The sequence below is a fragment of the Kribbella sancticallisti genome (assembly GCF_039530625.1).
Taxonomy (GTDB): Bacteria; Actinomycetota; Actinomycetes; order Propionibacteriales; family Kribbellaceae; genus Kribbella; species Kribbella sancticallisti.
Genome location: NZ_BAAAOS010000063.1, coordinates 1 through 57,545, shown reverse-complemented (window position 1 = coordinate 57,545; position 57,545 = coordinate 1). Strand labels below are relative to the sequence as shown.

The 57,545-nt window shown below is 69.5% G+C and carries 53 protein-coding genes and 1 riboswitch (1 of these 54 running past the window's edge); of the genes, 44 read left to right on the top strand and 9 right to left on the bottom strand.

Annotation, left to right across the window (positions count from 1 at the left end; all coding sequences use genetic code 11):
- Together ABD255_RS38890 and ABD255_RS38885 are read left to right on the top strand one after the other, a co-directional pair.
- On the top strand, positions 1-645 hold the 3' portion of the coding sequence (locus ABD255_RS38890) for an ABC transporter permease (RefSeq protein WP_486336055.1). Its footprint begins 102 nt before the window's first position; the window shows 645 of its 747 coding nt (coding positions 103-747); its start codon lies off the left edge, out of view; it ends in the stop codon at positions 643-645.
- A 9-nt stretch (positions 646-654) separates the two neighbouring features.
- Positions 655-1,482: a putative RNA methyltransferase gene (locus tag ABD255_RS38885; RefSeq protein WP_344221822.1), complete on the top strand. Its 828-nt coding sequence runs from the start codon at positions 655-657 to the stop codon at positions 1,480-1,482.
- 91 nt (positions 1,483-1,573) lie between these two features.
- On the opposite strand, the gene ABD255_RS38880 is transcribed toward ABD255_RS38885, so the two are convergent.
- Positions 1,574-2,239 (bottom strand): FMN-dependent NADH-azoreductase, encoded by a 666-nt coding sequence (locus ABD255_RS38880; protein ID WP_344221821.1) that lies wholly within the window; start codon positions 2,237-2,239, stop codon positions 1,574-1,576.
- 127 nt (positions 2,240-2,366) lie between these two features.
- On the opposite strand from ABD255_RS38880, the gene ABD255_RS38875 reads away from it, so the two are divergent.
- The gene (locus tag ABD255_RS38875; RefSeq protein WP_344221820.1) at positions 2,367-2,894 is read left to right on the top strand and encodes a MarR family winged helix-turn-helix transcriptional regulator; all 528 of its coding nucleotides are present in this window, start codon (positions 2,367-2,369) and stop codon (positions 2,892-2,894) included.
- A gap of 94 nt (positions 2,895-2,988) precedes the next feature.
- Here ABD255_RS38875 and ABD255_RS38870 read toward each other — a convergent pair whose 3' ends face one another.
- Both ABD255_RS38870 and ABD255_RS38865 read right to left on the bottom strand, forming a co-directional pair.
- Positions 2,989-3,675, bottom strand: coding sequence for a response regulator (locus ABD255_RS38870; RefSeq protein ID WP_344221819.1), 687 nt, complete (start codon positions 3,673-3,675; stop codon positions 2,989-2,991).
- The gene (locus tag ABD255_RS38865) at positions 3,672-4,922 is read right to left on the bottom strand and encodes a sensor histidine kinase (RefSeq protein ID WP_344221818.1); all 1,251 of its coding nucleotides are present in this window, start codon (positions 4,920-4,922) and stop codon (positions 3,672-3,674) included. Before ABD255_RS38865 ends, ABD255_RS38870 begins: the two co-directional genes overlap by 4 nt.
- A 413-nt stretch (positions 4,923-5,335) precedes the next feature.
- On the opposite strand from ABD255_RS38865, the gene ABD255_RS38860 reads away from it, so the two are divergent.
- From ABD255_RS38860 to ABD255_RS38800, 13 genes are all read left to right on the top strand, one after another.
- On the top strand, positions 5,336-6,358 hold the full coding sequence (locus ABD255_RS38860) for an ABC transporter substrate-binding protein (protein ID WP_344221817.1): 1,023 nt from the start codon (positions 5,336-5,338) through the stop codon (positions 6,356-6,358).
- 1 nt (position 6,359) lies between these two features.
- A complete protein-coding gene (locus tag ABD255_RS38855; RefSeq protein WP_344221815.1) occupies positions 6,360-7,157 on the top strand; it encodes an ABC transporter ATP-binding protein in 798 nt (265 codons plus the stop codon).
- Positions 7,154-7,933, top strand: coding sequence for an ABC transporter permease (locus tag ABD255_RS38850; RefSeq protein ID WP_344221814.1), 780 nt, complete (start codon positions 7,154-7,156; stop codon positions 7,931-7,933). Before ABD255_RS38855 ends, ABD255_RS38850 begins: the two co-directional genes overlap by 4 nt.
- The gene (locus ABD255_RS38845) at positions 7,930-9,018 is read left to right on the top strand and encodes an Ldh family oxidoreductase (protein WP_344221813.1); all 1,089 of its coding nucleotides are present in this window, start codon (positions 7,930-7,932) and stop codon (positions 9,016-9,018) included. Before ABD255_RS38850 ends, ABD255_RS38845 begins: the two co-directional genes overlap by 4 nt.
- Positions 9,018-9,413 carry a RidA family protein gene (locus tag ABD255_RS38840; RefSeq protein ID WP_344221812.1) on the top strand — a complete coding sequence of 132 codons (396 nt, stop codon included), beginning with the start codon at positions 9,018-9,020 and terminating at the stop codon, positions 9,411-9,413. Before ABD255_RS38845 ends, ABD255_RS38840 begins: the two co-directional genes overlap by 1 nt.
- A 57-nt stretch (positions 9,414-9,470) precedes the next feature.
- A complete protein-coding gene (locus tag ABD255_RS38835; RefSeq protein WP_344221811.1) occupies positions 9,471-10,343 on the top strand; it encodes a fumarylacetoacetate hydrolase family protein in 873 nt (290 codons plus the stop codon).
- Positions 10,340-11,050: a GntR family transcriptional regulator gene (locus ABD255_RS38830; RefSeq protein WP_344221810.1), complete on the top strand. Its 711-nt coding sequence runs from the start codon at positions 10,340-10,342 to the stop codon at positions 11,048-11,050. The genes ABD255_RS38835 and ABD255_RS38830 overlap by 4 nt, the downstream gene beginning before the upstream one ends.
- On the top strand, positions 11,047-11,781 hold the full coding sequence (locus ABD255_RS38825) for an SDR family NAD(P)-dependent oxidoreductase (protein ID WP_344221809.1): 735 nt from the start codon (positions 11,047-11,049) through the stop codon (positions 11,779-11,781). Before ABD255_RS38830 ends, ABD255_RS38825 begins: the two co-directional genes overlap by 4 nt.
- Positions 11,782-13,368 (top strand): FAD-dependent monooxygenase, encoded by a 1,587-nt coding sequence (locus ABD255_RS38820; RefSeq protein ID WP_344221808.1) that lies wholly within the window; start codon positions 11,782-11,784, stop codon positions 13,366-13,368.
- Entirely contained in the window at positions 13,368-13,760 is a 393-nt protein-coding gene (locus ABD255_RS38815; protein WP_344221807.1) for a cupin domain-containing protein, read from the top strand. Before ABD255_RS38820 ends, ABD255_RS38815 begins: the two co-directional genes overlap by 1 nt.
- Before the next feature lies 1 nt (position 13,761).
- Entirely contained in the window at positions 13,762-14,673 is a 912-nt protein-coding gene (locus ABD255_RS38810; RefSeq protein WP_344221806.1) for an amidohydrolase family protein, read from the top strand.
- A 79-nt stretch (positions 14,674-14,752) separates the two neighbouring features.
- The gene (locus ABD255_RS38805; protein WP_344221805.1) at positions 14,753-15,718 is read left to right on the top strand and encodes an alcohol dehydrogenase catalytic domain-containing protein; all 966 of its coding nucleotides are present in this window, start codon (positions 14,753-14,755) and stop codon (positions 15,716-15,718) included.
- Between the two features lie 103 nt (positions 15,719-15,821).
- Positions 15,822-16,514, top strand: a complete 693-nt coding sequence (locus ABD255_RS38800; RefSeq protein WP_344221804.1) for a GntR family transcriptional regulator — start codon at positions 15,822-15,824, stop codon at positions 16,512-16,514.
- On the opposite strand, the gene ABD255_RS38795 is transcribed toward ABD255_RS38800, so the two are convergent.
- Together ABD255_RS38795 and ABD255_RS38790 are read right to left on the bottom strand one after the other, a co-directional pair.
- Positions 16,511-16,975, bottom strand: coding sequence for a PPOX class F420-dependent oxidoreductase (locus ABD255_RS38795; protein ID WP_344221803.1), 465 nt, complete (start codon positions 16,973-16,975; stop codon positions 16,511-16,513). The genes ABD255_RS38800 and ABD255_RS38795 overlap by 4 nt on opposite strands.
- Before the next feature lie 27 nt (positions 16,976-17,002).
- Positions 17,003-17,383, bottom strand: coding sequence for a hypothetical protein (locus tag ABD255_RS38790; protein ID WP_344221802.1), 381 nt, complete (start codon positions 17,381-17,383; stop codon positions 17,003-17,005).
- A 109-nt stretch (positions 17,384-17,492) separates the two neighbouring features.
- On the opposite strand from ABD255_RS38790, the gene ABD255_RS38785 reads away from it, so the two are divergent.
- Positions 17,493-23,009, top strand: coding sequence for an ATP-binding protein (locus ABD255_RS38785; protein WP_344221801.1), 5,517 nt, complete (start codon positions 17,493-17,495; stop codon positions 23,007-23,009).
- A gap of 46 nt (positions 23,010-23,055) precedes the next feature.
- Here the strand turns inward: ABD255_RS38785 and ABD255_RS38780 are convergent, their stop codons facing one another.
- Positions 23,056-23,634, bottom strand: a complete 579-nt coding sequence (locus ABD255_RS38780; protein ID WP_344221800.1) for a TetR/AcrR family transcriptional regulator — start codon at positions 23,632-23,634, stop codon at positions 23,056-23,058.
- A 137-nt stretch (positions 23,635-23,771) separates the two neighbouring features.
- Between ABD255_RS38780 and ABD255_RS38775 the strand changes: the two genes are divergently transcribed.
- The 6 genes from ABD255_RS38775 (at position 23,772) to ABD255_RS38750 (ending at position 32,755) form a co-directional block, all read left to right on the top strand.
- On the top strand, positions 23,772-24,791 hold the full coding sequence (locus ABD255_RS38775; RefSeq protein ID WP_344221799.1) for an aldo/keto reductase: 1,020 nt from the start codon (positions 23,772-23,774) through the stop codon (positions 24,789-24,791).
- 34 nt (positions 24,792-24,825) lie between these two features.
- Positions 24,826-25,707 carry an LLM class flavin-dependent oxidoreductase gene (locus ABD255_RS38770; RefSeq protein WP_344221798.1) on the top strand — a complete coding sequence of 294 codons (882 nt, stop codon included), beginning with the start codon at positions 24,826-24,828 and terminating at the stop codon, positions 25,705-25,707.
- A gap of 32 nt (positions 25,708-25,739) precedes the next feature.
- Positions 25,740-26,570, top strand: a complete 831-nt coding sequence (locus tag ABD255_RS38765) for a hypothetical protein (RefSeq protein WP_344221797.1) — start codon at positions 25,740-25,742, stop codon at positions 26,568-26,570.
- Complete coding sequence (locus ABD255_RS38760; RefSeq protein WP_344221796.1) at positions 26,570-28,174, top strand: DNA polymerase Y family protein; 1,605 nt, start codon at positions 26,570-26,572, stop codon at positions 28,172-28,174. Before ABD255_RS38765 ends, ABD255_RS38760 begins: the two co-directional genes overlap by 1 nt.
- Positions 28,175-28,606: 432 nt before the next feature.
- Positions 28,607-32,077, top strand: a complete 3,471-nt coding sequence (locus ABD255_RS38755) for an error-prone DNA polymerase (protein WP_344221795.1) — start codon at positions 28,607-28,609, stop codon at positions 32,075-32,077.
- Positions 32,078-32,197: 120 nt separating this feature from the next.
- Positions 32,198-32,755, top strand: coding sequence for a dihydrofolate reductase family protein (locus ABD255_RS38750; protein ID WP_344221794.1), 558 nt, complete (start codon positions 32,198-32,200; stop codon positions 32,753-32,755).
- 56 nt (positions 32,756-32,811) lie between these two features.
- Here the strand turns inward: ABD255_RS38750 and ABD255_RS38745 are convergent, their stop codons facing one another.
- Positions 32,812-35,796, bottom strand: a complete 2,985-nt coding sequence (locus ABD255_RS38745) for a hypothetical protein (RefSeq protein ID WP_344221793.1) — start codon at positions 35,794-35,796, stop codon at positions 32,812-32,814.
- Positions 35,797-35,924: 128 nt separating this feature from the next.
- Between ABD255_RS38745 and ABD255_RS38740 the strand changes: the two genes are divergently transcribed.
- Complete coding sequence (locus tag ABD255_RS38740; RefSeq protein WP_344221792.1) at positions 35,925-36,305, top strand: VOC family protein; 381 nt, start codon at positions 35,925-35,927, stop codon at positions 36,303-36,305.
- A 6-nt stretch (positions 36,306-36,311) separates the two neighbouring features.
- On the opposite strand, the gene ABD255_RS38735 is transcribed toward ABD255_RS38740, so the two are convergent.
- Together ABD255_RS38735 and ABD255_RS38730 are read right to left on the bottom strand one after the other, a co-directional pair.
- Positions 36,312-37,541: an RNA polymerase sigma factor gene (locus ABD255_RS38735; RefSeq protein WP_344221791.1), complete on the bottom strand. Its 1,230-nt coding sequence runs from the start codon at positions 37,539-37,541 to the stop codon at positions 36,312-36,314.
- Entirely contained in the window at positions 37,541-37,909 is a 369-nt protein-coding gene (locus ABD255_RS38730; protein ID WP_344221790.1) for a YciI family protein, read from the bottom strand. The genes ABD255_RS38735 and ABD255_RS38730 overlap by 1 nt, the downstream gene beginning before the upstream one ends.
- Before the next feature lie 91 nt (positions 37,910-38,000).
- Between ABD255_RS38730 and ABD255_RS38725 the strand changes: the two genes are divergently transcribed.
- The 20 genes from ABD255_RS38725 (at position 38,001) to ABD255_RS38630 (ending at position 57,531) form a co-directional block, all read left to right on the top strand.
- On the top strand, positions 38,001-38,351 hold the full coding sequence (locus tag ABD255_RS38725) for an ArsR/SmtB family transcription factor (protein WP_344221789.1): 351 nt from the start codon (positions 38,001-38,003) through the stop codon (positions 38,349-38,351).
- Positions 38,348-38,899, top strand: coding sequence for an SRPBCC family protein (locus ABD255_RS38720; RefSeq protein ID WP_344221788.1), 552 nt, complete (start codon positions 38,348-38,350; stop codon positions 38,897-38,899). Before ABD255_RS38725 ends, ABD255_RS38720 begins: the two co-directional genes overlap by 4 nt.
- A gap of 43 nt (positions 38,900-38,942) precedes the next feature.
- Positions 38,943-39,530, top strand: coding sequence for a TIGR03086 family metal-binding protein (locus ABD255_RS38715; protein WP_344221787.1), 588 nt, complete (start codon positions 38,943-38,945; stop codon positions 39,528-39,530).
- A 154-nt stretch (positions 39,531-39,684) separates the two neighbouring features.
- Complete coding sequence (gene clsA, locus ABD255_RS38710; RefSeq protein WP_344221786.1) at positions 39,685-40,281, top strand: cardiolipin synthase ClsA; 597 nt, start codon at positions 39,685-39,687, stop codon at positions 40,279-40,281.
- Between the two features lie 45 nt (positions 40,282-40,326).
- On the top strand, positions 40,327-41,121 hold the full coding sequence (locus ABD255_RS38705) for a DUF881 domain-containing protein (RefSeq protein ID WP_344221785.1): 795 nt from the start codon (positions 40,327-40,329) through the stop codon (positions 41,119-41,121).
- Entirely contained in the window at positions 41,118-41,450 is a 333-nt protein-coding gene (locus tag ABD255_RS38700; RefSeq protein WP_020389931.1) for a small basic family protein, read from the top strand. Before ABD255_RS38705 ends, ABD255_RS38700 begins: the two co-directional genes overlap by 4 nt.
- 1 nt (position 41,451) lies before the next feature.
- A complete protein-coding gene (locus ABD255_RS38695) occupies positions 41,452-42,384 on the top strand; it encodes a DUF881 domain-containing protein (RefSeq protein WP_344221784.1) in 933 nt (310 codons plus the stop codon).
- 55 nt (positions 42,385-42,439) lie between these two features.
- Positions 42,440-42,820: a glycine cleavage system protein GcvH gene (gene gcvH / locus ABD255_RS38690; protein ID WP_344221783.1), complete on the top strand. Its 381-nt coding sequence runs from the start codon at positions 42,440-42,442 to the stop codon at positions 42,818-42,820.
- Between the two features lie 141 nt (positions 42,821-42,961).
- Complete coding sequence (locus ABD255_RS38685) at positions 42,962-43,483, top strand: zinc-ribbon and FHA domain-containing protein (RefSeq protein WP_344221782.1); 522 nt, start codon at positions 42,962-42,964, stop codon at positions 43,481-43,483.
- Between the two features lie 76 nt (positions 43,484-43,559).
- Positions 43,560-44,201: a transcriptional regulator FtsR gene (gene ftsR, locus ABD255_RS38680; protein ID WP_344221781.1), complete on the top strand. Its 642-nt coding sequence runs from the start codon at positions 43,560-43,562 to the stop codon at positions 44,199-44,201.
- Positions 44,202-44,326: 125 nt separating this feature from the next.
- Positions 44,327-44,818, top strand: a complete 492-nt coding sequence (locus tag ABD255_RS38675; protein WP_344221780.1) for a bifunctional nuclease family protein — start codon at positions 44,327-44,329, stop codon at positions 44,816-44,818.
- A 251-nt stretch (positions 44,819-45,069) separates the two neighbouring features.
- Positions 45,070-45,687 (top strand): MerR family transcriptional regulator, encoded by a 618-nt coding sequence (locus ABD255_RS38670; protein WP_425554640.1) that lies wholly within the window; start codon positions 45,070-45,072, stop codon positions 45,685-45,687.
- Between the two features lie 16 nt (positions 45,688-45,703).
- Positions 45,704-46,633, top strand: a complete 930-nt coding sequence (locus tag ABD255_RS38665) for a dihydrodipicolinate synthase family protein (protein WP_344221779.1) — start codon at positions 45,704-45,706, stop codon at positions 46,631-46,633.
- Between the two features lie 15 nt (positions 46,634-46,648).
- A riboswitch (glycine riboswitch) is annotated at positions 46,649-46,746 on the top strand.
- Positions 46,747-46,815: 69 nt separating this feature from the next.
- On the top strand, positions 46,816-49,671 hold the full coding sequence (gene gcvP, locus ABD255_RS38660) for an aminomethyl-transferring glycine dehydrogenase (protein WP_344221778.1): 2,856 nt from the start codon (positions 46,816-46,818) through the stop codon (positions 49,669-49,671).
- Entirely contained in the window at positions 49,668-50,966 is a 1,299-nt protein-coding gene (locus ABD255_RS38655) for a serine hydrolase domain-containing protein (RefSeq protein ID WP_344221777.1), read from the top strand. Before gcvP ends, ABD255_RS38655 begins: the two co-directional genes overlap by 4 nt.
- Before the next feature lie 102 nt (positions 50,967-51,068).
- A complete protein-coding gene (locus ABD255_RS38650) occupies positions 51,069-52,562 on the top strand; it encodes a pyridoxal phosphate-dependent decarboxylase family protein (RefSeq protein ID WP_344221776.1) in 1,494 nt (497 codons plus the stop codon).
- The gene (locus ABD255_RS38645) at positions 52,559-54,211 is read left to right on the top strand and encodes an IucA/IucC family protein (RefSeq protein ID WP_344221775.1); all 1,653 of its coding nucleotides are present in this window, start codon (positions 52,559-52,561) and stop codon (positions 54,209-54,211) included. The genes ABD255_RS38650 and ABD255_RS38645 overlap by 4 nt, the downstream gene beginning before the upstream one ends.
- Before the next feature lie 17 nt (positions 54,212-54,228).
- Positions 54,229-54,753, top strand: coding sequence for a GNAT family N-acetyltransferase (locus tag ABD255_RS38640; protein WP_344221774.1), 525 nt, complete (start codon positions 54,229-54,231; stop codon positions 54,751-54,753).
- A 1-nt stretch (position 54,754) separates the two neighbouring features.
- Positions 54,755-56,041, top strand: coding sequence for a lysine N(6)-hydroxylase/L-ornithine N(5)-oxygenase family protein (locus ABD255_RS38635; RefSeq protein ID WP_344221773.1), 1,287 nt, complete (start codon positions 54,755-54,757; stop codon positions 56,039-56,041).
- Entirely contained in the window at positions 56,038-57,531 is a 1,494-nt protein-coding gene (locus tag ABD255_RS38630) for an IucA/IucC family protein (protein WP_344221772.1), read from the top strand. The genes ABD255_RS38635 and ABD255_RS38630 overlap by 4 nt, the downstream gene beginning before the upstream one ends.
- The last annotated feature ends 14 nt before the right edge of the window (positions 57,532-57,545 follow it).

Genomic DNA, 57,545 nt, shown 5'->3' with positions numbered 1-57,545 from the left:
GGGAACGGGTTCTTCCTGATCGTCGCGAGCCTGGCGCTGTCGATGCCGTTCTTCCTCCCGACGGCCGTCACGGTCGTGTCGGGGGAGTCGCTGGCCGGTGAAGCCAGCCTCGGCACCTTGCGGAACATGCTGACCGCTCCCGCCGGGCGTTCGAGGCTGCTCGCGGCGAAGATGGTCGCGCTGGCCGTGTTCTGCTTCGCCGCGACGGTGACGATCTTCCTCGCCGGCCTGATCGCCGGCTTCCTGCTGTTCCCGGTGGGCGACGTCGTCCTGCTGTCGGGGACCACGGTCTCGCTGGCCGACGGACTGCTGCGGGCGTTCGGGATCGCGATGCTGGTCGCGCTGTCGCTGCTCGGCCTGGCGGGGATCGGCCTGTTCGTGTCGTCGCTGACGTCGACGCCGCTGGCCGCGATGGCAGCCACCTTCGGCGCGTTCATCGTGTTCGGCATCCTCGGCGCGATCCCGCAGATCGATGTGATCCACCCGTGGCTGCTGATGTACGGCTGGGGCTCGTTCGCCGACCTGCTGCGCGACCCGCCGTACTGGGACGAGATCGTCCGCAACCTCCTGATGCAAGGCGCCTACCTGGCCGTCTTCTACGCAGCCGCCTGGGCACGCCTCACCAGCCGCGACATCAACGGTTAGTCTCGCCGGGTGCACCCCGACCTGGTCTCCGTACTGCGCTGCCCGGTCTGCGGGGATTCCCTCAGCCTGCAAGCCCGTACCGCGACCTGCCCGCGCGGGCACGCCTACGACCTGGCCAAACAGGGCTACCTCAACTTGTTGCCGTCAGCATCCACCGGGATCGAGGGCGACTCGGCCGAGATGATCGAGGCCCGCAGCACCTTCCTGAGCAGCGGCTTCTACGCGCCGATCCGGGACGCGCTGATCGCCCAGACCACCGGCGAAGGCCTGGTCGTGGAAGTAGGTGCCGGTACGGCGTACTACCTGGCCGGTGTCGTCGCCGCGAGTCCGGGCCGATCGGGGCTGGCCCTGGACGTCTCCCGGTACGCCGCCCGCCGCGCGGCCAAGGTGGACCCTCAGCGCATCGGCTCGGTGATCTGCGACGCGTGGCGAGAACTCCCGGTGCGGGACGGAGCAGCCCAGGTGGTGATCAACGTCTTCGCCCCGCGCAATGCCCAGGAGATGGCACGCATCCTTGCCCCCGGCGGATCCCTGCTCGTGGTGACTCCGAACCAGGCGCACCTGAGCGAGTTGGTCGAAGTACTCGGGATGGTGCGGGTGGACGAGGAGAAGGAACGGCGCTTGGCGGAGTCGCTGGCCGGGTCGTTCGAGCAGGTCGGCAGCGAGTCCGTGGAGGTCGTGATGCGGCTGGATCACCCTGCGGTGGAGCGGCTGGTGACGATGACGCCCAGCGCGCGGCACCTGCAGGCGGGGGAGTTGGCGGAGCGGATCGCAGTACTGGCTGACCTGGTGGAGGTGACGTTGTCCGTCACTCTTTCAAGCTGGCGGACTGCCTGATCTGCGGCAAGTCTCGGCGGCGGTTCGCGGACGGCCTGATCGGTGCCGGCTCGAGCACGGCACTGGCAGGCTTCCGCTCAGCGGCGAGGCGTCAGGCAGCGGCGTCGGTGAGTTCCTTGGCGACGGTGAGGCCGTGCTCCTGGGCGGTGACGTGGGCCTCTTGCTCGGAGACCTTGGACGCGTCGATCAGTTCCGCCATCGCCGGTGTGACCGGGGCCAGCGTGAGTTCGGCGACGGCCTTGCGGATGCTCATGTTGAACACCTCACCGAAGATGCGCTCCAGGTAACCGGTGGCGTAGTCCCAGCCTTCCTTGGGAGTGCCGGGGCTGTAGCCACCGCCGCGGGCCAGGGTCAAGATGACGGGCTTGTCCCGCAGGACCTCGCCGCCGCGCAGTTCCTGGTCGGTCATCACCAGGTCGATCCAGGTCTTCGCGTGCTGGGAGATTCCATAGTTGTACAGCGGCACCGCCAGCAGTACCGCGTCGGCGGACCGGATCTCGTTGCTGACTTCCTCGGCCAGGGCGAGGGCTTCGGCCTGGTCCAAGCGGGTGGCGTCGTCACCGGCGCTCCAGCCCATCTTGGCGCTGATGACGGTCGGCCAGACGGAGCCCGGAAGAGGGTGCCGGCCGAGGTCGCGCCGGACGACGATGCCGTCCGGGTGCTCGGCCTTCCAGGCTGCCTCGGCGCTGTCCGCGAGCGCTCGGCTGACGGAGCCCTCGACCCGGATGCTGGCGTCGACGCGAAGGAGGGTGGTCATGTGGTTCCTCTCGGAATGTTTCGGGGGACTTCGCTCGTAGTGAGCTGTCCTGAAGATAGTCTGTTCAGCAGAACATATTCAAGGCAGATCGTATTCCGAGTGGCATACACCACGTACGATGGGGTCCATGACCAGTTCGACGCCCGACGTGAGTGCCCGGGCGGCCCGCGGTACTCCGGTCGAGGCGGACCTCGGCTGGGCCCTTGGCGTCGTTTTCCGGCGGTACGCGAAAGCGGCCGCGGCGGCGCTGGACGACGTACCGGGCGGGCCGCGCGGCTATCAGGTGCTGGCGACCACGAATGCCGAGGGGCCGAAGCGGCAGTTGGACCTGGCGTCGCAGCTAGGCGTCGACCGGACCGTGATGACGTATCTGCTCGACGATCTGGAGAAGGCCGGGCTGGTTCAGCGGCAGGCGGATCCGGCTGACCGCCGGGCACGGTTGATCGTGCCGACCGAGCAGGGCAAGGAGACGCTCTGCGATCTGGAGCGCCGGCTGACCGAGGCCGAGCAGGACGTGCTGGGCAGCCTCGACGACGGCGAGCGGATGATCTTCCGGATGCTGCTCCAGCGGGTCGCGGTGAAGGCCGACCAGATCGACCCCCTCCGCAACGCCTGCACCCTGACCGACGAATCAGTAGACCCCGCCACCACCTGACCCCGCTTGCCCCCTCCCCGTCAAAGCAGCGCGTTTGGGGTGGATTTCAGCCCTGTTGGGGGGTGTTTTCCTCCCCACTCGCCCTCGCGCAGGTTTAGCGGAGGGGGACGAAGCCGGATTCGTAGGCTTGGATGACCGCCTGGGTGCGGTCCCGGGCGCCTAGTTTGGCGAGCAGGTTCGCGACGTGGGTCTTGATCGTCTGGACTCCGAGGATCAGCTCCGCCGCGATCTCCGCGTTCGAGAGGCCGCGAGCCATCAGGCGCAGTACTTCCTGCTCTCGCTCGGTCAGCTGGTACTGATCGAGGCCCGTCGGCTGGCTCTCCTGCTGGGAGACGTGCGCGAGCGCGAGTGCACGGATCGCCTCGGGGAAGAGCAGCGACTCGCTCCCGGCGACCGTGCGGATGGCCGCGATGATGTCGTCCGGGGGAGTCCGCTTCAGCAGGAACCCCGATGCCCCCGCCCGCAGCGCGTCGTACACGTAGTCGTCGTTCTCGAACGTGGTCACCACCAGCACCCGCGGCGCCGAATCGAGCCCGTCGAGCAGCAGCCGAGTCGCCTGGATGCCGTCGACCGCGGGCATCCGCACATCCATCAGCACCACGTCCGGCTGCGTACGGCGGACCACCGGGAGCACCTCGGCCCCGTCACCGGCCTCACCCACGACGGAGAGGTCCGGCTCCGCGTCGATGATGGCGCGCAGGCCGCTCCGGATCAGCGGCTCATCGTCCACCACGACCACCGAGATCTGTCCCGACGTCTGCCCCGAACTCTGCACTGTCATCCTTTCGTCGTGACGGCGACCGGGAGGGTCACCGCCAGTCGCCAGTGGTCCGCGACCAGGCCTGCTTCGACGGTTCCCCGCAGTACGGCGACTCTTTCACGGATGCCGGCCAGGCCGCGGCCGCCGCCCGAGTGGTCCGAGGCGCCGCTCACGGGGTTCGTCATCTCCAGCAACAGGCCCGAACTGCCGAGGTTGATCGACAGGTCGACAGTGAGGTCGCCGGCCGGGCGGCCCGCGTGCCGGATCGCGTTGGTGAGGCCTTCCTGGACGATCCGGTAGGCCTCGCGGGAGACCGCGGCCGGAAGTTGGTCCAGGTCGCCGGTTCGGTTGACCTCGACGGTGATGCCGCCGGCGCGGGTCGACTCGACCAGCCGGGTCAGGTTGCCGAGGGTGGCTTGGGGTGCGGTCTGCGAGCCGGGCCGGCGGTCGTCGCGGAGCAGCCCGAGCACGTGGTCGAGGTCAGCGAGCGCGGCGCGGGCCGAGGTCTCCATCGCGGCCAGCGCGGTCTCGGCGAACTCGGGATCGGTGGCGAGCACGCGCCGGGCTGCGGCCGCCTGAATGGTGACCAGGCTGAGCGCATGGCCGACGCTGTCGTGCAGTTCGCGCGCGAGTCTGTTGCGCTCGGCAAGCGTCGCGGTACGGCGCTCGAGGAGTTCGATCCGTTCGGCCGGAGTCGGGCCGAGCAGGCGGGGGGCGGCGTAGGCGAGCAGCGCTCCGATCGCCGCGGACAGCAGGAACACCGCGACGACGCCGAGCAGCGCGGCCAGCGGCATCCACAGGTCGGTCCAGCGACCGGTCACCTCGTAGCTGAGGTCGGGAAGGAGATCGTGTCGCCCGGGGGAGCGGAAAGGGGCCGCGAGCAACACTGCGCCGAGCCCGAAGACGAGGGTGGTGATGACGCCGACGAGACCGCCCGCGGCCAGGTGCAGCAGGAACCACGCCGCGGTACGGCGGCGCTGCGCCCAGGTGCGGGCCGGTCCGAGCGGACGCTCCTCGAAGTGGACCCCGAGCAACGACTCGACCGCGATGCCCTCGACCTCACGGACGGCGGGCAACAGGCCCAGTACGGCCGGCGGCGTGATCACGACCAGGCAGATCAGGATGGCGGTCAGTACGTAGTGAAGGTCGAGGTCGTCCAGCAGGGCGACCAGAGCACTGTCGACCAGGATGAACGCCAGCACCAGCGCCGCGCCCAGCAGCAGATAGACCCAGCGCAGATAGGTCGACCCGCGCACCAGCACCTTCACAGCCCCATCCTCGCAGTCCGCCCCGGTCACGCACCTCCCTCCACCGGGTGAGCGACGGGAGACGGACGGGTGAGCGATGGGAGACGGAGGGGTGAGCGATGGAGAGCGATTGCATGACCGAGATCACACAGCGGAGCGGGTTTACACAAATTTGTTGCTGAAAGGGCAGGTTCGGTCCGGGGGAACGTCGCGATCTGCTGTCCGGGCAGGTACGGTCTGTGGTCGGGGCGGGATGCCCGTCCGGTTGCGGACTGGCATGGGGAATCGGCTCCAGGACGGGCGGCAATCGGGTTCTGAGGGGATCCGGACAGTGTCGGTGCGGCGACGTAAAGACACTGTGAAGTCCCCGAGGGTCGATTGACCACCCTTCCATATTTGATGTTTGATCAAATATCGGAGAGGAGAGGTCCAGCATGAGGTTGAGGCGTTCGGCCGTCGCCCTGGTGGCGGTGCTAGCACTCGCGGGAGTCAGCGCGTGCAACGACGACAGCAAGACCAGTGCGAGCGGGGACGCACAACTGGAGAAGGTCAACTACCTGACCTCTTTCAACACTTTCGGCCGTGAGGCCTATGCCTATGTCGCCCTGGAGAAGGGCTATTTCAAGGACGCCGGGTTCGACGTCACGATCACGCCGGGCAGTGGCACGGTCGACGTGCTGAAGCTCGTCGCCGGCGGTCAGGCCGACTACGGGATCGGTGACTTCACCGCGACCGTGATCACGCTGGCCAAGCAGAAACTGCCGGTCACCTCGGTCGGGATGGTGCACCAGCGCTCGCTGGCCGCGATCGTCGCGCTCGGGGGTGGCAAGATCAAGACGCCGCAGGACCTGGTCGGCGCCCGGATCGGCGACCAGCCGGGCTCCACCAACACGGTGATGTTCCCGCTGTACGCGAAGGCGGCCAACATCCCGGCCGACCAGACCGACTTCATCCCGTCGCCCCCGCCGGGCCTGCCGGCTCTGCTGGCCAGCGACAAGGTGGACGGCATCGGCCAGTTCGTCGTCGGCGTGCCGCTGGTCGAGAAGGCGGACCCGAAGAAGCGCAAGGCCGTCGTGCTGCCCTACGGCGAGAAACTGCCGGACCTGTACGGCAACGCGATCGTCACCCGCAACGACCTGGCCAAGGATCACCCGGACCAGGTGAAGAAGTTCACCGCGGCGCTGCTGAAGGGCCTGCAGGACACGATCGACGACCCGGCCGCGGCCGCCGCGATCCTGAAGAAGTACGTGCCGAAGACCGACCTCGAGGTCGCCACCGCCGAGCTCAATCTGATGAAGCCCTACGTCAAGCCGGCGGACTTCAACGGCGCTCTCGGTGAGGTCGACCCGGGCCGGGTCGAGCGGATCATCGGCGCGCTGGTCGACGCCAAGCAGGTCCAGGCGGGGGCGGTCACCCCGGCCGACGTGGTCAACGACGCGCTGGCACCGAAGGGCTGAAATGATCCGGCTGGATGGCGTAGGGCAGGTCTTCGAGGGCCGCGGGGGCCAGATTCAGGCTCTCGAGGGGATCGACCTGCACGTCCAGGCGAACGAGTTCGTCACGCTGATCGGTCGCAGCGGGTGTGGCAAGTCCACCCTGCTGCGGCTGATCGCGGGGCTGCTGCCCCCGACGGCCGGCGGGATCGAGGTGGCGGGGGAGCCCGTCACCGGCCCCCGCCGCGACGTCTCCTTCATGTTCCAGCGACCGGCGCTGCTGCCCTGGCGGTCGGTCGTGTCGAACGTGATGCTGCCGGTGGAGATCTCCGGCGGCGACTCCGAGCGCAGCAAGGCGCAGTACCGCGACCGCGCGCACGAACTGCTCGAACTGGTCGGGCTGAACGGGTTCGAGCGCCGGCTTCCGCACGAGTTGTCCGGCGGCATGCAGCAGCGGGTCTCGCTGTGCCGGTCGCTGATCCGCAGTCCCAAGGTGATGCTGATGGACGAGCCGTTCTCGGCGCTCGACGCGCTGACCCGGACCGAGATGTCCGCGGAACTGCAGCGGGTCCAGATGGAACTGGCCACCACCATCGTCTTCGTCACCCACTCGATCGAGGAGGCCGTCGTGCTGGCCGACCGGGTGGTCGTCCTGACGCCCCGGCCCGGACGGGTCCGCGAGATCGTCGAGATCGAGATCCCGCGGCCGCGCAGCCTCGGCCAGAACGCCCACCTGACCGAGGTCGCCCAGGTCAGCGGCCGGCTGCACGGACTGCTGTCGGAGCGGGAGCGGCCGGTCGACACCCCTGAGGCCCGGCGATGACGAAGCGCTCCTGGCTGACCACTTCTCGGACCGCGGCGGCGCTGCTGCCGGTGCTGGGGCTGATCGGCGCGCTGGCGTTGTGGTGGCTGGCGACGATCGTCTTCTCGATCGAGAAGTTCCTGCTGCCGACTCCCGGCGACGTGATCAGCACCTTCCTCGACCAGCCCGCGTACCTGCTGAAGGAGACCTGGGTCTCGTTCAGCGAGACGATGGGCGGCTTCCTGCTCGCCATCGTCGCCGGTGTCCCGATCGCCCTGGTGATCGTCCGGTCGGTGATCCTGGAGCGGCTGATCTACCCGCTGCTGCTGGGCCTGAACGCGATCCCGAAGATCGCGATCGCCCCGCTGCTGGTGATCTGGATGGGCTTCGGGATGTTCCCGAAGGTCGTGATGGTGCTGCTGGTCTGCTTCTTCCCGATCGTCATCTCGACCGCGACCGGGATGAAGTCGACGCCGGTCGAACTGGTCGAGCTGATGCGCTCCCTGAACGCGAACCGGGTCCAGGAGTACTTCAAGCTGCGGCTGCGCTACGCGATGCCGCAGATCTTCACCGGCCTGAAGGTGGCCATCTCGCTGGCGGTGATCGGCTCGGTGATCGCCGAGTTCGTCGGCGCCCAGGCCGGCCTCGGCTACGTGATCGCGAACTCGGGAGCCAGCGCCGACACCCCGCTCGCCTTCGCCGCGATCACCCTGCTCAGCATCATGAGCATCATCTTGTTCTACGGTCTGGTGCTGCTGGAGCAGTTCCTGCTCCCGTGGGCGCAGGAGACCCGATGACCACCCAGGCCTCCGACGCCGATCGTCGCGTGCTGGTCCGGCCGGCCTGGCTGGAGGCGACCGTCTCGGCCGTCTTCACCGCGCTCGGGTTCGAGCCGGTCGACGCGGGCCGGATCGCCGCCGCCTTGGTCGAGGCCGACCTGCGCGGAGTCAGCTCGCACGGCGTGATGCTGGTGCCGATGTACGTCGAACGGCTGAACTCCGGCGGCGTCACCCGGGAACGGGAGCTGGACGTCGTGCACGACGCGGGCGCGGCCCTGGTCGTGGACGCGCGCGGCGGGATGGGCCAGCTGTCCAGCCCGCAGGCGATGGGACACGCGATCGAGCGGGCCGGCCGGTACGGGATCGGGCTGGCCTCGGTCCGCAACGCGCACCACTTCGGCGCGGCCAGCCGGTGGGCGATGCAGGCCGCCCAGGCGGGCTGCCTGGGGATCGCGATGTCGAACACGACGCCGCTGATGCCCGCACCCGGAGGGGCCGAGCGGGTGGTCGGCAACAACCCGCTGGCGATCGCCGTGCCGACCGAGGACGGGCCGGAGATCGTGCTCGACATGGCCCTGTCGGCCGTTGCCCTGGGCAAGATCCGGCTGGCGGCCTCGGCCGGCCGGCCGATCCCGGACAGCTGGGCGACCGACGCGTCGGGGTTGCCGACCACGGACGCGGAGGACGCCGTACTCGGGATGCTGCTGCCGGCGGCCGGGCACAAGGGGTTCGGGCTGGCGTTGATGATCGACGTGCTGACCGGAGTCCTCAGCGGCGGTGGCTGGGGCGACCAGGTCCGCCCGCTGTACCGCGAGCCGGACCGGCCGAATGACTGCGCACACCTGTTCCTGGCGATCGACCCGGGACTGCTGGGCGGGATCGAGGGATTCCGGCAGCGGTCCTCGGCGCTGGCCGAGCGGGTCCGGGGAAGTGCCACCGCACCTGGGGTGGACCGGCTGTACCTGCCGGGAGAGATCGAAGCCGAACGTGCCCAGCAGCAGCGGCGCAACGGCGTACTGATCGAGAGGTCCGGGCTGGACGGGTTGCTGGCGGCCGCGCGCACGGTCGGCGCGGTGGTCCCGACGGGAGGGGTGATGAGCTGATGCCGAAGCGGCAACTGACGAGTGAGGCGCTGCGGACGCCGAACGGGGTGTTCTCGCAGGCGACCACGATCGAGGCGACCGGCCGGCTCGTGTTCGTCTCCGGGATGACCGCGCGCCGGCCCGACGGCAGCATCGCCGGCGTCGGCGATGTGAGCGAGCAGACCCGGCAGGTCTGCGAGAACGTGCAGGCCGCGGTCCAGGCCGCCGGCGGCACGTTGGACGACGTCTGCCGGGTCGACGTGTACGTGCGGAACATGGAGGACTTCGCCAAGATCCACGAGGTCCGGGCGCAGTACTTCCACGAACCGCTGCCGGCCTCCACGATGGTCGAGGTCAGCAAGCTGGCCCACCCGGACTACCTGATCGAGATCAGTGCGATCGCGGTAATCCCATGAGTGGTACACGCGGCCCCCGGGTGGGTGATCACGTGCGCGGCGTCGAGTGGGTGTGAGATGCGATTCGTGACCGTGGAACACGCCGGGCGCGAGCGGCCCGGCGTACTGGACGGAACTGACGTGGCGCTGCTCGCGGCGGCCGATCTGGTGGCCGTGATCGAGGCCGGCCCGGCCGGGTTGGATGCCGTACGCAACGAACTGCCGCGGGCCGGGCGGGTGCCGCTGGACGACGTCCGGCTCTGCGCCCCGGTACGCCGGTTCCGCCGCGACGTGCTCTGCACCGGCTGGAACTACTGGGACCACTTCGAGGAGAGCAAGGGCAAGCGGGACGGCCAGGACGTGGACCGGCCCGAGCACCCGACCTTCTTCACCAAGGGCCCGGACGTCGTGATCGGCCCGTACGACGACATCGCGTACGACCCGGCGATCTCGCAGAAGTGGGACTACGAGGCCGAGGTGGCGCTGGTGATCGGCAAGACCGGACGCAGCATCCCGGTCGCCGACGCGCTGGACCATGTCTGGGGCTACACGCTGGCCAACGACGTGTCGCAGCGCGATTTGCAGCGCCGGCACGGCGGCCAGTGGCTGAAGGGCAAGAGCATCGACGACACCATGCCGCTCGGCCCCTGGATCGTCACGGCCGACGAGCTGGGCGACCCGCAGGACGTGCGCCTGCAGTGCCTGCTGAACGGCGAGGTGATGCAGGACGCGTCGACCAGGCAGATGGCGTACGACGTGGCGACCCTGATCAGCGAGCTGTCCTTCGGGATGACACTGCGGCCGGGTGATCTGCTGCTGACCGGGACACCGGCCGGGATCGGGAACGCTCGTGAACCCCAGGTGTTCCTGCGCGAGGGGGACGAGGTCATCACCCGCTCTGACAAGCTCGGCGAACTGCGGAACGTACTGGTCCGCCGGGAGTTGGCGTGAACAGCCGGCTGGAGCTGCTGCCCGGCGGCGGGCGCGGCGGTCGCCGTACGTTGGCCGAGACCGCTGCGGCCGAACTGCACCAGCTGATCCTGTCGGGAGAGCTTCCGAGCGGTACTCCGCTGCGCCTGGTCGAGCTGGCGAACCGGCTGGACATGAGCCAGATGCCAGTACGGGAAGGCCTTCGGCGGCTGGAGGCGCTCGGGCTGGTCGACATCATCCCGCACCGGGGTGCCTGGGTCAGGGAGCTGTCGCTCGAGGACCTGCACGACACCCATGAGACCAGGCTGGCGCTGGAAAGCCTCGCAGTACGGGCTGCGGCCGAGCACTTCGGTGAAGAGGACGCGGAGAAGGCCAGGGCCGCGCTGGCCGAGCTCCTGCAGCTCTCGAGGGTTGAGGACTCTGTCGGCGCCCGGCAGGCACATGCGGACTTCCACTTCAGCCTCTACCGCGCCGGTGGATCGCAGTGGCTGGCCCGGGCGATTGAACCGGTCTGGCAGAACAGCGAGCGCTACCGGTTCGGCAGCCGCCAGACAGCGTTCCAGATCGAGCGGAACCGGCAGGAGCACCAGGCGATCCTGGATGCCTGCATCGCCCGGGATGCGGACGCGGCTGAGCAGGCCCTGCGGAACCACCTGGCTGGCGCAGTACAGCGGATCACCGAGACGATGACCTCGAAGCAGAACTCCCAGCGCGAGGGGACGTCATGAAAGTGAGCTTCGACGCGACCGGCGAGGTCGTGGTCGTCACAGGTGGAGCGCACGGCATCGGCGCGGCCCTGGCCGCCGCGGTCGCCAAACGCGGCGGTACTGCGGTCGTCTTCGACATCTCCGAGGGCCTCGGTACGCCGGGAGTCGAGTACGTCCAGGTGGATGTCTCGGACCGCGAGGCGGTGCTCAAGGCCGTCGGTGGCGTCATCGAGCGGCACGGCCGGATCGACGGGCTGGTCGCGGGCGCCGCGGTGCAGCCCCGGGCGACGGTGATCGACACGGACCCGGAGGAGTGGACCCGGACGCTGAAGGTGAACCTGGACGGCGTGGTCTGGGTCTGCCAGGCCGTCGTCCCGCACATGGTCGACCGGCGCAGTGGCTCGGTGATCGTGTTCACCTCGGGGATGGCCGCCACCGGATTCCCCGGCGCGGCGGCGTACGCGTCGAGCAAGGCCGCGCTGGGCGCGTTCGCCCGGACGCTGGCCGCCGAGGTGGCCGAGCACCGGGTCCGGGTGAACGTGATCGCGCCGGGGGTGATCGACACCGAGCAATTCCGCTTTGCGAACATCGGCGCGGACCGGGAGCACTGGAGCGAGACGATCGGGATCGGCGACCCCGAGGACGTGGTCGGCCCGCTGCTGTTCCTGCTGTCCGACGCGGCCGCGATGACCGGCTCACAACTGACCCGCGAGCGGGCTTTCGCCCGGCTCGAGACCTTCGAGGAGTGTTGAGTGGCGCCTGATCAGCAGCTGCCCGTCGCCGTCGTCGGAGCCGGCCCGATCGGGCTGACGACCGCACTCGGCCTGGCCCACTACGGCGTGCCGTTCGTGCTGCTCGAGGAGGATGCCACCCTCTCCTCGGACACCAAGGCCGGTACGACGCTGACCCGGACGCTGGAGATCTGGAACCGGTACGGCTGCGTCGACGAGATCCTGGCGGCCGCGCTGCGGATCGACGAGATCGGCGACATCGACCGGGCCACGAACACGCCGCGTGCCTCGGTCCAGTTGGCGGAGTTGGTCAACGACACGCAGTTCCCGTTCGTGATCAACCTGCCGCAGCAGCACATGGAGCCGATCCTCGCCGCGGCGCTGGAGCGGTCGGGTGGTTCTGTCCTCACCCAGCACCGGCTGGAGTCCTTCGAGGTTCAGGACGACCGGGTGCTGCTGACGGTCCAGACGCCTGACGGTGTCCGGGAGATCGAGGCCTCGCACCTGCTGGCCTGTGACGGCGGCCGGAGCAAGGTGCGGGACGCACTGGGCGCGACGGTGTCGGGGGAGACCCTTCCAGAGCGCTACATGCTGATCGACGTCGTGGTCGACCTGGACGTCTCGAACGCCCGCGACTACCCGTACCTGGCCTACTTCTCGGACCGGTCGGAGTGGATGGTGCTGATCCGTCAGCCCAACTGCTGGCGGTTCCTCTTCCCGCTGGCGTCCGGTGCCGAGCAGCCCGGTGAAGAAGACATGCTGGTGAAGGTGAAGCAGTTCATCGGCGAGGTGGACCGGATCGAGCTGCTCGGCTCGGTCGTCTACAACGTCCACCATCGCGTGGCCGACCACTGGTCCGCCGAGCGCAAGGTGTTCCTGATGGGCGATGCGGCGCACCTGATCACGCCGATGTGGGCCCTGGGCCTCAACACCGGGGCCCTGGACGCGTCGAACCTCCCGTGGCGGCTTGCCTGGGTACTGCGGGGCTGGGCCGAGCCGGAGCTCCTCGACGGGTATGAGCAGGAGCAGCGACCTGTCGCCATCAACGGGTCCGGCGAGATGGCCGAGGCGGCCCGGAAGTACATGTCGCACCAGCGGGGAGCAGTTACCGCCGCAGGGAGCGACTGGGCGACGGCGTACACGCGGACGCTGCTCGGAGTACGGCTGGATGTGGATGGTGAGGGGGACTGGTCGATGGTGATGACCAGCGCCGAGCCGCCTGCTGTCCGGGCGGGGGACCGGGCTCCTGATCTGGCTCTGCAGGGTCCGCTGGGCCGGCAGACGATCCACGGGTTGTGTCGCGAGTCGTTCGTCGCGTTGTACTTCACGGATGTGCGCCGGCGGCCGGAGATCCCGGTGAACGACTCCCCGGCGCTCAAGCACTACGCGGTCTCCCGGTGGGACGCCCCGCTCGACTCGGGCCTGCGGGACCGGTCCCTGTTCGACCCGGGCAGCATCGCGACCACCCGGTACGGCGTACCGGCTGAGACCGTAGTACTGGTTCGTCCGGACGGGCATATCGCTGCGGTGGCTCCGATGGCCGCTGGTGTGGCAGAGGAGCTCTACACGGGGATCACTGGCCGGCCGGTTCCACGGGAGGAGGTCTGATGAGCTCCTTTGACGAGCCGCTGCGCGAGGTGCTGCTGCAGACGGATGACCTGGAGTGGGTCGAGAAGTCCCTGGCAGGGCTGTCGCACAAGATGCTGTGGCGGGATGAGGAGACTGAAGCCTCGATCGCGCTGGTTCGCTTTGAGAAAGGCTCGGGGATCCCGTCGGCGCACCAGCACGCGTCGAACCAGTTCATGTTCTGCCTGTCCGGGCGATACGTGTACCTGCCGACCGGGACGACGTTGACCAAGGGCAGCTTCTACTGGAACCCCAAGGGGGTCGAGCACGGGCCGACGCTCGCCGAGGAGACCTCTGTCCTGCTGGAGGTGTACGACGGCCCGCACTACCCGGTCCGGCCGTCCTTCTACGACAACGACGAGGACGCCCGCTGACATGGCCGGCTGGGACGTCCACACTCACCTGATACCGCCGACAGTGCTCGCGGCGGCGTACGAGCGCGCCTGGGGTCTGTCGGTGGAGGACGGCGTGCTGCTGGTCGATGATCAGCGTCTACCTCTGCGGCGGCTTGCGGATCCGTCCGCACTGCTGCAGTGGATCGACGAGCAGCAGTTGGACGGTGCTGTGGTGTCGGTGCCGCCTGCGTTGTTCCGCTACGACCAGGGCCCTGAGTGGGCGGAGCTGGTGAACCAGGGACTCCGTGAGCTGGCCACACCGCGGCTACGCGTGCTCGGCCAGCTTCCACTGCTCGATCCCGCTGCTCCGGCTGTTGCTGCCAAGTTGGCCGCGGAAGGCGTCTTCAGCGGCTTCGCTCTGGGTACGGCCGGCTTCGCCAAGCTGGACCCGGTGTGGGAGGTGCTCGATCGTCTAGAGGCCTTCACCTTGATCCACCCGAGCCACAGCCACGACCCGCGGCTGGACGCTTTCTACTTGTCGAACCTGCTCGGCAATCCCTATGAGACAGGGCTTGCTGCCGCGGAGCTGGTGTTCGCCGACGTTCCTGGTCGCTTCCCAGGGATCCGGTTCTGCCTCTGCCACGGCGGTGGCGTGACGGCGGCGCTGGCCGGGCGTTGGCAGCGGGGGATCGACACGGCTCGGCCAGGGATCGATGCACCTTCGCTGTCAGTGGCCGAGGCGCTGCAGCGGTTCTACGTGGATGACCTGGTGCACGACAGCGCAGTACTGGGGTTGCTGGGGGAGACGTTCGGGGTCGAGCAGGTGTTGGCCGGGAGCGACTGGCCGTTTCCGATGGGGAGCGATCAGGTCGACCTGGACAGGGCAGCGGCCAGGTCAGCGGTGTCTGAACAGCTCACCCGGCCGCTGGCCAAGGAGGTCGTTGCGGGGTGAGACGGCCTTTTCCGCAGGACCCAGATGTGATCAGATATCAAATCCAGGTGGGGAATATGTGTCGGAGTGGGGTGGGTGGATGAGCACGCGACGAGGCTTTGCGCTGCGCTGCTACGGGCCCGGCCAGCAGTTGAAGGCCGAAGAGGTGGAGCTGAGCGCCGGGCCGGGCGAGACGCTGGTGGAAATGCAATACGCGGCTGTCACCCAGCTGGACCGGACAGTGCTCGCCGGCAAGCTCGCCCAGCAGATGCAGCCGCCGTACGTGCCGGGCTCCGAGGGTGCCGGCGTCGTGGTGAGCTCGGCGACCTACGCCCCCGGTACTCCGGTGGTGGTCCGTGGCGGGGGTGTTGGGGTATCTCGGCCGGGCACCTGGGGGCAAGTGGCCGTAGTACCGGATGGATCGGTGCATGTCCTGCCTGACGGGATGGATCCCGCCGCTGCTGTCGCACTGTTGGCGCCTGCGCTGACCGCCCACACCGCAGTACGGCGGGTGGGGCAGGTTGTCGAGAACGAGACTGTCGTCGTCACTGGTGCCACTGGGCTGGTCGGGCGGTTGTGCGCCGCTGTCGCGCGATCTGCCGGTGCGCTCAAGGTCATCGGGTTGGCGCGGGCCGGGGAATCCGTAGCTGTGCTGGACGGCCTGGTGGACCAGATCGTGCGCGTAGACGAGCTCGGCCAGGTCGGGCGCGAGTTGCCGTGGTGCAACGCGGCCATCGACACCGTGGGCGGTCCGGTGACCAGTGGAGTGATGAGCCACATCACCCCGGGCGGAAGGCTGGTAGCCCTCGGATACACGGCCGGGGAGTTCGCCACGCTGGACCTGCACCAGTTGATCGGCCGGGACCTGCGGGTGCTGCCGGTGAACATGCAGCGCACCACGATCGAGCCCGGCACTGTCGCCCAGGTGCTGGCCGACATCGCCCCGGCCCAGGTGCGGCCGGACCTCGAGGTGCTGCCCGCTCTGCAGGCCGAGGACGCGCTGGACCTGCTCGCCGGCGGGGCGAGCGAGCGGCGGGTGATCCTGGACCTCAGCAGGTTCGGATGAGGCCGCGCCGGACAATCTGTGGCAGAAGTGCCGCAGATCCCCGACTGCCCGCTACGGTTACCTCGCAGACGCCCTAGTGGAGGAGAGAGGTAACCCACACCCCATGACCCGACGACTCGAGCTCACGCCCGGGGGACCGAGCGGCCGGCGCACACTCGCAGAAGAAGCCGCCGCCGAGCTGCACGAGCTCATCCTGTCCGGCGAGCTCCCCAGCGGCACCGCGCTGCGGCTGGAGGAACTGGCCAAGCGGCTGGACATGAGCCAGATGCCGATCCGCGAGGGACTTCGCCGGATGCAGGCGCTCGGGCTGGTCGAGATCGTGCCGCACAAGGGTGCCTGGGTTCGCGAGTTGTCGATGGAGGACCTGCGCGACACGCACGAGACCCGGCTCGCCCTGGAGAGCCTCGCAGTACGGGCCGCGGCGACGCGCTTCAGCGAGGCGGATGCCGCGCTGGCCCGGGCCGCGCTGGCCGAGCACGTCCGGCTGTCGAAGGTCGGCGACATCATCGCCTCCCGGCAGGCGCACACCGAGTTCCACTTCGCCATCTACCGGGCCGGCGGCTCCCGCTGGCTGCCGCGCGCGATCGAGCCGGTCTGGCAGAACAGCGAGCGGTACCGCTTCGGCTCCCGGCAGACCAAGGCCCGCATCGAACAGACCCGCCGCGAACACCAGGCGATCCTCGACGCCTGCCTGGCCCACGACGAAGCAGGCGCCGAAGCCGCCCTCCGCGAACACCTCGAAGGCGCCATGCAACGCATCACCGAAACCATGGCCCGCCGCTACAACAAGGCTTAGTCCGCCAGGTGGGCGGGGAAGCCGCCGGTGGCTACTGGGCCCCAGCGGTGGGGGGTGATGCGGATGAGGCACTTGCCCTGTTTGAGCATTGCTTCGCGGTACTCGTCCCAGTCGGGGTGTTCGCCGGAGATGGAGCGGTAGTAGTCGACCAGCGGCTCCACGGCGTCCGGGAGGTCGATCACCTCGCCGGTGCCGTCGACCTGGACCCACGGGCCGTTCCAGTCGTCGGAGAGGACGACCACGCTGGTCTGCGGGTCACGCTTCACGTTGGTGCTCTTGGCGCGCTCCGGGTACGACGAGATGACGATGCGGCCCTCGGTGTCGACACCACCCGACACCGGCGAGGCCTGCGGCGTACCGTCCGCGCGGCGGGTGATCAGCAGCATGTGGTGGCGCGGCCGGACGAACTCGAGCAGCGCGTCGGTGTCGACCTGGGTGTTGGTGGCAATCGATCTCGGCATGCCGCCTACTCTTCCAGATCGCCCGCGTCAGAGGACCGGGGTCTCCTGCACGCTGAGCCAGCCCACGCCGTACCGGGCGGTCGGGTCGGCGGTCAGCACCGCGGTCGTACGCCGCAGCGTGCCGACCGAGTGCACCTCCAGGAACCGGCAGACGGCCACCTCGGCGGTCTCGACCAGCACCTCGAACTCCTCGATCCCGATCTCCAACCCCGGTGCTGCGTTCCGCGACCCCTCCAGCGCTGTCATCAGCGGCTCCTGTCCAAGCTTGACCCCATCGATCGTGACCAGGGTGAACTCCGGCCGGTGCGCCGCCCGGAACGCGTCGAGCACGTCCGGCCCGGCCTCGCTGCCCAGCCAGCGGGCGAGATTCACATGGTGCTCGACCACTTCGGCCAGCAGATCGCTCACGGTGGTCCTTCCCGGGGGGCTACTCGCAAGTTCGGACAGAAAGGTGGCAGGCTACCGGCTGATGCCCCGCCCAGGGCCTCCTCGACGCCGTCGGAGGTAGAAACACTCAATGTTCTCGCGCATTGCCATCGTCAACCGCGGTGAGGCCGCGATGCGGCTCATCCATGCTGTCCGCGACCTGAACGCGCAGGCCGGTCCCGGCGGGCCCCGAATCGAGACGGTGGCGCTGCACACCGAGGGTGAGCGGCGGGCGATGTTCGTGCGGGAGGCGGATCTCGCCTACGACCTGGGCCCGGCCGCGAACCGGCCGTACCTGGACTACGCCGTACTCGAGCGGGCGCTGGTGGAGACGAAGGCCGACGCGGCCTGGGTCGGCTGGGGATTCGTCGCCGAGGACCCGAAGTTCGCCGAGTTGTGCGCCCGGATCGGCGTCACCTTCATCGGCCCGAGCCCCGAGGCGATGCGCAGGCTTGGCGACAAGATCGGCTCCAAGCTGATCGCCGAGGAGGTCGGCGTACCGGTCGCGCCGTGGAGCCGCGGCGGCGTCGACACGCTCGAGGACGCGAAGGCGGCGGCCGCCGGGATCGGCTACCCGCTGATGCTCAAGGCAACGGCCGGCGGTGGCGGCCGCGGTATCCGGATGGTTGCCTCCGACGCCGATCTCACCGACGCGTACGAGCGGACCCGGGCCGAGGCGGAGCGGGCCTTCGGTTCCGGCGTCGTCTTCCTCGAGCGGCTCGTCACCGGGGCCCGGCACGTCGAGGTCCAGGTCATCGCCGACGGACAGGGCACCGCGTGGGCCATCGGCGTGCGCGACTGCTCGGTGCAGCGCCGCAACCAGAAGGTCGTCGAGGAGTCCGCCTCACCGGTCCTGGACGCGGACCAGGCCGCCGAGCTCAAGGCCAGCGCCGAGCGGCTCGCCATCGCCGTGGGTTATGCCGGCGCGGGGACGGTCGAGTTCCTCTACCACCCGGGGGAGCGGTTCTTCGCCTTCCTCGAGGTGAACACCCGGCTCCAGGTCGAGCACCCGATCACCGAGGTGACCACCGGCACCGACCTGGTCAAGCTCCAGATCCACGTCGCCGCCGGCGGCCGGCTCGAGGGCGACAAGCCCGCCGAACTCGGCCACGCCGTCGAGGCCCGGCTCAACGCCGAGGACCCGGACCGCGACTTCGCTCCGTCGCCGGGACGCATCGCCCTGCTCGACCTGCCGTCCGGCCCGGGCATCCGGGTCGACACCGGCGTCGGCGAGGGGGACTCGATCCCCGCCGACTTCGACTCGATGATCGCCAAGATCATCGCGGTCGGCCGCGACCGCGAGGAGGCGCTCGCGCGACTGCGCCGGGCGATGAACGAGACCACGGTCGTGATCGAGGGCGGCTCGACCAACAAGAGCTTCGTCCTCGACCTGCTCGACTCGCCCGAGGTCGTCGACGGCAGCGCCGACACCGGCTGGATCGACCGGGTCCGCGCGCAGGGCCGGCTCGTCGCGCACCGGCACTCCGGCGTCGCCCTGGTCGCCGCGAGCATCGAGGCGTACGAGACGGAAGAGGCGGTCGAGCGGACCCGCCTGATCGAGACCGCCCGCGGTGGTCGTCCCCAGGTGCAGCACCGCACCGGCCGGGCGGTCGACCTCAAGCTGCGCGGTACGGCGTACAAGCTGACCGCGTCCCGGATCGGGTCGCACCGGTTCCGCGTCGTGATCGCCGCGGGCGAGACCGAGCAGACCGTCGACGCCGAGATCGACCGGATCGACCGGTACAAGAGCCGGATCACCATCGGCGGCCGCACCCACCGGCTCGTCACCGCGACCCACGGAGCGGTCCAACTCGTCGAGGTCGACGGGGTGACGCACCGCGTCAGCCTCGACGAGGGCGGCGTACTGCGCTCGCCGTCGCCCGCCCTGGTGGTCGCGACCCCGGCCGCGGCCGGTGACGAGGTCGCCGCCGGTTCGCCCGTCCTCATCCTCGAGTCGATGAAGATGGAGACGGTTCTCCCCGCGCCGTTCGCCGCCCGGGTCAAGGAGCTCCTCGTCTCGGTCGGCAGCCAGGTCGAGACCGGCGCGCCGCTCCTCCGCCTCGAACCCGTCGGCAACGGCGAGCAGGTGGCCGCGGCCGCGGTCGAGCCCGTCGACCTCGACCTTCCGAACGGCGGCTCGCTGCCGCTCGAACCCGTCGCGCGGGCGGACCGGCACCGCAGCGACCTGTCCGCCATGCTCCTCGGCTACGACGTCGACCCGCGGGATGAGGGCCGCACTTTGACGGCGTACCTCGAAGAGCGCGACGGGCTCGTCGCCAAGGGGGTTTCACCGCTCCAGGCCGAGCTCGACCTGCTCGAGGCGTTCGCCGACTTCGCGGAGCTGTCGCGCAACCGTCCCGTGGGCGAGGATCTCCACCTGGAGAACCGGATCCACAGCCCGCGCGAGCACTTCCACACCTACCTGCAGAGCTTCGACCCCGAGCGAGGCGCCCTCCCCGAGGACTTCCGCGCCAAGCTGAGTCGCGTACTGCGCCATTACGGCGTCTCCGGGCTTGACCGGACCCCCGAGCTGGAGCAAGCCGTCTTCCGGGTGTTCCTCGCGCAGCAGCGATCGGCTCCCGAGGTACAGCTGGTCACGACGCTCCTTCAGCGGTGGATCTCCGAGCCGCCGCCCGAGTCACCGCTCGACGTGACCACCCACGAGATCCTCGACCGGCTCGTCACGGCTACGCAGCTGCGCTTCCCCGTCATCGGCGACCTCGCCCGCAGCGTCCGGTTCCGGTGGTTCGACCAGCCGCTCGTCGACGCCGAGCGGCAGAGTGTCCTCGGCGGCGTCCGGGGTGAGCTGGCCGCCATCGCCGAGATGCCGGCCGGTCCCGACCGCGACGCCCGGATCGACGCGCTCGCGGCCATTCCCGAGCAGATCGTCCGGTTCCTCGCCGAGCGCATCGTCGGCGACGAACTGCCGGCCGGCGAGCCGATGCTGGCCGTCCTGATCAAGCGCCACTACCGCGAGCACGAGCTGAGGGACCTGCGGGAGGAAGGCGTGGACGGGCGGCCGTTCGCCGTCGCCGACTACACCCTGGACGACCGGCCCACCCATCTCGTCACGACGATCGGCCGGGTCGACGAGCTGACCCAGGGGAGTGCCCTCGTCGAGGCCCTCACCGGTCAGCTCGCGACCGCGCCCGAGGGCCACCAGGGCGTGGTCGACCTCTACCTCGCCTGGCCCGCCGTGCCCGAGTCCCCGGACGAGGCATCGGCCGCCCTCGCGGACCGGCTCGCGGGGCTCACGTTCGCGCACGCAGTACGGCGGGTTGCTGTGGCTGTGTGCCCGGGTGGGGATCGCCCGGTCGGCTACTTCACCTTCCGGGTGCAGCCCGACGGCACGATGGCCGAGGACTCGCTCGTCCGCGGGGTCCACCCGATGGTGGGCCGGCGGCTCAATCTGTGGCGGTTGCGCGAGTTCGACGTGACCCGGCTCGAGGCGCCCGAGGATGTCCTGCTGTACCGGTGCGTCGCGCCTGGCAACGAGTCCGACCAGCGCCTGGTCGCCCTCGCCCAGATCCGCCAGCTCGCTGTCGTCCGCGACGAGGACGGCCGGGTCGTCGGCCTGCCCCACGCCGAGCGGGCGATCGCGAACTGCCTCGAGGCGATCCGCCGGGCCCGGGCCGCGAGCGGCACCGCCGGCGCCCGGCTCGACCTGAACTACGTGTGGGTGCACATCTGGCCGTCCATCGAGGCCGATGTCGAGCAGTTGACCTCGCTCAAGGACAACATCGCCCCGGTGACCGCGGGAGCCGGCATCGAGGAGGTCCTCGTCGCCGGCACGATCGCGGCCCCGGACAGTACCGAGGTACCGATGGCCGCGCGGTTCCACTACCAGCCGGGCTCCGGCGTCGTCGCTTCGCTCGAGGGTCCGCCCACGGAGCTGCTCAAGCCGCTCGACGACTACCGGCAGAAGGTCGTACTGGCCCGGCGTCGCGGTGTCGTCTACCCGTACGAGTTGCAGGCGATGATCGCCGGCCGCGGCGGTACGGCGACGGAGTACGACCTCGACGACACCGGCACGCTGGTGCCCGTCGACCGGCCGTACGGGCACAACAAGGCGGGCATCATCGCCGGGGTCATCTCGACGCCGACGGAGCGCTACCCCGAAGGCGTGCAGCGGGTTCTGCTTTGCGGCGACCCACTGCGCGCGCTCGGCGCGGTCTCCGAGGCGGAGTGCGCCCGGATCATCGCCGCGCTCGATCTGGCCGAGTCGATGGGCGTTCCGGTCGAGTGGTTCGCCGTCTCCGCCGGCGCCCGGATCTCGATGGACTCCGGCACCGAGAACATGGACTGGGTCGCGAAGGCGCTCAAGCGGATCGTCGAGTTCACCCAGGCGGGCGGCGAGATCAACATCGTCGTCGCCGGCATCAACGTCGGCGCCCAGCCGTACTGGAACGCCGAGGCGACGATGCTGATGCACACCAAGGGAATCCTGGTGATGACGCCGGACAGCGCGATGGTCCTGACCGGCAAGCAGTCGCTCGACTTCTCCGGTGGGGTCTCGGCCGAGGACAACTTCGGCATCGGCGGCTACGACCGGGTGATGGGCCCGAACGGGCAGGCGCAGTACTGGGCGCCTGATCTCGCCGGGGCGATCGGCATCCTGATGAAGCACTACGACCACACGTACGTCGTACCGGGTGAGGGCGGACCGCGGCGCGCGAAGACCAGCGACCCGTTCGACCGCGACGTCACCACCTTCCCGCACGACCCGGTCGATTCGGGGTTCACGACGGTCGGCGACATCTTCTCCGCGGAGACGAACCCGGACCGGAAGAAGGCGTTCGACATCCGCACGGTGATGGCGGCCGTGGCCGACCAGGACCACGCGACGCTCGAGCGGTGGTCCGGGATGGCCGACTCGGAGACGTCGGTCGTCTACGACGCGCATCTCGGCGGCATCCCGGTGGCACTGATCGGCATCGAGTCGAAGTCGGTGCAGCGGCGCGGGTTCCCGCCCACCGACGGGCCGGACCTCTACACCGCGGGGACGCTGTTCCCGAAGTCGTCGAAGAAGACGGCCCGGGCGATCAACGCCGCCAGCGGGAACCGGCCGCTGGTGGTGATCGCGAACCTGTCCGGCTTCGACGGATCGCCGGAGTCGATGCGCAACCTCCAACTCGAGTACGGCGCCGAGATCGGCCGGGCGATCGTCAACTTCGACGGGCCGATCGTGTTCTGCGTGGTCTCCCGGTACCACGGCGGCGCGTTCGTCGTCTTCTCCAAGGCGCTCAACCCGCGAATGACGGTGCTCGCGGTCGAGGGCTCGTACGCGTCGGTGATCGGTGGCGCCCCGGCGGCGGCGGTCGTCTTCAGCCGGGACGTCGACGGCCGGACGGCGAAGGATCCGCGGGTCAGCTCGCTGGAGCACCAACTCGCGGAGGCGTCCGGGGCTGAGCGCGCCTCGCTCGCGACCGAGCTCGCCGAGATGCGGCGTGACGTCCGCAGCGAGAAGCTCGGCGAGGTCGCGACGGAGTTCGACCGGGTTCACAACATCCACCGCGCGGTCACCGTCGGCTCGGTCGACGAGGTCATCGCCGGCTCGGAACTCCGCCCGAAGATCATCGCCGCGCTGGAAGCGGGCCTCGGCCTCTGATCGGACGCGCCGGCGCTTGGTGGCGCTTGGTGGCGCGGGACTCTGCCTAGTGCAGGCGGAGTCCCGCGATGAAGAGTCCGACCATGCGCCGGGCGTCGTAGCGGGGGTTGTCCGCGCCGATGCAGAGATTGCCGACGCCCCGCAGCAGTTCGAACGGCTCCAGGTCGGGGATGATCTCACCGGCCTCGGCAGCAGCGTCGAGCAGTTGGGCGCAGACCGGAATGAGGCGGTCGAGGAAGTAGGCGTGCAGGGTCTGGAAGGCTGCGTCGTCGGACTGCAACGCCTCGGCAAGGCCGTGCTTGGTGACCAGGAAGTCGACGAAGAGGTCGATCCACTGCGCCAGGGCCGCGTGCGGTGAACTGCTCTCCGCCAGTAGCGCTGGACCAGCCTCGGCACAGGCCTCCACCTGGTGCCGGTAGACGGCGACGATGAGATCGGCCCGGGTCGGGAAGTGCCGGTAGATCGTGCCGACCCCGACCCCCGCCTTCGCGGCGATGTCGCGGACCGGCACATCGACGCCGGACGTCACGAAAGCCGCCGCGGCCGCTTCCAGCAGGGTCTTCTCGTTCCGCCGCGCGTCAGCCCGCTTCCGCGGGGCTGCCGGCGCTGATCCGTCGTCGGCCACTGCGCTGCTGCCCTCCCTCGCTTGGCAAACGGAACAATGTTCCGTATGTTGGTTAGCGGAACGCCGCTCCGTTTACCCAGGATGCCAGACCACGCGAGCCGGCGCCAAGCCCTTCACCCTTTCGAGGAGGAACAGTCATGCAGTACCGCACTTTGGGTCGCACCGGTGTGCAGGTCAGCACCCTGGTACTCGGCGCGATGAACTTCGGCGAGATCGGCCGTACCAGCCAGGACGAGGCCACCGCCATCGTCGATGCCGCCCTCGAGGCGGGGGTCAACCTCATCGACACCGCCGACCGCTACAGCCAGGGCGAGTCCGAGGAGATGGTCGGCAAGGCCATCGCCGGCCGCCGCGACGACCTCGTGCTGGCCACGAAGGCGAGCCTGCCGATGGGGGACGAGCGCAACCACCAGGGCAGCTCGCGTCGCTGGCTGGTCGCCGAACTGGACAACAGCCTGCGCCGGCTGGGTGTCGACCACGTCGATCTCTACCAGATCCACCGATGGGACCCGACCACCAGCGACGAGGAGACGCTGTCCGCCCTGACCGACCTGCAGCGCGCGGGAAAGATCCGGTACTTCGGCTCGTCGACGTACCCCGCGTACCGCATCGTGCAGGCCGAATGGGCCGCTGGGGAGAACCGCCTGAGCCGCTATGTCACCGAACAGCCCAGCTACTCGATCCTGCAGCGCGGGATCGAGACCCACGTGCTGCCCGTCACCGAGCAGTACGGACTCGGCGTGCTGGCGTGGAGCCCGCTGGCCTCGGGCTGGCTGTCGGGCGCGGTCCGGGCCGGCCGGGAGATCACCACCAATCGATCCCAGGTCCTGCCGGAACGGTTCGACACCAGCCTCCCCGCCAACCAGGCCAGGCTCGACGCGGTCGAGCGGTTGGCCAAGGTCGCCGACGAGGCCGGGCTGACCATGATCCAGCTCGCGCTCGGATTCGTGACCGCGCACCCGGCCGTGACCAGCGCGATCATCGGCCCCCGCACGCTCGACCACCTGCACTCCCAACTCGCCGCCGCGGACACCGTGCTCTCCGCCGACGTGCTCGACGCGATCGACGAGATCGTCGCTCCCGGCGTCGACCTCGCCGCCCACGAGAAGTTCGACACGCCGCCGTCCCTGCTCGACGCCGCACTGCGCCGTCGCTGATCGCCCGTCATCGTGGGGAAAGGATCAATCGCCCATGCAGCAAGCACCCCGGCCTCGTTTCGGGATCATGACCGCGCCGATGCAGGTCGGCTACCACGACGTCCTCCGGGTCTGGCGTGAGGCCGACGCGATTCGGGAGATCGAGCACGCGTGGCTCTTCGACCACCTGATGCCGATCGGCGGCGACCCGGGCGGACCGGCGTACGAGGGCTGGACGATGCTGTCGGCCCTCGCCGCGCAGACCCAGCGGCTGCGCGTCGGGCTGCTCGTGACCAGCAACCGCTTCCGGCCGCCGGCGATGCTGGCCAAGATCGCCGCGACCGTCGATGTCGTCTCCGGCGGACGGCTCGACTTCGGGATCGGCGCGGGCTCACGACCCAGCCACCCGCTGGCTCGACGCGAGTACGAAGCGCACGGCCTGCCCTTCCATGACGCTGCCCACGCCGTGGGAAGCCTCGCCGAAGCGTGCACCGTCATCCGGCGGTTGTGGACCGAGACCGAACCGTTCGACTTCGATGGCAAGTACGTCCAGCTCACCGGAGCGTTCTGCAATCCCAAGCCCGTCCAGCGCCCCTACCCGCCGATTCTCATCGGCGGACGCTCAGCCTCCGTACTCCGGGTCGCCGCCGAGCACGCGGACGTGTGGAACATCCCCGGGGGCGACCTCGACGACGTCGTCAGCCGCAGCGCACTGCTGGATCGCTACTGCGCCGAGATCGGTCGCGACCCCGCCTCGATCACCCGCTCGATCCACCTGCCGGTCTCCTACGACCAGCCCGGTGTCACCCGGGATGCGATCGCCGAAGCGATCGATGCCGGCTTCCAGCACCTCGTCCTCGGCCTGGCGGCGCCCTACCCCGCCGGCGTCGCGCGCTGGGTCACCGACGAGTTCATTGCCCCGTCGACCTGGAATTGACATGAGTCGAACAGGTGTTCGAACATGGGGAGGTGACGGGGACATCTGCCGAGTTGTCTGCGGGTCCGGCCCAGCGGGGCCGGGTGACCGCCCTGGATCAGGCGCGGTCGCTGCTGGCCCGGGCCAAGGAGCAGAAGGCAGCCCGCGAAGCCTCGACCTCAGCTGAAGGTTCAGCCGTGGTGCCGACCGTGCTGGCGCCGCGGACGACCGAGACGCGGGTCCAGCAGGCGCTGGACACGGCCGGCGTCGACCGGGCGTTGCCCACACTGCCGGCCGTCTCCGACCTCTTGTCCGGTGCCGTCCTGCGCGGCGGTTCGGTGTACTCCGTGCGCGGATCCACGGCGCTGGTGATGGCGATGATGGCCGGGCCGTCCGCCGAGGGCGCCTGGTGCGGGGTGGTCGGGATGCCCTCGTTCGGGGCGGAGGCGGCGCGCGGGCTCGGGGTCGATCTCGACCGGCTGGTGCTCGTCCCCGATCCGGACCGGGAGTGGCTCAGCGTCGTCGCGGCACTCGTCGACGCGTTGACCGTGGTGGTGGTCCGGCCGCCGGGCGAGGTGACCCCGGGGGAGGCGTCCCGGTTGTCGGCCCGGCTGCGGACCAGGGGAGCGATGCTGATCGCGGTCGGCTCCTGGCCGGGCAGCGAGGCCCGGCTGGAGGTTCAGGGCAACAGTTGGACCGGGCTGGGCACCGGCGACGGCTATCTCACCGGGAGGCGGGCGACCGTGGCGGTGACGGGCCGAGGCGCCGCCGTGCGGCCACAGCAGCACCAGCTTTGGCTGCCCGCGGTCGACGGTTCCATCCGCTCGGTGGAGCCGGTCGAGTCCGCGCCACCGGTCGACTCGCAGTGGGAGGCGGTCGGCTGATGCGTGCGCAGACCAGGAATCTCACCCGGACGATGGTGGTCTGGATCCCGGACTGGCCGGTGACGGCGGCCGCCTCGGCGGCTGGACACTCCCCGGAGGCGCCGGTCGCAGTACTGGCGAAGGGGCGGGTGCTGGCCAGTTCGGCGGCTGCCCGGGCCGAGGGGGTGCGGCGCGGGTTGCGGGCCCGGGATGCTCAGTCGCGCTGCCCGGAGTTGGTGGTGCTGAAGTACGACCCGGTGATCGACGCGCGCGCGTTCGACCCGGTGATCGGTTGCCTGGAGGCGCTCACGCCGGGGATCCAGGTGATCCGGCCGGGGATGTGCGCGCTGAAGGCCCGTGGGCCGAGCCGGTTCTACGGCAGCGAGACGGCCGCCGCGGAGAAGCTGCTCGACCGGCTGGAGACGTTCGACGTACCGGGTGGGCGGGTCGGGGTCGCCGACGGGCCGTTCGCGGCCGAGCAGGCGGCCCGGGCTGCCTCGGCCGCGACCCGGGTGCTGGTGGTCCCCGAGGGTGGTTCGGCCGCCTTCCTCGCGCCGCTCACCGTTGACACGCTCGAGCAGCCCACGCTGACCGACCTGCTCCGGCGGCTCGGGCTGCGCTCGCTCGGAGCCTTCGCCCAACTGCCGGCCACGGAGGTGCTGACCAGATTCGGCCCGGACGGCGCGTTCGCGCACCGGCTGGCCCGCGGTGGCGACGACCGCCCGGTGGTCGCCCGGCAGGCGCCGCCCGAACTTGCCCGCAAGCTCGACTTCGAGCCGCCCGTGGATCGGGTCGACCAGGTGGCGTTCGCGGTCCGGGCGGTGGCCGACGAACTGGTCGCTCAACTGACCACGCTCGGCCTGGTCTGCACCACGCTCCGGGTCGAGGTCGGCACCGAGTCCGGCCGGGTGCACGAGCGGGAGTGGCTGCATCCGCGCTGGTTCAGTCCCGCCGACCTGGTCGACCGGGTCCGCTGGCAATTGCAGGGCAGCGGGACCGCGACCAGCGAGCTGACCTCGCCGGTGGTGCGGATCCGGCTGATCCCGGAGCAGGTCGACCCGGTCGGCGCACATGTCGACGGACTCTGGGGCGGCGGTCCCGACGAGCGGATCCACCGCGCGCTGTCCCGGGTGCAGAGCATGCTCGGCCACGGCGGAGTCGTGTCGGTGGTGGTCGGCGGCGGCCGGGGATTCCTGGAGCGGCAGACCCTGGTGCCCTGGGGCGACCGCCCGGTGCCGGCCAACCCACCCGACCTGCCTTGGCCAGGCGCGGTCATCTCCGGTACTTCGAACCTGTGGCCGACGCCGGCGCCCAGCAGCATCTACCCGGCCCCGAAGCGTGCGTCGGTGCTCGCCGCGAACGGTCGTCAGGTGTCGGTGAGCGCCCGGGGGATCCTGTCCGGAGCCCCCGCCGCGTTCCGGTTCGAGCCGGCTCCACAAGTTGCTGATAGCAACAAGTTGCATCCGGTCACCGCCTGGGCAGGTCCCTGGCCGGTGGAGGAACGCTGGTGGGACGAGGACGCCGAGAACCGTCTGGCCCGCTTCCAGTTGGTCGGCGCCGACGGCCGAGCCTGGCTCTTCGCCATCCGCAACAACCAGTGGTGGGTGGAAGCCAGCTATGACTGATCCCACTGTGTGTCCCCTGACAGCAGCCCGCCGACGGCGTTGCCGACTCTCCAGTGAGCGGCACCTGCGGTGTGTCCGTCAGCACCTACTGGCTGCTCACCGCCAACGCCGCCACCTTCCGGCGCAGCGCCACCTGCTCTGCGCCCAGCGCCATCTCCTCGCTGCCTACCACCCCACCTGCCGACGCCCCACCCACGGCCGTCCTCCCCATCGACGCCCCCGCCCTGCCTACGGGCGCCCGCGCCTCATCCACGGGCGCCCTCGCCTCACCTCCGGATGCGCTCGCCCCGCCTATGGACGTCCACACCCTGCCCACGGACGCCCACGTCCCGCGCGCCAGCATCCATGCCTCGCCCGGCGGCACCTGTTCTCCTCCCGCCGTCTTCGGCGGGACCGCCGACGCGTACCTCCTGCGACTCAGGGGAGGGACTGATGGGCTGGGACAACCCGCCGATCCCGTGGTCGGAGTTGGAGCGGAAGCTGTCCGGACGATCCCGCCCGCCGGCGCCGGCCGACGAATTGCTGGAGGCCGACGGAGGTGACGGGCCGGCCTGGTCGCGGCACCGACCGCCGTACGATCCCGGTCCCGAGGACAAACCACGCCGCCCGGACGGTCCGGTGGTGCCGTACGCCGAGTTGCACTGCCATTCGTACTACAGCTTTCTCGACGGCGCGTCCTCGCCGGAGCAACTGGTGGAGGAGTCGGTCCGGCTCGGGCTGGAAGCGCTCGCGCTGACCGACCACGACGGGTTCTACGGCGTGGTCCGGATGGCCGAGGCCGCGGAGGAGTACGAGGATCTCCGGACCGTCTTCGGTGCCGAGCTCTCCCTGGACCTGACCAAACCGCAGAACGGTATGGCCGACCCCGAGGGCAGCCACCTGCTGGTGCTGGCCGAGCGGCAGCAGGGGTACCACCGGCTGGCCGGCGCGATTACCGAGGCGCAACTGCGCGGCCAGGAGAAGGGCCGCCCGATCTACGACCTGGAGGAACTGGCCGCCATCGGCGAGGACAGCTGGCTGATTCTCACCGGCTGCCGCAAAGGCCTGGTGCGCCGTGCTCTGGAGCTGGGTGGTCAGGCGGACGGACCGGCCGCCGCGGCCAGGGAGCTCGATCGGCTGACCGCGTTGTTCGGCAAGGACCGGGTCGTGGTGGAGCTGATCGACCACGGCCTGCCGACGGACACCACCCGCAACGCGATCCTGGCTCGCCTGGCCGCCGACGCGGGACTCCCCGTCGTTGCCACGAACAACGTTCACTACGCACAACCCCGACGGCACAAGCTGGCCGCCGCCGTCGCCGCAGTACGGGCTCGGCGCAGTCTCGACGCGATGGACGGGTGGCTGCCGCCGGCCGGGACGGCACATCTGCGGTCGGGTGAGGAGATGCTCACCAGGTTCCATCGGTACGACGGTGCCGTCGCGCGGTCGGTGCAGCTCGCGAACCAGCTGGAGTTCAGCCTCCGCGCGGCCAAGCCGAACCTGCCGCACCAGGAGGTGCCGCCCGGGTTCACACCGATGAGCTGGCTGGAGAAACTCTGCCAGGACGGGGTGAAGAAGCGGTACGCGGACAAGCCCTGGATCCGGGAGAAGGCCGAGGCCCGGGTGAAGCGGGAGCTGCAGGTCATCTCGGACCTCAAGTTCCCCGGCTACTTCCTGATCGTGCGCGACATCGTCTCGTTCGCCAAGCGCAAGGGCATCCTCTACCAGGGCCGTGGATCGGCGGCGAACTCGGTGGTCTGCTACGCGCTGGAGATCACCGCGATCGATCCGGTGTTCTACGACCTGCCGTTCGAGCGGTTCCTGTCCTCGGCCCGCGACGAGGAGCCCGACATCGACGTGGACTTCGACTCGGACCGCCGCGAGGAGGTGATCCAGTGGGTCTACGGCAAGTACGGGCGCCGCAACGCCGCCCAGGTGGCGAACGTGATCACCTACCGCCCGAAGCTCGCAGTACGGGACATGGCCAAGGCGCTGGGGTTCAGTACCGGCCAGCAGGACGCGTGGTCCAAGCAGGTGGATGCGTGGGGTGCGGTCCGCAGCAGCGTCGACCATGACATCCCGCCGCCGGTGGTCGCGCTGGCCGAGGACCTGCTGAAGTTCCCCCGGCATCTCGGCATCCACTCCGGCGGCATGGTGCTGACCGACATCCCGGTCGGGCACGTGGTGCCGATCGAGCACGCCCGGATGGAGAACCGGACCGTGTTGCAGTGGGACAAGGACGACTGCGCCTGGATGGGGCTGGTCAAGTTCGACCTGCTCGGGCTCGGGATGCTCGCCGCGCTGCAGTACGCGATGGACCTGGTCCGCGAGCACCTCGGCGAGGACTGGACGCTGGACTCGATCCCGAAGGAGGAACCGGGCGTCTACGACCAACTCGGCAAGGCGGACTCGGTCGGGGTGTTCCAGGTGGAGAGCCGGGCCCAGATGAGCACGCTGCCCCGGCTGCGGCCGCGCAGCTTCTACGACCTGGCGATCGAGGTGGCGCTGATCCGGCCGGGCCCGATCCAGGGCGGCGCGGTGCATCCGTTCATCCGCCGGAAGATGGGGGAGGAGCCGGTCACCTACCTGCATCCCGCGCTGGAGCCGGTGCTGAAACGCACTCTTGGCGTGCCGCTGTTCCAGGAGCAGTTGATGCAGATCGCGATGACGGTCGGCGGCTGCACCGGCGAGGACGCGGACCTGCTCCGCCGCGCGATGGGCTCCAAGCGCGGGGTGGAGAAGATCTCGTCGCTGAAGACCAAGCTGTACGACGGAATGGCGGCGAACGGCATCACCGGCGACACCGCGGACGAGATCTACGAGAAGATCGAGGCCTTCGCGAACTTCGGCTTCGCCGAGTCCCACTCGATCAGCTTCGCCCTCCTCGTCTACGCCAGCACCTGGCTCCGCCTGCACTACCCGGCCGCCTTCCTCGCCGCCCTCCTCCGCGCTCAGCCGATGGGCTTCTACTCCCCCCAATCCCTGGTAGCCGACGCCCGCCGCCACGGCGTAGAAGTCCTCCGCCCCGACCTCGGAGTCAGCGGCATCCACGCCACCCTGGAACCAGCCCCCGGATCCGACTCCGCCTCCGGCGTCACCACAGCGCCCGGGCGGGTGGTTGCTACTGGCAATGATGATTGTTTGCGGGTGGCGCAGCCGGAGGTGGGGGAGTTTGATCCCAAGCAGCCGTTCGACTCCGACCTGCACCGGCGGGACGGGGGTGTGGTGGTGCGGCTCGGACTGGCTGGGGTGAAGTCGATCGGGCTGCCCGCGGCGACCACCATCGTCGAGGAGCGTGAGAAGAACGGCCCGTACGCCGACATGGCGGACCTGGTTCGCCGGACGGGGTTGACCGCAGTACAGGTGGAGGCTTTGGCGACGGCGGGGGCGTTCGACTCGTTCGGGTTGTCCCGCCGGCAGGCACTGTGGAACGCGGGTCGTGCCGCCGAGGAACGTCCGGGTCATCTGTCCGGCGTCAGCAGTTCCGGTCCACCGCCGATGCTGCCGGGAATGACCGGGATGGAGACGACGATGGCTGACCTGTGGGCGACCGGGATCTCACCGGACGACCACCCGATCCTCCACGTCCGCGCCGCCCTGGACGAGCGCGGCATCCTCCGCGCGAACCAGTTGTCCACCGCCGAGGACGGCACCCGTGTCCTGGTCGGCGGCGTGGTGACGCATCGCCAGCGCCCCGCGACCGCGGCCGGCGTCACCTTCCTCAACCTGGAGGACGAGACCGGCATGATCAACGTCGTCTGCTCCTTCGGCGTCTGGAACCGCTACCGCCGCATCGCCCGCGAATCCAGCGCGATGATCATCCGCGGCCGCCTGGAACGCTCCTCCGGCGTCACCAACCTCGTCGCCGACAAACTAGAACGCCTCCCCCTGGCCGCCAAAACCACCTCCCGCGACTTCCGCTGACCCCGCGCCGGTGTCGAATGAAACCGAGCTGAAAGTTCGGATTACCAGGATCGGGCTGCCGGCATCGGACGGACGTACTCCGAAGGAGCGGATGAGCACGTGGCGATCATCAGGTTGTACATGACCGTATCCCTGGACGGCTACGTCGCCGGCCCGCAGGACGGGCCGGACGCGCCGCTCGGCATCGACGGATTCCGCCTTTTCAACTGGCTGGATCTGCGCGACGCCCCGGGTCCGAGCGGCCAGGTGTTCAGCGAGGCGATGTCCACCCGCGCCCTCATCGCCGGCCGCCGTACGTACGAACTGGCCGGCCACTGGCAGGGCGACCACCACGACGGCGTACCGATCTTCATCCTGACCCACAACGTCCCGGACGAGCCGCCACCAGGCAGCGTCCGCTACGTCACCGACGTGCGCGAGTGCGCCAACCAAGCCCGAGCCGCGGCCGGGGACGGCGACGTGATGGTGCACGGAGCCGGCGCGGCACAGGCGCTCCTGCGGGCCGGAGAGCTCGACGAGCTGGAACTGCATGTCGTACCTGTCTTGCTCGGTCAGGGGCGAAGGTTGTTCGACAACCTGTCGGCGGAGCACATCGAGCTCGAGCTGGTTCGCCAGCTGACGACGTCGGAGGTCGAAGCCAGACATCAGGTCATGCACCTGCGTTACCGCGTCCACTAACCACCAAACTGAACAGGACCGCGGTGAGCGGTCCTGTTCAGTCCTTGGTTGATGGGTCAGTTGACGACTCGGACCGAGTCGCAGCCCAGGAACGTGTAGGCGTTTCCGTCTGGGGCTGTGTAGCGGCCCTTCAGGCAGGCCTGGGTTGAGCTCAGGGTCAGACCCGAGTCAGCAGGCTTGAAGTGCAGGACCAGGTCCAGATCGGCGTCGCGGGTGCGTTCGTCCAGTTCGTACGAGCGCTCCGGATGCCCGGCGCCGTGGACCTCCTTCGCGCCGCTCGGCGTGGTTGCGTTGAACAGGCTCGACCGCAGCCCCCACAACGCTGTCGGCACGCTGATCTTGGTGGCGTCGAAGGCCAGTGGCAGTCCGTACTCCCCGGCCCTGGTCGTCAGAGCGGCGACCGTCGCGTCGGTGTTGAGGTTGACGGAGTTCGGGAAGCCCTTCGGCCGGACGTTGATCGCGATCGGGACGACACAGTCGACCTGGAACGAGGCCGTCCGTTGGTTGTTGCCCGGCTGCGGATCGATATCGGCCGGGTTGGCCAACGCGAGCGAAGCCGTCAGCGTGACCGTCTTCACCCCTGGCGAGGTGCAGTCGACGGTGGCCGTCGAGGTCACCGTGCGCGGACTGCCGACCGCCAGCGCGGCCTGGGCCGAGCTCGAGGTCGCAGGCGTGACGGTCACGCCGCTGTCGCCGGTCGCGGTGGTAGTCAGCACCGTGTCGATCGGGCTGGACGGCCCGGCGTTGGCGATGTCCACGGCGATGCTGACCGATCCGGCCTCACCCATGAGGACCTCGCGCGGACCGGTGGCGGTAGCCCCGGTGACCTGGACGTCGGCCATCGCGACGACCTTGGTGGTCGTGGTCGCGGTGTTGTTGCCGGTGTCGGAGTCCGTGCCGTCGTGCGAGGCCGTGGCCTGCGAACTGATCTCCTTCGGCCCGCCGTTGCGGTGGACCAGATCCGCCGGGACATCGACCACGACGCTGGCCGAGGCCGACGCACCAGGCGCCAGATTCCCCAGCTGACACGTCACGACACCCGCGGCATGTGTGCAGCCCGCTGACGCGGAGGCGAAGGTGACGTCGCTTGGCAGCGTCTGCTTCACCACGACCCCGTACGCCGTATTGGGCTGGCTGTGGTTGTGCGCCTGCAGCCCGTAGGTCAGCTTGGTACCCGCGCCCACCGGATCAGGCGTGTCGGTCAGGTGCACGTCGACATCCGTCCGGCTGACCGCCTCCGCATAGGCCGCCTTGATGAAGTCGGCCGTATCCTTGTCCAGCTCGTTCGCGGACGACTGCCCGCTGCTCGGTGGCGAGAGAGGACCCTTGTACTGCAGCTTCTCCCAGTCGTCCCACCCGTTGAGCTCGGGGGTTCCGACCGTTCCGGGCGGCGGCGTACCGGGGCCCGGAGTACCGGGTAGGGGCACCATGTTGGGGCAACCTTGGGACGTGGCGATCCCCATGAAGTTGACGTCGGCGGCTACCGTGCCGGCGTCGATGTTGGCGGCCGCGTCGGTTCCGTCGCCTTCGCGGTCCCAGTTGACCGGGCCGTTGCCCACGCTGACCTGCCAGGGCAGGGCGCCGTCGCCGTCCCACAGGAAGATGTCGGACGTCGCCGCGCCGACACCGGCCGTCTCGCTGAGCGCGTCCTCGTCGAGGTTGTCCAGCGCCTCCCGGGAGAGGTCGAGCCGGGTCCGGTCGCGACCGTCGACAAGGCCGTCGTTGGTGATGTCGACGGTCGGTGCGGGCGCCGTCGGCGAGGTGTCGGGCACGCCGATGGTCTGGTAGACGTAGCTCATCACCGAGTGGTAGTTCGGCTTGCAGTTGATCACGTCGCCACCACCGTGTCCGAGCCCGAGCGCGTGGCCGAGCTCATGGACGAAGGTGCCCGACTGGTCGCGGACGCTGCCGACGTTCCCGGCCCAGCCGCCGAGGCTCACCAGGATGTCCTTGCCGCTGTCGGAGCAGCAGAGCCCGGAACTGCCGTTCAGTACCGGAGGTCCGCCGGGTGTCGTCGGCGGGTTGTCGGGCTGCCGGTGGTTCCAGAGGGAGTAGTGGTAGTACGGGCGCAGCGCCGCGTCGAATCTCGTCGCTCGCAGCGTCTGGCCGGTGACCATCACGCCCGCGACGGTCGGTCCCGCGGCCCACGCCAGCTTGTCGATCTCGGCCAACTGGTCGTCGACGACCATGATCAGCTGTACGCCGCCGGCCGCGTCGGCGCCGGCGTACGGGCAGCCCGCCTTCGCGGGCACGTCGCCGGCACCGAAGGAAGCCGTCGACTCGTCGATCGCGGCCTGCTGCGGCCGGTGACTGTGGCCGTCGGCGCCGACCATGAAGTCGATCTCGGTCAGGATGGTGGGCCGGCACGGGCTGGCGGCCACCGTGGGTCGCGTGCCTGCCGCGTCGTTGGCGTCGAGCGCGCGCAGGTTGCCGTGCTGCGGGACGGTTCCCGCCTTGTCCGAGACGATGCCCGACCGCTCGATCCCGTCGTGCAGGCCGTCACCGTCGAAGTCCACGCTGTCGCCGAAGGTGACCGAGAACCAGATCGCGGCCGAGTCGGCGCCGCTGCCGGTGGAGTAGCCCAGGTTGGCCGTCGGTACGTCGCCGGAGAAGTCGCCGGTGGCGGGATTGATGACGATGTCGAGGTTCGAGTCACCGGACGCGATGTCGATCAGGTCGTCACCGCTGGTGCTGTCGTGGTCCCACACCTGGATCCGGACGCCGAACGGACCGGCGTCGCGGTCGAAGACACCCGACAACTGCCACCCCGGCTCGATCTCGGTCTGGTCGTCGTCCGCGCGCGGCGAGATGCGCTCGCCGTCGGGGAAGAACGCCTTGGCGTAGTAGTCGTTGGGACAGGCGTTGAACTCGATGCCGACGACGTTGAGTTCGTTGTCGTCGCAGTTCACCTGCCAGACCTTGTGGATCGTGATCGTGGCCTTGACCAGGTCGACCGCCGTCGCTGCCGGCGGTGCGATCCCGCCCAGCCCGACCGCCAGTGCGGCCGCGGCCAGCAGGCCCAGTACCTTTCGCGCTCTCATGAGATGTTCCCCCACCCGTTGGACGGTCGCCCCCCTGGTACGACCTTTCGGCCATCGTGTGTCCGGGCCTTCAGCCAGCATTAAATTTTCGTTTGGCAAGGCGCCGACCGGTCCTAGGATGGGTGGCTATGCATCGGAGCCGAATCAGCACGTTCCTGATCGATACGCCGAAGGAGCAGGCCGAGGAGACGGCCGCGTTCTGGTCCGCCGTGGTGGGGGTGGAGACCGAGAAGGAGCCGGGCGAGCCGCAGTACACGGTGTTGAAGGACGCGTTGCCGGGGTTCGTGACGGCGGTACAGGCGGTTGACGACGAGCCGCGGTATCACCTCGACATCGAGACCGACGACGTCGCCGCCGAGGTCGCCAGGCTGAGCGCGCTGGGCGCCGTCGAGGTGTCCACCTGGCAGGGCTGCCACACGCTCCGCGCCCCGGGCGGCCACCTGCTGTGCGTCATCCCACGCCACAGCGATCCAGACTTCTTCACCGCCAACGCCAAGACCTGGCCGTGATGATCGTCAGAGCGAGTCGGCGCGGGTGGTGAGGTAGCGCTGTTCGGGGAGGCTCAGGGTCAGTTGGGCAGCCAGCCGGTAGGCCTCGCGGGCGGCGGTGAGGTCACCGGCAAGCTCCAGGAGATGGGCGCGGACGGCCTCGACCCGGTGGTGGTCCTTCAGGGCCGGGTCGGCGGCGGCTGATTCGAGGCGTTCGAGGCCGGCCTGCGGGCCGTGGACCATCGCGACCGCGACGATCCGGTTCAGGGTCACCATCGGGCCGGGGGCGAGCGTCTCCAGCAGTTCGTAGAGGACCAGAATCTGACGCCAGTCGGTGTCCTCGGCGCGAGCGGCTTCAGCGTGTACCGCGGCGATCGCTGCCTGCAGCTGATACGGACCGACGGGTGCCGTCCGCAACGTGGTCTCGACGAGTTCGGTGCCTTCAGCAATGAACGGCGCGGTCCACAAGGAGCGATCCTGCTCCGGCAGGGGGATCAGCGCGCCGTCCGGCGAGGTTCGGGCCGGGCGGCGCGCGTCCGTCAGCAACATCAGCGCCAGCAGCCCCGCGACCTCACCCTCGTCGGGCAGTTGCTCGTGCAACTGCCGGGTCAACCGGATCGCCTCGGCGCTGAGCTCCGCCCGGTGCAGGCTCTCGCCGGAGCTCGCCGTGTAGCCCTCGTTGAAGATCAGATAAAGCACATGCAGTACTGCGGCCAGCCGGTCCGCCAGTTCCTCCCGCGGCGGCAACCGGAACTCGGCACCGCTCGCCTTGATCTTCGCCTTGGCCCGGCTGATCCGCTGCCCGATCGTCGACTCCGGCACCAGGAACCCCCGGGCGATCTCGCCCGTGGTGAGACCGCCGACCGCCCGCAGCGTCAGCGCCACCTGCGACGGGGGAGTGAGGGACGGGTGACAGCACAGGAACAACAGAGTCAGGCTGTCATCCACCGCGGCCGTCAAAGGCTCCGATGACGGCGACGCCGATGACGATGCCGGCGCCGGCGGCTCCAGCGCGGCGACGGTCTCCTCGCGCCGCTGCCGAGCTACCTCACTCCGAAGCATCTCGATCCGCCGTCTCGACGCGACCGTGATCAGCCAGCCCTTCGGATTGTCCGGAACCCCGTCGGCCGGCCATTGCAGAGCCGCCGCCAGCAGCGCCTCCTGGACGGCGTCCTCGCACGTGTCGAACCCGCCGTACCGGCGTACGAGCGGGCCGAGGATCTGCGGGGCCAGTTCGCGGAGCAGTTGCTCGATCATCAGGTGAGCGAGTTCAGGTCCCGGATGGGGCGGATCTCGACGATGCTGAACGGTGCCTCGGGGATCCGCGGGACGATCTCGACGGCGCGCTCCATCGACTCGCAGTCGAGCAGGTAGAAGCCGGCCAACTGCTCCTTCACCTCCGCGAACGGGCCGTCGGTGGTCATCGGCTGACCGTCGCGGATCCGCACCTGCTTGGTCGCGGCCGGGTCGTCCAGTGAGTGCGACACGACCAGTTCGCCGCTCGCCGCCAAGGCGTTGTTCAGCTCGGTGTACCCGACCATCGACTCCTTCTTCTGCTCCTCGGACAAGCCGTCCCACACCTTCCGGGACTCGGGATTGCCATAGATCAGGACCAGGAACTTCACGACGCACTCCCCTCGGCGAACTTCAGCCCACCATAGAACCCGGCCGGTACCAGAGTTGATATGTAGGAGAAAACCTACCTATACTCGATCCATGCCACCCCGACCCAGTCTTGTTGCCGACGGCATCGAGGATCGCGTCTTCGCCGCGCTCGCCAGTCCGGTACGCCGGGAGGTGCTGCGCCTGCTCCGCGACGGCGGCCCGCAGTCCGTGCGGCAACTCGCGGACAACTTCGAGATGGCCAGGCCGAGTTTCTCCGAGCAACTGCGGGTGCTCCGCGAGGCCGGGCTGGTCAGCGAACGCAAGGACGGCCGGCAGCGGTTCTATCGGCTGGAGCCGGTTCCGCTGGCCGACGTGCAGGACTGGCTGAGTCCCTACGAACGCTTCTGGCGCGAACGGATGGCCGAGCTCGGCAAGGTGCTCGACCGGATGGAGGACGCATGACTGACCCGACCACGATCGAGGTCGACACCTTCTACCCGCATCCTCCGGCGAAGGTGTGGCGTGCCCTCACCGAGCCCGACCTGATCGCGCAGTGGCTGATGCCCGGCGACTTCCGGCTGGAGGTCGGCCACCGCTACACGATGCAGGCGAAGGCGGTGACGGCCACCGGGTTCTCGGGGCTCGTGCAGGCCGAGGTGCTGTCCTTCGAGCCGGAGAAATCACTCACCCTCGGCTGGCGAGACGCGGCGACCGCGACGGCGGACGCGCCTACGGCGGACGGGCGTACGGCGGACGGGCGTACGGCGGAGGGGCCTTCGGCGGACGGGCGTACAGCGGACGGGCCTTCGGCGGCGGGTGCGACAGGTGCCGCGGTCGACTGGACGCTCACCTGGACCCTGCAGGCCGAGGGTCGCGGCACCCGGCTCTTCCTGCTGCACGAAGGCTTCGACCCCGACGACCCCCTCCAGCAGCAGGCCCGCACGATCATGAACGGCGGCTGGCGCACCGGAGTACCGCGGGCGCTGGGCAAGCTCCTCGACACCCTCTGACCCCTCCTCACCACACTCTCCGACCGGAAAGGTCTATTTCGTCATGTCCGAAAACGCCGAGCGGTTCACCCGCGTCTCGCAGGGATTCCTCGCGCGCATCGAGGCCGTGCCCGCCGACCGCTGGGACGACCCCACGCCGTGCCCGAACTGGACCGCGCGCCAGGTGGTTGCCCACGTCATCAATGAGCAGCGCCGCATCCTCGCCACCCTGCGCCGGACCGAACCCAAGCCCCTGTACGGCGTACCGGTCGTCGAGATGGGCGTGGTCCCACCGGTGACAGTGGACGCGGATCTCGCGGCCGCGTGGCGGGAGATCTCGACCGGACTGGCCGACGCGATCGACGATCCCGCCTCCGCGGACGCCGAGCTCCCCACGCCGGTCGGGCCGTTGCCGTTCGCCGCGATGGCCGACGCGTTGCCCGAGGACGTGCTGATCCACAGCTGGGACCTGGCTCGCGGGACAGGGGGAGACGAGCGGCTGGACCAGGAGGCGGTCGCGCACATCTACGAGAAGTTCAAACCGCTGGACGAGGCGTTGCGGCAGCCCTGGGCGTTCGGGCCGAAGGTGACGCCGCCACCCGGCGCGGATCTGCAGACGGAGTTCCTCTGCTTCGTGGGGCGCCGGCCGTAGTACGGGCGGGAGATATCGATCGGGTCACCATCAGGGGGCAAATAGGGCCTTCCCCGGTGTGGCCCGGGCGAAACCTGCTGGCGGCCCCAAGTACAGTAACGACCGGGACAGGGGCACCCTTCGCGTTGCCCGATCGAAGCAGGGGGAGGGTCGCGTGCCGGACTTGGAAGTGTCCGACCGGGTGCTGACGATCCCGAACGCGCTCAGCTTCATCCGGTTGCTCGGCGTACCACTCTTCCTGTGGCTGATCCTCGGCCCGGAGGAGGACGGCTGGGCCCTGGTGGTGCTGATGATCTCCGGCTTCACCGACTGGGCCGACGGCCAGATCGCCCGCCGGATGAACCAGACGACGCGGCTCGGCCAGATGCTCGACCCGGTCGCCGACCGGCTGTACATCTTCGCCACCGTGATCGGTCTGGCGTTGCGCGACATCATCCCGTGGTGGCTGGCGATCGCGCTGCCGCTGCGCGACCTGCTGCTGACCTTCACCCTGCCGGCCCTGCACCGGCGCGGCTTTAACGCGCTGCCGGTGCACTTCCTCGGCAAGTCCGCGACCTTCTGCCTGCTGTACGCGTTCCCGTTGCTGCTGCTCGGCGACGGCGACAGCACGCTGAACATGCTGGCCCGCGTCTTCGGCTGGGCCTTCGCCATCTGGGGGACCGCTCTGTACTACTGGGCCGGCGCGCTGTACTTCGCGCAGTTGCGGCACCTGATCCAGACGGTGAAACCGATCAAAGGGCCGGCCGGGTAGATCGTGACTCAGTCCCCACCAGGGCAGCGGCGCGTCGACGCGTCCATGTCGCTGCTGAACAACCTGATGGCGCACCCGCTGGACGAGGGGTACGCCGTCGCGGCCCGGTCGCGGCCTTCGCAGGGGAACAGGCCCAACAGGTCGCGGCACCGGATCCTGCTGGTGATCGCGCTGGCAGTGCTCGGCTTCCTGCTCGCGGTCGCGGCGTCGCAGAACTACCGCAGCGCGCCCGAGGCGGAGAAACAACGCAAAGAGCTGATCACCCGGATCAACCAGGCCGATGCCCGGCTGACCGAGTTGCGCGGCCAGCAGACCAAGCTGGCCGACGAGGTGCGTGGCCTGCAGGCCGGCGGGCTGAGCAATACCAGCGAGGGTGCCGCGCTGCAGCAGCAGCTCGACGACCTCGAGCTGCAGACCGGCGCGATCGCGGCGACCGGTCCAGGGCTGAAGGCGGTGATCGACGACGCGAAGGACTCCGACGACAAGGAGGGCCGGCTGCTCGACGTCGATCTGCAGCAGTTGGTGAACGGCCTGTGGACCGCCGGGGCCGAGGCGATCTCGGTGAACGGCCACCGGCTCACCTCGCTGACCGCCATCCGCGGCGCCGGCAGCGCGATCACGGTCGACTACAGTTCGCTGACCCCGCCGTACACGGTGCTCGCGATCGGCGACACCGCGACCATGCCGGCCCGGTTCGCCCAGAGCTCGGGCGGTCAATGGGTGCAGTATCTGGTCAGCAACTTCGATGTCCGGATGACGATCACGACGGAGGACTCCTTGCTGGTGCCAGCCGATGCCACCATCGCGTTGCGGTACGCGAAGGTGGGTGGACCGAAGTGATCGCCGTCCTCGGCCTGGTGATCGGCGTCGTCGTCGGTCTGCTCGTCGCCCCCGACGTCCCGGAGTGGGCCCAGCCGTACCTGCCGATCGCGGTGGTGGCCGCGCTCGACGCCGTTTTCGGTGCACTGCGGGCGTTCCTGGACGGGATCTTCGACGACAAGGTGTTCGTCGTGTCGTTCGTCTCCAACGTGCTGATCGCGGCGCTGATCGTCTACCTCGGCGACCAGCTCGGCGTCGGCTCCCAGCTGTCGACCGGCGTCGTGGTGGTCCTCGGCATCCGCATCTTCACCAACATGGCGGCCATCCGCCGCCACGTCTTCAGGGCCTGACATGAGCACCGACGATCAGAACAAGCCTCCCGAGGAGCCGGTCGAGAACCAGCCGGCCCCTGAGCAGCCCGCCGGCAAGGCGGCCGACGCGAAGGAACCCGCGGACCAGCAGGCCGATGCGAAGGAGACTGCTGACAAGCAGCTGACCGAACCGGAGCATCCGGTGGAGCCGACGCCGATGCCGAAGCCCAAGGTGCGGACGCCGAACCTGGCGTTGCGGCGGCTGAAGGCCGGGTTCAAGCCGTCCCGCGGACAGGCGATCGTCGCCGTCGTCCTGGCGCTGGTGGCCTGTATGGCGGTCGTCCAGGTGCGGGTCAACCGCGCCGACGACGGCTACCAGAACGCCCGCCGCGAGGACCTGATCGCGATCCTCGACGGACTGGGCCAGAACACCCGCCGCCTCGAAACCGAGATCACCGAGCTGGAAGCGCGCAAGAACACGCTGTCCTCCAGCGCGGACAAGGCGCAGACCGCGCGGGAACAGGCCGAGCAGCAGGTGCGCGTGCTCGGCATCCTGGCCGGCACGCTGCCCGCGCAGGGCCCGGGCGTACGGATCACGCTGAACGACCCGGACAGCAAGATGACGTCGAGCAACCTGCTCGACGCGATCGAGGAACTGCGCGACGCGGGCGCCGAGGCGATCCAGATCAACGGCTCGGTCCGGGTGGTGGCCAGTACCGACCTGGTCGACGACGCACCCGGGGTCAAGATCGACGGTGAGAAGGTCGTCTCGCCCTACGTGATCGAGGCGATCGGCGAGTCGCACAACCTGGCCGAGGCGGCCAACTTCCCCGGCGGCCTGGTCAGTGAGGTGACCGGTCCGCAGGTCGGCGGCACGGCCGAGGTGACCGAGCTGCCGCTGGTCCAGATCACCGCCTTGCACGCCCCGGAGGAGCATCGTTACGCTCGCCCGGCGCCCAGCCCGACGAAGTAGGCCAGACGTAGTTCTGCACCACCTGGAAGTTTCCCTTGAGTGAAAGAGGACCGAGGTGTACCCCGAAGACCTGAAGTACACGGCCGAGCACGAGTGGGTGAAGGCCGGCGAGGGTCCGGTGCGGGTCGGTATCACCGACTTCGCGCAGGACGCGCTCGGCGACATCGTGTACGTCCAGCTGCCGGAGGTCGGTACCGCCGTCCGCGCCGGTGACTCCTGCGGCGAGCTGGAGTCCACCAAGAGCGTGAGCGACCTGTTCGCCCCGGTGAACGGCACCGTGCGCGCCGTCAACGAGGCACTGGCCGACCAGCCCGACCTGGTCAACACCGACCCGTACGGCGAGGGCTGGCTGCTCGACATCGAGGTGGACGACGACGAGGAGGTGGAGGCGTTGATGGACGCCGACACCTACCAGGGACAGCTCGCGCAGAGCTGACAGCCCAAGGCTGGTAGGTTTACCGGACCTCAACCGCTGGTAGAGGGTTGAGGTCCCGGCACTTTGTCCGGGCGAGTCACACTGTCATCACGGGGTCAACGAGAACGTCGCCGGACCGCCGGCGATCGGGAGGATCACAGCATGCCGTTCTGCAACCAGTGCGGGCACGAGAACTCCGAGGGCAGCAGGTTCTGCTCGCAGTGCGGAACGATGCTCCCTGGCGCGGACCGTCCGGTGACTACCCCCGGCGCGACCGACACCGCGATGCTGACGCCGATCAGTGTCGAGCCCGAGACCGAGCGGATCGACTCCGGTGAGCAGCTGTCGGCCGAGGACGAGGCCGCCGTCGGCGCGCTGCCGGCCGGATCCGCCCTGCTGATCGTGCAGCGCGGGCCGAACGCGGGCAGCCGGTTCCTGCTGGACGTCGACGTCGTCACCGCCGGCCGCCACCCCGACAGCGACATCTTCCTCGACGACGTGACGGTGTCGCGCCGGCACGCCGAGTTCCGCCGCGACGCGACCGGCGTCAAGGTCCGCGACGTCGGCAGCCTGAACGGCACCTACGTGAACCGGGACCGGATCGACGAGCTCCAGCTCTCGAACGGCGACGAGGTCCAGATCGGCAAGTACCGGCTGGTCTACTACGCCAGTGGTCAGGCCTGACCCAGCGGCCGGTGTCCCTGCGGCCGGTGACTCGGCGGTCGGTGACTCCGCGGTTGGGGGCAGCAGCATCGGTGAGGTGCTGCAGCTGCTGCAGGCCGAGTTCGCCGACGTCACCATCTCCAAGATCCGCTTCCTGGAGGCGGAGGGCCTGGTGACGCCGGCGCGGACCGCGTCGGGCTATCGCAAGTTCAGCGGCGCGGACGTCGAGCGGTTGCGCTACGTCCTGACCGCCCAGCGGGACCAGTACCTGCCGCTGAAGGTGATCAAGGAACACCTGAGCGCGATGGACCGTGGCCTGCGTCCGTCCGCGTCCGGTGGTCGCCCGACCGCGCCCGAGCAGTTGCCGCAGCCGGCCGGACTGCCTGCCGCGGAAGACTTCTCGTCGTACGGGACCGAGCTGAAGCTGACCCGGGAGGAACTGCGGGAGGCGGCGGGGATCACGACCGATCTGCTCGACCAGTTGGAGAGCCACAACCTCGTGGTGGCTCGGGGCAACCACTACGACGGCGACGCGATCCTGATCGCGAAGGCGGCCGCCGAGTTCGCGCAGTACGGGATCGAGCCGCGGCACCTGCGGCCGTTCCGCGCCGCGGCCGACCGGGAGGTGGGCCTGATCGAGCAGGTGGTCCAGCCGCGCCGGGACGACAAGACCCTCGAACTGGCCGCGCTGGCCGTCCGGCTGCACGCCGCGCTGGTCCGCTCCCGCCTGTCCCGCTGACCCGTACTGCGTGCCTGTCCCGCTGACCCGTACTGTGTCCGCCTGCTCGACCCGTACTGCGGATGCCGGGCAGGTGGCTGACCGGTGGGGCAGCCCCGGGCTGGCCCGCAGAGTAGGCTGAAGGCGTGCGCGAAGTCGACGTGGTCGGAGTCCGGGTTGAGATGCCTTCGAGTCAGCCGATCGTGCTGCTCCGGGAGGTCGGCGGCGAGCGGTACCTGCCGATCTGGATCGGCGCGGCCGAGGCGAGTGCGATCGCTTTCGCCCAGCAGGGGATGGAACCACCTCGTCCGCTGACCCATGATCTGTTCGCCGAGACGATCCGGGTGCTCGGGCACACGCTCAGCCAGGTGCGGATCGTGAACCTGACCGACGGGGTGTTCGAGGCGATCCTGGTGTTCGACGACAAGACCGAGATCTCGGCGCGGCCGTCGGACTCGATCGCGCTGGCGCTGCGGACGGGGACGCCGGTGTTCTGCACCGAGGAGATCCTGGCCGAGGCGGGGATTCCGGTCCCGGACAGCGAGAACGACGACGAGGAGGTCGTCGAGGAGGAAGAGGTCGAACGCTTCCGCGAGTTCCTCGACCACGTCACCCCCGAGGACTTCGACAAGAGTTGAGTACACGAGCAAGTTCTTGGCTTGTTTCGGGTGTTCGGTGAGGGTGAGAACGGACCGTAACTGGGCTGGAACTTGAACGGGGTGGTACAAGGCCGGACAGGTAACGATTCGTGTTGAGGGCGCGACACGCTCGCGGCTCGGAGCCGTTGTCGTTGACCGGCCCTGGGCAACGGCTTACCTTGAAGGAGTTGTGGGGTCTTGTAACTCCACGGATGTGATCCGTTCCAGTCGGTACCCAGGGAGGCTCAGGCGTGACACGCACCGGCGACACTGATCTGACGGCGCAGTCGACGTCCGAAGCACACGCCGAGGCGGCAGCGGCTGCCGGCGTCCAGGGTCTGCTGTTCGACGACGACCTGTCGCCGATGCCCGACGACGTCGGCTTCCGCGGCCCGACTGCGTGCGCCGCGGCCGGCATCACCTACCGTCAACTGGACTACTGGGCCCGCACCGGACTGGTCTCGCCGTCCGTGCGCCCGGCCACCGGCTCCGGCACCCAGCGGCTCTACGGCTTCCGCGACGTGCTGTTGCTGAAGGTGATCAAGCGACTGCTCGACGCGGGGATCTCGCTGCAGCAGATCCGCAGCGCCATCGCCCACCTGAGCAAGCGTGGAATCGATGACCTGACCCAGATCACCCTGATGAGCGACGGCGCGTCGGTCTACATGTGCACCTCGCCCGACGAGGTGATCGATCTGCTGGCCGGCGGCCAGGGCGTCTTCGGGATCGCCCTCGGTGGGGTCTGGCGCGAGGTCGAGGGCTCGCTGTCCGAGCTGCCGACCGAGCGGCTGGACGCGCACGACGGCGACTCCGACGGCCACGCCGGCGACGAACTCGCCGCCCGCCGCCGTGCCCGTATGACCGGCTGAAGCTCCTAGATCCTCAGTGCGCCCACTCACCTCGATCGATCTCCGCGGTGTGTGGGCGTCGCTGTTGCTGCCGCTGGGCAGCGATGACGCCATCGACTTCGGCCGGCTCAGTTCTCAGCTCGACACCCTGGTCGCCGCCGGTCTGGACGGTCTCTACGCCCACGGCACGGCCGGGGAGTTCCAGACCCTCACCGAGCCCGAGTTCGACCGGATCAACGAGCTTCTGACCGCTGCCTGTGAGACGGCGAGCCTGCCGTTCCAGCTCGGTGCGAGTCACCCGTCCGCCCAGCTCTCCCTGTCCCGCGTACGCCGTGCCGCCGCGCTCAGCCCGTCCGCGATCCAGGTGGTCCTGCCGGACTGGTTGCCTCTCAACGACCAGGAGGCCGTGGCGTTCCTGACCCGGGTGGCCGCGGCGGCCGACGGAGTACCGCTGGTTCTCTACAACCCACCGCATGCGAAGACGCGGGTTGAGCCTGCGTTGCTCGTCGAGTTGGCGCGCGCAGTACCGACGCTGGTCGGGTTGAAGTCGGCCGGTGGTGACGAGGAGTGGTTCGACCAGGCGCTCGACTCGGGGCTGTCGCTCTTCGTGCCCGGGCATTTCCTGGCGAGCATGACGCAACTCGGAGCGCACGGCAGCTACTCCAACGTGGCCGCGTTGTCACCCGCCGGAGCGGTCAGGTGGTCCGAGCTGATCCGCACCGATCCCGAGGCGGCACTCGACGTCGAGCGGCGGATCGGGGAGTTCTTCGCCGAGCACATCGCGCCGCTGCAGAGCGCGGGTCTGTCCAACCCCGCGCTGGACAAGTTCCTCGCCGCGGTCGGCGGCTGGGCCGACGTCGGGACGCGGGTCCGCTGGCCTATGACGTTCGCCACGCAACGCCAGGTCGACGCCGCCCAGCCGGCCGCGAGGCGACTCCTGCCCGAACTGTTCGAGGCTTCCTGGTAACCTCGGAACCGCCGTACACAGCACTCGGGAGAGTCTCAGCAAGTTGTTTGGCTGAGCGCCGAAGGGGCAATTCCTCCCCGGAACCTCTCAGGCCCATGGACCGGGTGCCACAGGCAACTCTGGAGCGTGCATGCGTGACAGAGGGGGAGGCCACCGGCAACAGTCAGCAACGGAGCCTCTCGATGAGTGAGAACGAAATCCGCCCGCAGGTCTCGGCCGCCTTCGCCGACCGGCACATCGGGCCGCGCCCCGACGAGGTCGCCCGGATGGTCCAGGCGCTCGGGTACGCCGATGTCGACGCGCTGGTGGATGCCGCCGTGCCCGCGTCCATCCGCTCCACCGAGCCGCTCCGGCTGCCGGAACCGGCCTCCGAGGTGGACGCCCTGACCGAGCTCAGGCAGCTTGCCGCGCGCAACAACGTGGCCACCTCGATGATCGGCCAGGGGTACTACGGCACCTTCACCCCGTCGGTGATCGTCCGCCGTCTGGTGGAGAACCCGGCCTGGTACACCGCCTACACGCCGTACCAGCCGGAGATCTCGCAGGGCCGGCTCGAGGCGCTGCTGAACTTCCAAACCGTCGTGTCCGACCTGACCGGTCTGCCGACTGCCAACGCGTCGCTGCTCGACGAGGGCACCGCCGCGGCCGAGGCGATGACGCTCGCGCACCGCTCCAATCGCAAGAGCAAGAGCAACCGGTTTCTGGTCGACGCGGACTGCTTCGACCAGACGATCGCAGTGGTCCAGACCAGGGCCGAGGCGCTCGGCCTCGAGGTCGTGGTCGCCGACACCACGGACGGTCTGCCCGAGGGCGACTTCTTCGGCTTCCTGGTGCAGTACCCCGGCTCCGGCGGTGTGGTCCGCGACCTCAAGCCGCTGGTTGCCGCCGCGCACGAGCGCGAGACGCTGGTTGCCGTCGCGTCCGACCTGCTCGCGCTGACTCTGCTCGAAGCCCCCGGCGAGGCCGGCGCCGACATCGTGATCGGCTCGTCCCAGCGCTTCGGCGTGCCGCTGTTCTACGGTGGCCCGCACGCCGGCTTCATGTCGGTTCGGGCCGGACTCGAGCGTTCCCTGCCGGGCCGTCTGGTCGGCGTCTCGGTCGACGCGGACGGCGCCCCGGCGTACCGGCTGGCGCTGCAGACGCGTGAGCAGCACATCCGTCGCGAGAAGGCGACCTCGAACATCTGTACCGCGCAGGTGCTGCTCGCCGTCGTCGCGTCGATGTACGCCGTCTACCACGGACCCGCGGGCCTGAAGGCGATCGCGCAGCGCGTGCGCGACCACGCGGACAGCCTGGCCGCCTCGCTGCGCGCCGGTGGCGTCGAGGTCGTGCACGACCAGTTCTTCGACACCGTGCTCGCCCGGGTCCCGGGTCGGGCCGCGGACGTCGTCGACGCCGCCCGCCAGACCGGCATCTGGCTGCGTCAGGTGGACGCCGACCACGTCGGCATCTCCTGCGACGAGAAGACCGACGCGACCGCGCTCGGCCGGGTCTGCCGCTCCTTCGGCGTCCGGTACGACGGGTCGCTGGCCGGCGCCGGCCTGGACGCGTCGGTGGTCCGGACCTCGGACTACCTGACGCACCCGGTGTTCAACACGCACCACTCGGAGACGGCGATGCTGCGCTACCTGCGCAAGCTGTCCGACTACGACTACGCGCTCGACCGGGGCATGATCCCGCTCGGCTCGTGCACGATGAAGCTGAACGCGACCACCGAGATGGAAGCGGTCACCTGGCCGGAGTTCTCCGACCTGCACCCGTTCGCGCCGATCGAGGACGCGTCCGGGTACGTGACGCTGATCGGTCAGTTGGAGCGCTGGCTGGCCGAGGTGACCGGCTACGCGAAGGTGTCGATCCAGCCGAACGCCGGCTCCCAGGGCGAGCTGGCCGGCCTGCTCGCGATCCGCGGCTACCACCGGGCCCAAGGCGACGAGGACCGCAATGTCTGCCTGATCCCATCCAGCGCGCACGGCACCAACGCCGCCTCCGCGGTGATGGCCGGGATGAAGGTTGTCGTTGTCAAGGGCAACGATGACGGCACGATCGACCTGGCCGACCTGCGCGCCAAGGCCGACGAGCACGCCGACAAGCTGGCCGCGATCATGATCACCTACCCGTCGACGCACGGCGTCTACGAGGAGAGCGTCACCGAGGTCTGCCGGATCGTCCACGACCACGGCGGCCAGGTGTACGTCGACGGCGCGAACCTGAACGCGCTGCTCGGGCTGGCGAAGCCGGGCGAGTTCGGCGGCGACGTGAGCCACCTGAACCTGCACAAGACGTTCTGCATCCCGCACGGTGGCGGTGGCCCGGGTGTCGGCCCGGTCGCCGTGGCCGCGCACCTCGCGCCGTACCTGCCGAACCACCCGCTGCTCGACCAGGCGGGTCCGGACTCGGGCGTCGGCCCGATCTCGGCCGCGCCGTTCGGGTCGGCCGGCGTACTGGCGATCTCCTGGGCCTACATCCGGATGATGGGGGCCGAGGGGCTGACCTCGGCGACGAAGGCCGCCGTACTGACCGCGAACTACGTGGCGAAGCGGCTCGAGAACGCGTTCCCGGTGCTCTACACGGGCGAGAACGGCCTGGTCGCGCACGAGTGCATCCTGGACCTGCGGCCGATGACCAAGGAGACCGGCGTCACCGTCGACGACGTGGCCAAGCGCCTGATCGACTACGGCTTCCACGCGCCGACGATGTCGTTCCCGGTGCCCGGCACGCTGATGGTCGAGCCGACCGAGTCCGAGGACCTCGGTGAGCTGGACCGCTTCTGCGACGCGATGATCGCGATCAAGCACGAGATCGACCGGGTCGCCGCGGGGGAGTGGCCGGCCGGCGACAACCCGCTGGTAAACGCGCCGCACACCGCCTCCTCGGTGATCAACGACAAGTGGGAGCACGCGTACACCCGCGAGGAGGCGGCGTTCCCGCAGTCGGTGGACCGGACCACGAAGTACTGGCCGCCGGTGCGCCGCATCGACGGCGCGTATGGTGACCGGAACCTGATCTGCTCGTGCCCTTCTCCGGAGGCTTTTGAGTGACCCTGCGCCCTGACACTGCCGCCGCCTTGTACGCCGAGGTGGCAGCGGCCCAGAGTGAGTGGAAGTTGCCGTCGATCAACGCCGGGGTGGTCCGGGACGGCGCGCTGGTCTGGTCCGGCTCGCGGGGGCGGTTCGCCACCGCGGGCGGGCTGGAGCCGGGGCCGGACGTGCAGTACCGGATCGGGTCGATCACCAAGACGATGACCGCGGTGCTGATCATGCAGTGCCGCGACGACGGACTGCTCTCGCTGAACGATGCCGTGGGCAAGCATCTGCCGGGGATCGCGTTCGGTGACCTGAGTCTCCGGCAGTTGCTGGCGCACTCGGGCGGGATGAACGCCGAGCCCGAGGGTGACTGGTGGGAGCGCAACCCGGGCGTCTCGTTCGAGACGCTGACCGGGGCGATGGACGAGGCTCAGGCGGCCGGCCGGCCCGATCGCCGGCACCACTACTCGAATCTCGGCTACGCGCTGCTCGGCGAGATCGTGGCGCGGCTGCGCGGTGCGTCGTGGATGGAGCTCATCGCGGAGCGGATCCTGAATCCGCTGGAGATGCGGCGGACGTCGTACTTCCCGATCTCGCCGTCGGCGCAGGGCTACTCGGTGCACCCGTTCAGCGGACGGCTGGCCGAGGAACCGGCGTACGACGCGGGCGCGATGGCGTCGGCCGGTCAACTGTGGAGCACGATCGAGGATCTCGCCCGGTATGCGGCGTTCTGGATCGACCCGGGCTACGAGGTGCTCAGCCGCGACAGCGTGGACGAGATGGCCGCACCTGCCGCCGCGGATCCCCGCGAGGGGCTGACGGCGTCGTACGGGCTGGGGCTGCGGCTGCACGCTGACGACCCGCACCTGTTCGTCGGGCACACCGGCTCGATGCCGGGCTTCCTGGCCGGCCTGTTCGTCGACCAGGTTCGCCGCATCGGCGCCGTCACCTTGGGGAACGCGACGTACGGCAAGTGCGCCTCGGTGCCGCTCGACCTGATGCGCACGCTGGCGACGTACGAGCCGGTCCTCCCGGTCGAGTGGCTGCCGGAACCGGAACTCGCCCAGGGCGAGGAGTTGCTCGGCCACTGGTACTGGGGGAACACCCCGCTGACGATGAGCGTCTCGGCCGGCATCCTGCACCTTTCGGGCGGCCTGACCAGCCGCTTCTCGCCCCTGGGCCCGGACCTGTACCGAGGCCGCGACGGCTACCTGGCCGGCGAAAAGCTCCGCGTGGTCCGCGACGGCGACAGCATCCAGCACCTCAACGTAGCCACCTTCATCCTGACCAGGACCCCGTACGGCAGTTGAGGGCTGAGTCACCCCCGGTTGACAGAGCGCCATGGGACGGAAGTAAGTTAGGCGTGCCTTAGTAAGGGTTGCCTTACTCAACAACTTCCCCAGGAGTTCTGGATGTCGGTGCCCGCCCGCCTTGTCGCACTCAGTCCTTTGCCTCAGCCGCTCGACGAGGGCTCCCGCCCGCGCTGGCCGTTGGCGTCCACGGTGGGGGATCCCGATCGCGGACCGCTGCCGGCCGGTTCGCCGGCGGCGGTGTTGCGGCGGGCGGCCGGGATGCTGGGTGAGCCGCGCGTGCCGTCGACGGGGGTCGGGGAGTCCGCCGCGCTGGATCTGATCGCGGGGCTGCTGGACCAGGGCGGCATCGATCTCAGCCACCCGCACGCGGCCGCGCATCTCCAGCCGCCGGTGCTCCAGGTCGCCGTCGACGCCGACGCGCTCGCGTCGGCGAGCAACGCCTCGATGGACACCTACGACTCCGGTCCCGCGACCCTGGCGATCGAGCAGTGGGTCGTCCGCTCCCTGGCCGGGCTGGCCGGCTTCGGTCCGGCCGCCGACGGCGTCCTCACCCCGGGCGGCTCGATCTCGAACCTGCTCGCGGTGCTCATCGCGCGGGACAGCGCCGCCGCCGCGGTCGGCATCGACGTACGGCGGCACGGGCTGCAGGGGCTCGAGCGGCCGGTCGTGTTCTGCTCCGAACTGGCCCACTTCTCGGTCCAGCGTGCCTGCGCGGCCCTCGGGTTGGGCGAGGACGCGGCGATCACGATCGCCAGCGACGACGACTTCCGGATGCGCCTCGACGTGCTGGCCGACGAACTGGCCAAGCCCGGCCGTACTCCGGTCGCCGTGGTGGCCACCGCCGGGACGACGGACTACGGCTCGATCGACCCGATCGCCGAGATCGCCGCGCTGGCTCGGGCCCATGGGGCGTGGGTGCACGTGGACGCGGCGTACGGGTTCGGTGCGTTGTTCTCCGACCGGCTGGCGCCGCTGCTGGCCGAACTGCCGACCGCCGACTCGGTCACGCTGGACCTGCACAAGATCGGCTGGCAGCCCGCCGCGACCTCGCTGCTGCTGGTCGCCGACCGGTCCAGGTTCGCCTCCTTCGACCGGTCGGTCGACTACCTGAACCCGGCCGACGACATCGACTCCGGCCTGGACGGACTGCTCGGCCGCAGCCTGCAGACCACCCGCCGCCCGGACGCGGTGAAAGTCGCCACCACGTTGACGGCATACGGCCGGGCCGGACTGGGCAGGATGCTCGACACCTGTCACGAGCTCGCGCACGCCGCCGCGGCCCGGGTCGTTGCCGACAGCAACCTCGAGTTGCTGGCGCCGGTGACCCTGACCACGGTGTTGTTCCGGGTCGCGGGGCAGGGCCTGACGGCGGCCGAGCTGGACGCCGTCCAGGGTGAGGTCCGGCGCAGGTTGCTCACGTCGGGCCGGGTGCTGATCGGCCGGACGAAGGTGCCGGCCCGAGGCGGCCGGCCGGCGGCGGTCGCGTTGAAGTTGACGCTGCTGAACCCCAACGCCACGGCGACGGACATCGAGGAACTGCTCGACCAGGTGGTCACGACCGGCCACGCCGTCCTGTCCGAAGGAGCAGCGTGACTTCACCCGACGCGGTAGCCGTCGAAGCCCATCTGAGCGCGATCTTGCGGTGCTACACCCGCGAAACCGCGGTGGCGGTCCCCAGCGGCGGTCAGCTGACGCTGCCGGTCGGTGATTCGACGCTGACGGCTTCCGTCGTGCATGCCTCTCGGACCGGCCTGCACCAGTTCAGCGACGTCCGTCTGGACGGGCAGGAGGTGGCTCCTGAGGTCCTGGTCAGGTTGCTGTCGGCGGATGCCGATCCCGCCGAGATCGACGACCTGGCCGCCCGTACTGCGGAGTCGGTCCGCAACGTGGCCGTGTTCGTGGCAGGCGAGGGCGATCGAGGTCCCGGGCGCTTCCTCGAAGGCGAGCAGGCTCTGCTGTTCGGGCACTTGAACCACCCGGCTCCGAAGAGCCGGGATGGAGTGAGCGGCGCCGAGTTGGCGGCGTACTCGCCGGAGCTCGGTGGCCGTTTCGCGGTGCACTGGTTCTCGGTGGACGCGGAGTTGGTCTCCTCGGACCAGGTGGTCGGCGCGCCATCACTGCAGGGACTGGACGCCCTGCAGTTGATGGCCGCGCTAGCCGGCATCACGCCGCCTGAAGGCCGTGTTCTGGTGCCGGCCCATCCTTGGCAGGCCGCGGAGGTGCTCAACCGGCCGCGAGTGGCCGCCTTGGTCGAAGCAGGACGTGTCGAGCCGCTGGGGCCCTTAGGCGCCCAGTGGTACCCGACCTCCAGCTTGCGCACGGTCTACCACCCTGACCTGCCGGTGATGCTCAAGCTCTCGCTCGGGCTGCGCATCACGAACTCCCGCCGCGAGTCGACGTCGACAGAGCTCCGGCGCGGGCTGGAGATCAACCGCCTCCTCGACGCCGCCTACAACGCCGGTACTGCGACCGCCCATCCGCGGTTCTCCATCGTGCGGGACCCGGCCTGGGTTGCGCTGGATGAGGGCGGCCCGACGTTGACGGGGCTGGACGTGGCAGTGCGCGAAGTACCGGCTGGTGTCGACAGCTATGCGTGTCTTGCTGGGCTGGTTGCCCCCCGTCCGGGCCAGCTGAGCCGTCTTGGTGAGGCTGTCGCGCGCCACGGCTCTGACGGACCTGCGGCCTGGGTGGCGTCGTACATCGACGAGGTGCTGGTCCCGATGCTGCACCTGTACGCCGAGACTGGGATCGGGCTGGAGGCGCACCAGCAGAACACGCTGGTCCGGCTGGATGATTCCGGTCGAGTCGCTGGTGGGGCTTACCGGGACAACCAGGGGTACTACCTGGCTTCGTCGTACCTGCGCGGTCTGCTGGCTGTTACCGGCATGAGTGACTCCACGTTGGCCGTGGTGGAGGACGCGATCGTGGACGACCGGCTCACTTACTACATGCTGCACAACCAGGCTCTGGCGGCCGTGGGGTGTCTGGCTGTGGATGGGCTTGCTGACGAGGACTCGCTGCTCGACGTCGTTCGTGACCGGCTTGCCGAGGCTCTGCCCACGTTGAAGGCCGCGGGGCCTGATGGAGATCGCTTGGCGCAGCGCTGGTTGTCCGCTGACCGGTTGCCGTGCAAGGCGAACATGCTGACCCGGCTGCGTGGCATCGACGAGGTAGTGGCTCCGCTGGACGCGCAATCCGTCTACCTGGAGGTACCGAACCCGCTGCGGCTGGCGGCCCAGTGAAGTGTGACGTCGCGAGCGTGCTTCACCTGGACGACGGCTTCGACCTCCGGCCTGCCTCAGCTTCCGACGCGTCGACGATCGCCGCGTGGATGACCCAGCCGCACATCTACCAGTGGTGGGAGCAGGACTGGTCGGTCGAGCGGTGGATCCAGGTGATCGAGGAGCAGGCGGCGGGGGAGCACTCGATCCCCTGCATGATCTCGGCCGACGGTGAGGACTTCGGCTACGTCGAGCTCTACCGCGTGCGGCACGACCGGCTGGCGGAGTACTACGCCTTCCAGGAGCACGACTGGGGGCTGCACATCGCCATCGGCGACACCGCCCGGCTAGGCCGGGGGATCGGGCGCAGACTGCTCCGGTCCCTCGCCGACGCGCTGCTCCGGGCCGATCCCCGCTGCGACCGGGTGGTCGCCGAGCCGGACACCGCCAACACCCCGTCGGTCCGCGCGTTCGCCGCGGCCGGCTTCGTCACTCAAGGGGAGCTACAGCTGCCCGAGAAAACCGCACTACTGATGGTCCGGACCCGGACTGTGGAGGCCTGACATGACTACCGCCCCGTACGACGTGATCGCGATCGGCTGTGGCCCGTTCAACCTCGGCCTGGCCGCGTTGGCCGAAGGCGTCGGCGACGTGAGCCTGGCGGTCCTGGACAGCCGGCCCGAGTTCACCTGGCACCGCGGGCTGATGTTCGACGACGCGATGCTCCAGGTGTCGTTCCTGGCCGACCTGGTCAGCCTGGTCGAACCCGCGCACCCGTTGTCGTTCCTGTCGTACCTGCGCGACAACGACCGGCTCTACCAGTTCTACGTGCGGGAGAAGTTCCACCCGACCCGGCGTGAGTACGAGGCGTACCTGCGGTGGTGTGCGGCGCAGTTGGACTCGCTGCACTTTGGGCACCACGTCTCGGCGGTGTCGTGGGACGGTGACGCCTTCGCTTTGACGGTGGAGCGAGCTGGTTCGGTGGAGGTGTTCAGGGCTCGGCATCTGGTGCTGGGGGTTGGCACTGAGCCCGCAGTACCGGCTGCGCTTGCTGATCTTCCGGCGGAGCGGTTCCTGCACTCAGCTGACTACCTGTTCCGTCGGGACGACCTGCTGCGGGCTGGGCGGGTCACTGTCGTCGGGTCGGGCCAGTCGGGTGCGGAGTGCGCGCTGGACTTGCTGCGGGCCAACGGTCCCGGGGTTAGCTGGCTGACCCGTACGCCGTCGTTCACGCCGCTGGACTACTCCAAGTTGGTCCTGGAGATGACGACGCCGTCGTACGTGGACTACTTCCACGCGCTCGACGAGACGACTCGCGATCGGCTGGTGAAGGACCAGTGGCGGCACTACAAGGGCATCTCGTCGGAGACGCTCGAGGAGATTCACGACGTGCTCTATCAGCGGGACCTCGGCACGTCCGCCGGAGCGCCTGTCGAGCTGCAGGTCGGGGTGGCTGTGGAGGCGGCCGTTGCCCATGCCGACGGCATCGAGCTGACCATGCGCCACACCGACAGCGGCCGTACTTTCCAGCACGTCACGGACGCGGTTGTCGCCGCCACTGGATACCGCAACCGGCAGCTGCCCTTCCTGTCCGCCGTGGAGCCGCTGGTACGCCGGGACGCCGCCGGGAGGTGGGTGGTCAATCGGGACCACAGTGTCGGCGTCTCCGACGAGTCGCTGGGCGGGCGTCTGTTCGTCTCGAACGCGGACCTGCACAGCCACGGGGTAGCGGCGCCTGACCTGGGGATCGGGGCCATTCGCAACGCCACCATCCTCAACAGCGTCGCAGGGCGTGAGGTGTTCCGGCTGCCCAAGTCCACGGCCTTCACCAGCTTCACCATCCCGGGATGAGCTGGGCCGAGAGCTCGTCGGAGCTGCTGGCGAAGCTGATCTCGCAGCTCTGCACGGAGGACCTCCTGCAGCCCGTCGACGGCCGGCTGGAGCTCGGCAGCGCGACGTACACGTTCTCCTCGTCTCGTGGGGCGTTCGGGAGCTATCGGGTGGTTCCGGGGTCTGTGCGGCGTACGGCGTCGGGCATCCTCGGCAATGACGAGAGCGAGGTAGCGACGGACCCCGTGCAGTTCCTGGTGGATGCTGCTGGGGTGCTCGGGCTGTCCGGTTCGACAGTCGCGGGCTACGTCGCGGAGTTGTCGAGCACGTTGGCTGCTGATGTCCGTATGGCCTCTACCGCGGTTGGGAATGAGGAGCTGCTCGGCCTTCACCACACGCAGCTAGAGGGGCATCTGACAGGTCACCCGTTGCTGGTGGCTAACAAAGGTCGCCTGGGCTTCTCCGCTGAAGACAGCTTGCGCTACACCCCAGAGGCCCGTACTCCGCTCCGCCTCGTTTGGCTCGCCGTACGCCGTGGGCTCGCCGAGTTCCGCGGTACGCCGGACCTGTCGGAGCACTCGGTGGTAGGCCGGGAGTTGGGGCCTGCCGCGCTGGAGGAGTTCCGGTCGCGTCTGGTCGACCCGGACTCGTACGTGTGGTTGCCATGTCACCCGTGGCAGCTCGACCACGTAGTACGGACCCAATGGGCTCGTGAACTGGCTACTGGGGAGATCGTGGTGCTGGGGGAGGGGCCGGACGAGTACCTGCCGACCCAGTCGATCCGCACGATGGTGAACGTGTCGCAGCCGCTGCGGTACCAGGTGAAGCTGCCTCTGAAGATCCTGAACACCTCCGTGTATCGCGGGATCCCCGAGCACTGCACTCTGGCCGCGCCGATGGTCACGCAGTGGCTGCGCGGCCTCTGGTACCGCGATGAGGTGTTCGCTCGGCTCGGGACGGAGTTGCTCGGCGAGGTGGCGTCGGTGACCGTGCGACACCCGCAGCTGTCTGTTGCGCCCGGAATCCCTTACCAGTGGACGGAAACCCTCGGCTGCATCTGGCGTGACCCCCTGGAGCCGCGGCTTCAACCAGGGGAGACGGCCTGGCCGCTGGCCGCAGTACTGCATCGTGATGCGGCTGGCGAACCACTGGTAGCCGCTCTCATAGCCCGCTCCGGCGCCGACCCGACTGACTGGCTCGGAGCCCTCCTGGCCACCCTGCTTCGTCCACTACTCCACCTGATGCACCACTACGGCATCACCGTGAACCCCCACGGCGAAAACCTCGCCATCATCTGCGGCCCCGAGGGCCTGCCCGCCCGCCTCGTCGTCAAGGACCTGGTTGACGACATCAACATCTCTACCGACCCCGTCGAGGCACGCGGCCCAGAACCCGACTCCTACGCGCGAGTCCTCCCACGCAAGCCCTGGCACATCCTCCGCCAGTACTTGGTCGACGCCCTCCTCCTAGTACTACAGCCGGAGTTCGTGATGTGCGGCGTGGGGGCGTGACGAGGCGCGGCCAC

Excerpts from the sequence above, each read along its gene's own strand:
- ABD255_RS38880 (WP_344221821.1), bottom strand. The coding sequence starts at position 2,239 with ATGACCACCCTCCTTCGCGTCGACGCCAGCATCCGGGTCGAGGGCTCC.
- ABD255_RS38875 (WP_344221820.1), top strand. The coding sequence starts at position 2,367 with ATGACCAGTTCGACGCCCGACGTGAGTGCCCGGGCGGCCCGCGGTACT.
- ABD255_RS38870 (WP_344221819.1), bottom strand. The coding sequence starts at position 3,675 with ATGACAGTGCAGAGTTCGGGGCAGACGTCGGGACAGATCTCGGTGGTC.
- ABD255_RS38860 (WP_344221817.1), top strand. The coding sequence starts at position 5,336 with ATGAGGTTGAGGCGTTCGGCCGTCGCCCTGGTGGCGGTGCTAGCACTC.
- ABD255_RS38855 (WP_344221815.1), top strand. The coding sequence starts at position 6,360 with ATGATCCGGCTGGATGGCGTAGGGCAGGTCTTCGAGGGCCGCGGGGGC.
- ABD255_RS38850 (WP_344221814.1), top strand. The coding sequence starts at position 7,154 with ATGACGAAGCGCTCCTGGCTGACCACTTCTCGGACCGCGGCGGCGCTG.
- ABD255_RS38845 (WP_344221813.1), top strand. The coding sequence starts at position 7,930 with ATGACCACCCAGGCCTCCGACGCCGATCGTCGCGTGCTGGTCCGGCCG.
- ABD255_RS38840 (WP_344221812.1), top strand. The coding sequence starts at position 9,018 with ATGCCGAAGCGGCAACTGACGAGTGAGGCGCTGCGGACGCCGAACGGG.
- ABD255_RS38835 (WP_344221811.1), top strand. The coding sequence starts at position 9,471 with ATGCGATTCGTGACCGTGGAACACGCCGGGCGCGAGCGGCCCGGCGTA.
- ABD255_RS38825 (WP_344221809.1), top strand. The coding sequence starts at position 11,047 with ATGAAAGTGAGCTTCGACGCGACCGGCGAGGTCGTGGTCGTCACAGGT.
- ABD255_RS38815 (WP_344221807.1), top strand. The coding sequence starts at position 13,368 with ATGAGCTCCTTTGACGAGCCGCTGCGCGAGGTGCTGCTGCAGACGGAT.
- ABD255_RS38810 (WP_344221806.1), top strand. The coding sequence starts at position 13,762 with ATGGCCGGCTGGGACGTCCACACTCACCTGATACCGCCGACAGTGCTC.
- ABD255_RS38805 (WP_344221805.1), top strand. The coding sequence starts at position 14,753 with ATGAGCACGCGACGAGGCTTTGCGCTGCGCTGCTACGGGCCCGGCCAG.
- ABD255_RS38800 (WP_344221804.1), top strand. The coding sequence starts at position 15,822 with ATGACCCGACGACTCGAGCTCACGCCCGGGGGACCGAGCGGCCGGCGC.
- ABD255_RS38795 (WP_344221803.1), bottom strand. The coding sequence starts at position 16,975 with ATGCCGAGATCGATTGCCACCAACACCCAGGTCGACACCGACGCGCTG.
- ABD255_RS38785 (WP_344221801.1), top strand. The coding sequence starts at position 17,493 with ATGTTCTCGCGCATTGCCATCGTCAACCGCGGTGAGGCCGCGATGCGG.
- ABD255_RS38775 (WP_344221799.1), top strand. The coding sequence starts at position 23,772 with ATGCAGTACCGCACTTTGGGTCGCACCGGTGTGCAGGTCAGCACCCTG.
- ABD255_RS38770 (WP_344221798.1), top strand. The coding sequence starts at position 24,826 with ATGCAGCAAGCACCCCGGCCTCGTTTCGGGATCATGACCGCGCCGATG.
- ABD255_RS38760 (WP_344221796.1), top strand. The coding sequence starts at position 26,570 with ATGCGTGCGCAGACCAGGAATCTCACCCGGACGATGGTGGTCTGGATC.
- ABD255_RS38755 (WP_344221795.1), top strand. The coding sequence starts at position 28,607 with ATGGGCTGGGACAACCCGCCGATCCCGTGGTCGGAGTTGGAGCGGAAG.
- ABD255_RS38750 (WP_344221794.1), top strand. The coding sequence starts at position 32,198 with ATGACCGTATCCCTGGACGGCTACGTCGCCGGCCCGCAGGACGGGCCG.
- ABD255_RS38745 (WP_344221793.1), bottom strand. The coding sequence starts at position 35,796 with ATGAGAGCGCGAAAGGTACTGGGCCTGCTGGCCGCGGCCGCACTGGCG.
- ABD255_RS38740 (WP_344221792.1), top strand. The coding sequence starts at position 35,925 with ATGCATCGGAGCCGAATCAGCACGTTCCTGATCGATACGCCGAAGGAG.
- ABD255_RS38735 (WP_344221791.1), bottom strand. The coding sequence starts at position 37,541 with ATGATCGAGCAACTGCTCCGCGAACTGGCCCCGCAGATCCTCGGCCCG.
- ABD255_RS38725 (WP_344221789.1), top strand. The coding sequence starts at position 38,001 with ATGCCACCCCGACCCAGTCTTGTTGCCGACGGCATCGAGGATCGCGTC.
- ABD255_RS38720 (WP_344221788.1), top strand. The coding sequence starts at position 38,348 with ATGACTGACCCGACCACGATCGAGGTCGACACCTTCTACCCGCATCCT.
- ABD255_RS38715 (WP_344221787.1), top strand. The coding sequence starts at position 38,943 with ATGTCCGAAAACGCCGAGCGGTTCACCCGCGTCTCGCAGGGATTCCTC.
- ABD255_RS38705 (WP_344221785.1), top strand. The coding sequence starts at position 40,327 with ATGTCGCTGCTGAACAACCTGATGGCGCACCCGCTGGACGAGGGGTAC.
- ABD255_RS38695 (WP_344221784.1), top strand. The coding sequence starts at position 41,452 with ATGAGCACCGACGATCAGAACAAGCCTCCCGAGGAGCCGGTCGAGAAC.
- ABD255_RS38685 (WP_344221782.1), top strand. The coding sequence starts at position 42,962 with ATGCCGTTCTGCAACCAGTGCGGGCACGAGAACTCCGAGGGCAGCAGG.
- gcvP (WP_344221778.1), top strand. The coding sequence starts at position 46,816 with ATGAGTGAGAACGAAATCCGCCCGCAGGTCTCGGCCGCCTTCGCCGAC.
- ABD255_RS38650 (WP_344221776.1), top strand. The coding sequence starts at position 51,069 with ATGTCGGTGCCCGCCCGCCTTGTCGCACTCAGTCCTTTGCCTCAGCCG.
- ABD255_RS38635 (WP_344221773.1), top strand. The coding sequence starts at position 54,755 with ATGACTACCGCCCCGTACGACGTGATCGCGATCGGCTGTGGCCCGTTC.
- ABD255_RS38630 (WP_344221772.1), top strand. The coding sequence starts at position 56,038 with ATGAGCTGGGCCGAGAGCTCGTCGGAGCTGCTGGCGAAGCTGATCTCG.